This is a genomic window from Alteromonas sp. KUL17 (assembly GCF_006538305.1).
Taxonomy (GTDB): domain Bacteria; phylum Pseudomonadota; class Gammaproteobacteria; order Enterobacterales; family Alteromonadaceae; genus Alteromonas; species Alteromonas macleodii.
On sequence record NZ_BJKJ01000024.1, the window covers coordinates 1 to 57,671 of the forward strand.

Here is a 57,671-nt window from a genome sequence, read left to right on the forward strand (position 1 = left end):
ATTTTTCGGCGGTTTTTTTAAAGCGTTATCTATCAGTAATAGTTAACTTTTCATTTTGATTAGCGTATCAGCTTCTACGGTGAAACGATTAAAGAAATCGTCTTCTAGTTCGCCAGTGATGCGCACGCGCTCGCCTTTCATTAGCGTTAGGTAACCATCCGCATCCACAGGTGCGCCCTCTAACTCATCAAGCTCTACTGTGAGAGTGGTATCGCCCACGTCAATTTGTAACGCTTCTTTACCAATTGATTTAACGGTACCTACAAGCACCATTTCTTCATCGTCAAACTCAATGTTACTTGCTGTACTTAAATAAAGGTCTGCCGAAGCCTGATTAACCGACTCAGCTAAGTAAACAGTATCCATACCATCAACAATCACACTCTGAGCAACTAACCTTTCGCTCGAAAACATGCCATCATCAAGACGCGCCGTTACCATAACTTCTTCGCCTTTCATTTTTGCATAGGCATTACTGTCAAGGTCAGTGTCTCTTAACTCAACAAAGATATTCCCGTCACCGTAATCTAAGGTAAAGAATTTTGAATCTACAGCAGACACCTCACCGGTCAACGTAATCCACGTATCACCAGACTCAGATGTTCTGGACTCAGGTTGCACTGACGCTGAAGCTGCTTGCATTTGCGCAGTTTTCATCTCGTCAACGTTAGCTTGTGCCATTGCAGATGACCCCATCATAGCGAATGAAACCAAAGTTGCTGTAATCGTTCGTTTTGAGTTAAACATCGTAACCTCCTTAAAGGCATCATTGTTATCCATTCGATAATCTCTGATGCAAACCCAATGCCGCGCTTATAAATCAATAGCTTAAGTGAAACACACTTAAATTATCTATTTGCTAAAAAGAAAAATATTCCGACTATTGAAGAGATTACACTGTATCCTGCATGCGTATTTGTGGGGTGCTTGCCCTTCAGATAAAAGAGTTAAAATAACACGCCTTACTGTGTAAAGTAGTGTTATGGAATTAGGTTAAGCACAGTGGACGGCAAATGTCTCCCCCACATCAACATATTGATACGCCACCTCTAAGTAGTGATGTCGAAAATAATACTGCAGATAAATTAGAAACCGTTGAAACAAAGGATATAGTCACGCCCTATGCGTTTGGCGTGGCTAACTCGCTGTTAGGCAAGCGTCTGGCTACACCTTTTCAACGAGGGTTGGCTCAGTGTATTGACCTACTATTTGTCGCCATTTTGAGCTCACTGGATGCACTGTTTTTGGCGATTATTGCTACAGTGACGTTTTATAAAGCTAGCCGCAACGTAGCCAATCAAAGCCATAAAAAAACTACGCGTTCATTTCTTCGAATAGGTGGAGCGTTCATGCTCTTTTGGACAGTGTTGCTTACGTTAGATGCTGCCAATGAGGCTAATTACTTTCGTGACGATGCAACTGTCAGCAACGTGATCGACTCGCCTAATCGCCCAGGTGAGAAAAATGGTGCGAATGATGATATTGGAGTAAATGAGCAAGCTCAAAATAAAGGTGTGCATGAAAATGGCCTACAGGAAGCTGAAGATATTGAAAGTGACCTAGCAGATTTCGATGACGCAACTTCAGAGCCCTCAGCAAACACATACAGCATTGTCGCGTGGATCAAAGGGTTAATTACTGAGCTTGGCTTAGGCTTTGGTTGGGCCGCGCTTTATTACAGCGTGTTTACCGCTTGGTTTAATGGAAAAACTCCAGGTAAACGACTGCTAAATATACAAGTACTCAAACTCGATGGTTCTGGACTGTCGCTATGGGAGAGCTTTGGTCGTTATGGAGGTTATGGTGCGGGTTTAGCAACTGGCTTGTTGGGATTTGTGCAAATTTACTGGGATCCTAACCGACAAGCGATCCAAGATAAAATTTCAGAGACTCTGGTCATCAGCACCCACGATTAGCGCGCTCTGGTACTTGCGTTTAACATTGAATGGCTGTGTGCACGTTCTACTGAAAAAACGCTTCTTTATTAGCGCATCAACCAAGATTAATGCAAAAATCAAGAAGCGCGTCTCGACACTGCAAGTACGCGCTTCGTTTTTATCTATTCGCCATCGCCCCCATTAACAATAAGCGCAATATTGTATAGACGGTTTACGGCATGGTAATTGATTGAATTTTTGGGGTAACGACCTTTACTGCTTATTTTACCCGCTTCCTGTTCCATCAAAATAGATAGCGCGTCATCAACGGTCTCTACAGTGTAAATATGGAACAGCCCTTTTTTCACAGCATCGATAACAGTGGCGTCTAATACCAAATTAATCGCATTTGATTTAGGAATAATCACGCCTTGCGTGCCGGTGAGGCCACGGTGTTGACACAAGTCGAAAAAGCCTTCTATCTTTTCGTTCACACCGCCAACCGCTTGCACTTCACCATACTGGTTTATGGAACCCGTGATAGCCAAGGTTTGTAAGCAAGGGATTTCAGTCAACGCAGAGATAAGCGCAACCAGTTCACCAAGGGATGCACTATCGCCATCAATGTGTCCGTATGACTGCTCTAGCGCTATATTTGCCGATAGGGTTAACGGGAAATGCTGGGCATACTTGTTGCCCAAGTAGCCGTTTAACAACATGACGCCTTTTGAGTGAATAGGCTGTCCAAGCTCTACCTCACGCTCAATATCAACGACACCACTTGCGCCGGCAAATACAGTAGACGTAATGCGTGCAGGCGTACCAAATGCAGTGTCACCAATATCCAATACCGTTAACCCGTTTACTTTACCTACCGCTTTTCCTTCAGTGGCAATTAGCACGTGCCCTTCTTTAATATCGTTTAAAAGCGTTTGACTGACACGGCCGGTACGACGCTTCTTGGCACTTAATGCTGTTTTTAAATGATCAAGTTCTAGCGTGTCGGCATTAGATTTCTGACAGAAATAATAGGCTTCATTAACTAGCTCTATAACTTCAGCGAAGTGCGCAGATAGCTTTTCTTTGTGTTCAGCCATTCTTAACGAGTACTCAACTAGCCTGCACATCGCGTTAGCGGTAATGCCTTTAAGTCCTAACTGAATAAGGTGCGCACGTACTTTGCCCACGAAATCAAAAAGCGCCTGTCTGGTGACGGGAATTTCCAAATCAAAATCCACCAACACTCTAAACAGTTCATCAAACTCGTCATCGTAATCTTGCAGCGTGTAGTATAAATCACGCGAGCCTAACAGAACGATTTTCACATTTAAGTCGATGGGCTGTGGATTGAGCGTAATATTGTTCACCATACCCACATCTTGCTGGGGTAAGTCCATGCGCAAGCGCTGTGACTTGATGGCAAGCTTAAGAGTATCCCACACGAAAGGTTGTTCAATAAGTTGGTCGACATCCAACAACAAATAACCGCCATTTGCACGATGGAGCGCACCGGGCTGAATCATGCGATAGTTGGTAAACACGCTGCCGTGAATGTTGGTGTACTCTATTTTGCCAAACAAATTTTGATAAGTAGGGTTCGGCTCATAAATAACAGGGGCTGCGTCATCGAGTTTATTCGACACCAAAACGTTAGGAAGAAATTGCTCTTCTAAAAATATCTTCTTGTCGAAGTCATCACTCTTCTCTTCTTTCTGCTCTTCACTGTGAATGACTAAGATAGCATTGACCAATGCAGTTTTAAGCTGCTTGAGGTACTTCATTACCCCTAGCTCAGATGCGTATTTGTGCTCAAGCACTTTTAGCAGCGGCTTAATTCCCTGCTCTGCGGTCTTTTTGTCAAGCTCACGAAGACGCTCAGAGTTTTCGCGTTTCCACGTAGGCAGGCTTAACAGGCCTTCGCTTAACCTGTTTTCTAGTTCGTCAATAAGAGTATAAAACCCTTCCCGTTGTGCGTCAGTTAATGACGCAAACTCTGTGTCACTTATTGGCTTGCCGTTAACGATAGGTGAAAACGTAATAGAGCCACCCTCTTCGTACAGCGCAACATCATTCGCTTGTGCGTAACGCTCTACCGCATCGATAGCCGCATCGTACTTTTGCTCGAACTCTCTGGAAATTGACGCGCGACGGCGCTGATATCCCGGGTTATCAAAAGCAATGGGCAGTGAGTCTAAGACATCGTCAATAAGCGCAGCCATGTCCTTGTGGAATGCTTTTCCACCACCGGGAGGAAATTTTAGCGCAACAGGTTCGCGCTCTTCGTCAAAATTGTTGATATAACAACAATCATCAGGCGCCAGTAGCTGGGCAACTTGGCGTTCAATGTAATCCTTCACTAGAGTGAAGCGCCCCGTAGCGGGCTCACCCATCACATAAAGATTATAGCCTTTGGTGTTAATACCTAACCCAAACGTAAGTGCTTCACGCGCTCGCTCTTGCCCAATGAAGGTCGCATTTAGCGCTTCATCATCTTTTAAGGCACTGTTTATCGCTCGGCGATTTATGGTAGGTGAAAGCGCGTCTACATCTAACGCATATAATTTACTGTCTACAGACATGTCTGTTCTATCTTTGTTTCTTTACTTAAGTGAAACCCTAATTAACATTAGTGTCAAACGCTTATCCTGAATAAGGCAACTTTGCATCGCTAATTGCACAACAAACAACCACCTTCATGATTTTAGAGAGGAATTGGCAAGCACTACGAGCTTTTTGTGGCCTTCATTAGAACTGATACCTTGCGACACAGGGTGTAGCGTTTAATTAAAGCCGAAAAGGAGTTAAGTACGAAAGAACTTACTTCAATTTAACCGCTGCATTTATTTCTTCCACATAATTTGGAACAGGGCATTAAAATCACAGCGATAAGAAAAGCGCGCCAAGGTCAGAGCCGTAAGGACAATGTGGTCAAGACAAAGCTCTGAAGAATCCTGTAACAGTAAGGCTTTAAAGTAGGTAGCAACGCAAGCTGCTTTCAATTACCTTAGAAAACACAAAAACCGAAATTCGTTTGGCGACGAGACCAGGTTTCGCGCGCAATAACCAATGAACAAAAACAGGGTAATAACAATGACAAAAAAATTGAAAACTCGCTCACCCCTTCTGCTCACCTCCTCTTTCCTTGCTACCTTTCTGGGTACGGCATTTTCTTCAATGAGTATCGCTAACGTAAACTATGCAGATAACTCAGGGTTTTCTATCACCAATGAGAGTGAAAGCTATGCGCCAGTTGAAGTCGTGTACTCTCATTTTATTCAACATGTGGATATGTGGTGGCCGAAAGACCACACATGGTGGAAAGGTGCTTTGCGCATAGATGAGCAGGCTGGGGGCTGTTTCTGTGAAACGACTGACACGGCGAGTGCAGCGCATATGCAGGTAAGCTATGTTGAACCGAACAAAAAAGTGGTGATGACAGGTGGCTTGGGCCCGCTTCAAGAGATGGGTATGTCAGGTGCACTGACATGGGAATTCAGCACAATAGCATCGAGCACATCATCGGATGCAAATACACAAGACGGTCGCATACCGAAAACTAAAGTCACCCTTACCTACCACGCCTCAGGTAATATTCACTTTAATGGCCAAAAAGCATCTAACGAAGACGCCGCCAATTTAGTTCGTGTAGTCGACAAAGTGCAGGCGCAACAACTAAATGCGCTAACCGCGTTTAGTGACAATAATTAGATGCGACACCGGGGCCTGTTTATCGACAAGATAAGATGGCGCTAAGAGAAAGTAAGATGAGCAAATGGGGCGTGTTCTGGTGTTCAATCGACGAAAACCGTGTCATTAATGCTCACTTTTCAAGCAAGCAACAATAAATATTGCCAAGTTCGGTGTTAAGCTATTGAGGCATGGCTTAGCGCTGGGTTATTCTATTGGGCTATATGTATGTTAAGTGGGTGAATCCCACGCGCGGTTAGTTGGCGTTGCTACAAACTCGCCTTATGCCGCCCCATAAACGTTTTAACTTTTAATGCGGAAGCCTAAGTTTCATGGCCGATAATCAGTACAATCCGAAAGACATTGAACAACGCGTTCAGCAATACTGGGAAGAAAACCAATCGTTTAAAGCAAATGACGACGTAGAAAAAGAAAAGTTCTACTGCCTGTCTATGTTCCCATACCCTAGTGGCCGACTTCACATGGGCCACGTGCGCAACTACACCATTGGTGACGTGATCAGCCGTTTCCAGCGCATGCAGGGTAAAAATGTATTGCAGCCTATGGGTTGGGATGCTTTTGGTCTTCCGGCTGAAAACGCAGCAATTAACAACAACACTGCACCTGCGAAATGGACATACTCAAATATTGATTACATGAAAAACCAACTTCGCTCGTTGGGTTTCGGTTACGACTGGGATCGCGAAGTAACTACATGTAAATCAGATTACTATCGCTGGGAACAGTGGTTCTTCACACGTCTTTACGAAAAAGGTCTTGTTTACAAGAAAAACTCTACTGTGAACTGGGACCCTGTAGACCAAACTGTTTTGGCTAATGAGCAGGTAATCGACGGTCGCGGATGGCGCTCTGGTGCGCTGGTTGAGCAAAAAGAGATCCCTCAGTGGTTTATTAAAATTACTGACTACGCCGAAGAACTTTTACAAGACTTAGAACAGCTTGAAGAATGGCCAGACCAAGTACGCGCAATGCAGGCAAACTGGATTGGCCGCTCTGAAGGTGTTGAAATTACCTTCGATTTAGCGTCAGCGGTTAACGACATTGCCGATTTGACGGTATATACCACGCGCCCAGATACTTTCTACGGCGTTACTTACGTTGCAGTGGCTGCGCAGCACCCTCTTGCCGAATTCGCAGCAAAATCGAACCCAGATTTAGCGGCCTTTATCGACGAATGTAAAAACACCAAAGTTGCTGAAGCTGAATTAGCAACCATGGAGAAGAAAGGTTTCGCCACGGGTTTTGAGGTTGTTCACCCACTAACCGGTGAAAAGCTTCCAATTTGGGTCGCTAACTTCGTGTTGATGGACTACGGTTCAGGCGCGGTAATGGCTGTTCCTGGCCACGACCAGCGCGATTGGGAATTTGCGACTAAATACAACCTACCTATTCAACAAGTCATTGCGCCAAATGCAGGTGATGAAGATAAGTGCGACCTCACCGCTTCTGCATTTACTGAAAAAGGCAGCTTGATCAATTCAGGTAAGTTCGACGGTCTTGAGTTCGATGCCGCATTTAATGGTATTGCTGATGAACTTGAAAGCAAAGGCTGTGGAAAGCGCAAAGTAAATTACCGTCTTCGTGACTGGGGCGTAAGCCGTCAGCGCTACTGGGGCGCACCTATTCCAATGCTAAATTTGGAAAACGGTGAATCTGTTCCGGTTCCTGCTGACCAACTACCGGTTGTTTTGCCTGAAGACGTAGAAATGAATGGCGTAACCTCGCCAATTAAAGCTGACCCTGAGTGGGCAAAAACCACATACAATGGCGAAGCCGCGTTACGTGAAACGGATACCTTCGACACCTTTATGGAGTCATCGTGGTACTACGCGCGCTATGCCTGTGCTACTAACAACGACGCCATGCTTGATCCAACATCAGCTAACTACTGGTTACCAGTAGATCAGTACATTGGTGGTATCGAGCACGCTATCTTGCACTTACTTTACTCGCGTTTCTTCCACAAATTACTGCGCGATGAAGGCTTGGTAAACTCTGATGAGCCGTTCAAGCGTTTGCTGTGTCAAGGCATGGTATTAGCTGACTCGTACTATCGTGAAGACGCGTCGGGTAAAAAAACCTGGTTCTCGCCTACAGAAGTAAGCACGGAAAAAGACGAGAAAGGCCGTATTGTTAAAGCGTGGCTAACGGCTGATGGTGAGGAAGTTATTCACGGCGGTATGACAAAAATGTCTAAGTCGAAGAATAACGGTATCGACCCGCAGGAAGTTATTGATCAGTACGGTGCCGATACGGTGCGTTTATTTACCATGTTTGCTGCGCCACCGGAGCAAACCCTTGAGTGGGTAGACTCTGGTGTTGAAGGTGCAAACCGTTTCTTACGTCGTATCTGGAAATTAGTGACCGAACACGTTGAAAAAGGCACGCCAGAAGCGATTGATGTTAAGGCACTGTCGAAAGACCAACAGGCACTTCGCCGTGAAGTACACAAGACCATTGAAAAGGTGTCTGATGACTTAGGCCGTCGTCAAACCTTTAACACTGCGGTTGCAGCGGTGATGGAATTGTTAAACCACCTTCAAAAAGCACCACAAGAAAACGCGCAGGACATCGCAATTATGCGCGAAGCCTGTGAATCTATCTTGTTGCTTCTAAACCCTATTACGCCGCACATCGCTCACGAGCTATGGAAAGTGTTGGGTCACAGTGAAGATATCGATTTAGCGCCATGGCCACAGGCTGATAAAGCCGCATTGGTTGAAGACGAAAAGCTTATCATTGTTCAGGTTAACGGTAAGGTGCGCGCTAGGATGACAATTGCTGCTGATGCAAGCAAAGAGAGCATTGAAGCATCTGCGAAAGAACAGCCTAACGTTCAGCAATTCATCGAAGGTAAAACCATTCGTAAAGTGATTGTTGTGCCTGGCAAGCTTGTAAACATTGTAGCTAACTAGGTCAGATACTGATGAAAAAGCACTTACAATTCGCAGTCGCTGTGTTGGGAACCGTATTGGTTACTGGCTGTGGCTTTCATTTGCGAAGTAGCCCTAGCTTACCTGACGACATAAACACCGTTGCTATTGAAAGTGCCCGAGCACACGCGCCCTTGGCGCGTGCGCTTGACAAACGCTTAAACGTTTACGGTTTATCCAGTGTTAGCGTAGATAAAACATCGCGCTCTAACCAAAACGTAAACATCTATTTGCTTCCAGAGAAATTAGAACGTCAGCTGCTGTCGGTTTATCCTTCGGGTCAAGTTGCTGAATATGAACTGATATATGTTGTGCGTTACCGCGTGCAGTTTCCTGGTAAGGAAGCGGTAATGGTGCAATTTGAAGTAGTACGTGACTATCAAGACGACCCTGACCAAGTGTTGGCAAAGTCTCGCGAACTTGAATTGATGCTAAGTGAAATGCGCGATGAAGCCGCTGATATCATGATCAGACGCCTTTCCAGTCAGGCAGCCGCTGCACCAAATGCATCAACTTCCGTTAGTCAGTAAACATCAGAATTTTTCATGCAGATTTATCCAAACCAATTTAGCCAAGATATCACCAAGGCACTTCGCCCGTGCTATCTGGTGTTTGGAGATGAACCCCAGCAGAAGTTTGATGTCATTGAGCAAATACGCGCTAAAGCAAAAGCCAATGGCTTTGAAGAGCGTACAGTACTTGTTGCTGAAACGGGCTTTAACTGGAATCAGTTGATTGAAGCCACACAAAGCATGTCGCTTTTCTCAAGCCAACAGTTTATTGAATTAGAGCTACCTACGGGAAAACCGGGCACTGAAGGCAGTAAAATGCTGCAAGAAGTCGCGGCATCATTAAACCCCGATATTTTGTTGCTGGTTCACGGCCCCAAAATTGGCAAAGACGTGCAGCGCGGCAAATGGTTTAAAGTGCTTGATGATTTGGGCGCGTCGGTATTGTGTTACCCGTTGGAAGGCAAGCAGCTCAATGCATGGCTAAACCAGCAGTTAAATGCCCACCAACTCTCCGTATCAGCGTCGGGTGCTAAGATGATTGCTGATTTCTGCGAAGGCAACATGCTTGCTGCTAAGCAAGAAATTGATAAGCTCGCCCTACTCTATCCACACCAGTCTATTTCAGACGAACAAATTGAAAAGGCGATGGTCGATCAGTCGCGTTTCAACGTGTTTCAACTGGTTGACGTTATGCTTAGCGGCGACAGTACCCGCTGCATAAAAATGCTATACCGATTAGAGAGTGAGGGTCTGGAGCCTAACATCATTATTTGGGCGCTGGTTCGAGAGTGGGAGCAGTTATGGAAACTAAAACTAGCGCAGCAAAGCGGTGCCCCCATTCAGTGGCAAAATTCGGATTTGGCGTAATAGGCAAGGTTTTTATCAAAGTGCCTTGAATCGTCTGAGCATCGCGCAGTTAGAAGACATCCAAAAAGCGTTGACTCAGTCAGATCATGCATTCAAACAAAATGTCATTGCCCGCCCTTACGTCGAAATGTGTCACCTGTGCATGATGTTCATGGGTATGGACCTTCGCGAAATTCCTTTGTTACAGGCATAATGGGCCATTCTAGGTGACTCTATCTCGCGCTTCTCAATCGAATTCATCCGTGAAAGCTATTCTTGGCGGAACATTCAACCCGCCGCACAAAGGCCATATTGGTGCGGCACTTAAAGCAGCAGATGAAATTGGTATAGACCGGGTTCATCTCATGCCTTGTAAATTAGCTCCGCATAAGTCAGTAGGTGTATCAGAAAGCCATCGGGTAAAAATGATTGAACTTTGCGCCCAAAACAATGACAGACTTATTCCAGAGTTAATTGAACTGACGCTTCCGTCACCCTCTTATACAGTTAAAACACTGCGTGCACTTAAAGAGAAAAGCGATGACACAATCTGTTTTTTCATTGGCGCAGATTCGCTGTATAATCTGGATAAATGGTACGAGTGGGAACACCTGCTCGATTATTGTCACTTAGTGGTTATGCGCAGAGACGACGAAAAATTTTCGCCGCCTCCCGCAATACAAGCTTGGTTAGATTGTCATGTGGCTAACGATAAAAATGTTATTCACGCAAAGCCTGCAGGCCATGTAGTGTTAACCAACACACCGCTGTTTAGTGTTTCATCTACTGATATTCGTGACGTACTAGCAGGTGCTGCTACGCCTGAAAAAGCGGGTACGCCAAACAGTTCAAATGCTGACCTATCTAACTTATGGTTAGAAGAAAGCGTTTTAGATTACATAAACGAACATCAGTTATATAAAAGTTAAGTAAGTGAGGAAAACTCTTGGAGAGTCAACAGCTCAAACAGTTTGTTAAAGACAAAATTGACGATATGAAAGGCCGTGATGTTATTGAACTAGACGTTCGCGGCAAATCAAGTATTACAGATACCATGATCATTTGTTCAGGTAACTCAAAGCGCCACGTTTCATCTATTGCAGAAAATGTCATGGTAGAAGCGAAGAAAGCGGGCCACGCACCTGGAAGCGTGGAAGGTAAGGAAACCGGCGAATGGGTTCTGGTTGATTTTGGTGATGTTATTTTGCACGTTATGCAAGATGAAACCCGTGATTTCTACCAGCTAGAGAAACTGTGGTCGTAGTGGCGTAAACGCCTGCTATAAACATGCAGTAACACGGTCAATAAAGGCCATACTCAAATGCGTATGGCCTTTATTGTATAAGTGAAATACTAATTCCTGCGATAAGGGTAAAAGAAGTGCGTATACAAATCGTCGCGGTCGGAACAAAAATGCCAAGCTGGGTAAGTACAGGCGTGGATGAGTTTATTCGTCGTTTCCCTAGCGACATGCCAGTGTCCTTTACTGAAATACCCGCCGGAAAGCGAGGCAAAAACGCGGATATTAAGCGCATCTTGGAAAAAGAAGGCGAGCAAATGCTAGCCGCTATTCCCAAAGGAAATCGCATTGTTACGTTAGAAGTAACGGGTAAGCCCTGGGACACTCCCACGCTTGCTAAACAACTCGACAATTGGAAAATGGACGGGCGCGACGTAAGTCTGCTTATTGGTGGTCCAGAAGGGCTAGCACCAGAATGTATTGCTGCGTCGGAACAAAAGTGGTCCTTATCAGCCTTAACTCTACCCCATCCACTTGTTAGGATCATTCTTACCGAAAGCCTGTACCGCGCGTGGTCGGTGACGCAAAACCACCCATATCACCGTGAGTAATTGGTCGCTTTATTAATGCAAAGGAAGTCAATGCAACGAAAACGTCAAGCAATACGGGACCACTCCGCTGAAGCGAACTTGTTCGCGCGCCGTGCGACCATTGCTTTTATTATTGTTGTTGCCATGTTGGGCATTGTACTTAACAACCTTTATTCTTTACAGGTTACCCAGTTTGAAGATTATCAAACCCGCTCGAACGGTAACCGAATTAAAGTGCTACCCGTAGCGCCTAACCGCGGTCTCATTTATGACCGTAACGGCGTGCTTTTAGCCGAGAACCGTCCGGTTTTCAGTTTGGAAGTTATTCCAGAGCAAGTGGATGATATCGAACAAACCCTTGCAGATCTGACCGAATTAATGAGCATTACCAGCGATGAAATTGAACGCTTTCAATCTACGCTAAAAGGAACGCGAAGATTTAAACCCGTTGCGCTTCGCACTCAGCTAAGCGAAGAAGAAGTAGCGCTGTTCTCTGCCAGCAAACACAAGTTTCCGGGTGTTCAAATTGAAGCGCGTTTAGCTCGTCATTACCCTTATAAAGAAACGCTTACCCATGCACTGGGTTATGTTGCACGCATTAACAAGCGAGACTTACAAAAACTCGTTGAAGCAGGCCAAGAAGATAATTATGCCGCAACCCACGATATCGGTAAGCTAGGCATAGAGAAATACCACGAAGAGCTGCTTCATGGAAAAGTGGGTTATCAGCAGGTCGAAGTAAACAACCAAGGCCGAATTATTCGTGTACTCAGTGTTGAGCCACCAACACCGGGTAAAGACATCGTACTTAACCTGGATTTAGAGCTTCAGTTAGAAGCCCAGCGAATAATAGAAGGCATGCGCGGCGCTGTAGTGGTTACCGATGTTAAAACAGGTGGCGTACTGGCACTTTATTCTAACCCTAGTTACGACCCCAATTTATTCGTGCACGGTATCAGCAGCAAGAATTACTCTGCGCTACTGAATTCGCCAGACCGCCCGCTAATTAACAGGGCGACACAAGGACAATACCCTCCCGCTTCTACCATTAAACCGCACCTTGGTTTTGTTGGACTAGAAGAAGGCATTATCACCAAAGACTACACCATTAACGATACAGGTCGCTATCAATTGCCAAATGTGTCGCACGTGTGGCGCGATTGGCGTCGATGGGGACATGGCAAAGTTAACGTATCAAAAGCAATAGAAGTGTCGTGCGATACTTATTATTACGAGCTAGCGTATAAATTGGGTATCGATAAAATCAGTGAATCTATGTACGAATTCGGATTCGGAGATTTCACGGGTATCGATCTTTACGAAGAGTCAGATGCCAACATGCCTAGCCGAGGCTGGAAACGCGCTCGCTTTAATCAACCTTGGTATATTGGTGACACCATCCCCGTTGGTATAGGACAGAGCTATTGGACCACCACGCCGGTACAGTTAAATACATCGGTTAACACGCTGATCAATGCTGGGGAACGCTATATTCCGCAAATCATTCGCGGTTATATGAACACCGATAGTTCTGTCGACCTTATCCCGCTTAAGTCGCTGCGGCCTATAGAGATTAAGAACCGTAACAATTTGGATGTGGTGTTAAACGCCATGCGCGATGTTGTGAGTGGCGAAGAAGGCGGCGCGCGTCATGCATTTGCAGATACCCCTTACGACTCTGCTGGTAAGACAGGAACAGCGCAGTTGTTTACCGTTGGCCAAAATGAAAAATATGACGCTACTAAAATTGATGAGCGTCTTCGAGACAATGCCATGTATGTTGGCTTTGCACCGTTCAATGATCCAGAGATATCGGTAACCGTGGTCCTTGAAAACGTAGGCGGTGGTAGTAAGAACGCAGCACCCGTCGCCCGTCAAATCATGGATTTCTATTTCAGAGACCGAGTTTTTGAAACTGCCAAAGCTGACTCGGCAAACAGTGATAATGAATTAGGGACAAACTAGTGAAGAGAACCACCATAAACCCTAATAAAATAAGTTTTCTTCAGCGCATTCATATCGATGGCTGGCTGTTAGTCGGGCTACTCGTGCTAAGTTGTGTTGGGCTATTTACTCTGTACTCGGCGTCAGGTCAGGATATGGAGCAAATGGAGCGCCAGTTTATCAGGCTGGGATTTAGCTTTATCGTTATGTTTGGGTTAGCCCAAGCCCCTTTGGGCGTGTTTAGGTTTTTCTCAACCTATGCCTATGGTGCAGGCCTGCTTATGCTAATTGCCGTATTATTATTTGGTGATATGGGCAAAGGCGCACAGCGCTGGCTAGACCTAGGCTTTATCCGTTTTCAGCCCTCTGAACTGATGAAGCTTGCCGTGCCCATGATGGTGGCATGGTATATCAGTAAATTCACTATGCCCCCACGCACGTCACACATTATCGTTGGGTTTGGTTTGGTGGTCGTGCCCACCATTCTCATTGCAAAGCAGCCTGATTTAGGGACCTCATTACTCATCGCCAGTTCAGGTATCTTTGCCATATTCCTGGCAGGTATGAGCTGGCGGCTTATTTCTGTTGTAGGCGGGTTAGTTGGCGCGTTTGCACCTGTTATGTGGTTCTTTTTAATGAAGGACTATCAAAAACAGCGGGTTCTTACTTTTTTAAACCCGGAAAGCGACCCGCTAGGGTCTGGCTACCACATTATCCAATCTAAAATAGCCATTGGTTCTGGTGGCGTAGACGGCAAAGGCTGGCTACAGGGCACCCAGTCACAGCTTGAATTTTTACCCGAACGCCACACCGACTTTATCTTTTCAGTATTCAGCGAAGAGTTTGGCCTTACCGGCGTTATGTGCCTAATGGCAATCTATATTTTCATTATTATGCGCGGACTCATTATTTCTAGTCGCGCACAAGACGCCTATGCAAAACTACTTGGCGGCAGTATTACGCTTACCTTTTTTGTTTATGTGTTTGTAAACATGGGCATGGTGTCCGGATTACTTCCCGTGGTGGGTGTTCCCCTTCCTCTAGTGAGCTTTGGAGGAACATCTATGGTGACTTTAATGGCAGGTTTTGGCATTCTTATGGCCATTGCCACTCAGAAACGTTTAATGTCTAGATAACTTGTATGTTGCAGCGCCTTTTTTCGGTACTTGATTTTGTAAAAGCGGGTTTAGTTAATGCGGGTCTTGTTAACCAGTATCTGGCAAACGGACAGTTTTTTCGCTATGGCTCAACTGTTTTTATAGTTTTGGCATTAGTGGGATGTCAAAGTGCACCTACACAATCTGGTCGCTATACCCAAAAGCAAGACTCAGCGCCTAAGCACGTTGCCAAAAAACCAGAAACACTTGATGCTGTACCTAAATACGAAGCCTACCGCATGTTTAACAGCAGACCATACAAGGTACTGGGCAAGCACTACACACCAATGGATACTGGCAAAGGCTATGAAGAGGTCGGCTACGCCAGTTGGTATGGCCAGAAGTTTCACGGTCACTTAACCTCAAATGGCGAAACTTACAATATGTTTGCCATGAGCGCGGCTCACAAAACATTGCCACTGCCCTCTTACGTGCGTGTTACTAACTTGGAAAACAACAAACAAGCGATCGTCCGCGTTAACGACCGGGGCCCGTTTCACGATGATAGAATTATCGATTTGTCGTATGCAGCCGCAGTAAAACTAGGCTACCACAGCAAAGGCACAGCGCGAGTCAAACTTGAAGTTATCCACTTTGACGAACAAAACAATGTAACGGTGGGAAACAGTCCAACTGTTACTTACGATGAATACTTGGGTATTGCGGTAGTACCCGCACCGGCCTTGGCAGCAACTTCACCCAACCCGCCATTAGCCCCCTCTTCGAACAGCGCGGATACCAACTCAAGCAGAAGTGAGAAAAGTAGCAACGCGGTAAGTGATGCGGTTTATATTCAAGTTGCTGCACTTTCAAACGCCGAGAAGGCAAAATCTATCTCTAATGTGCTATCGGCGTTATATCAAATTCCCGCTCACCTGCCAGTAGCAGATAACATTTATAAACTACAGCTTGGCCCTATCCACGATGAAGCTGTCGTCGCGGAGGTTCTTGAACAATTAAAGCAAAATGGCTATCCCAACGCTTACGCGATTACACAGACCATGTAGTTAGTTGGGTTGTTGCACGCTCATAAAAACAACGACATTGTGGCAGCATTGTGTCATTCAGCAGGCAATATCACGGTTTCTTCGCCTAATACCTACAATCACGTAAACTTTTTTGATAAAACCTAGTCTTATAAGCAGCCTTTCGTTAAGATCTCTCGCCGCCTTTGTTTAAGAACGGGGTGAAACAACAGAATTCGGTTACGAACTGGACAAAAGCTAAAATTGGGTAGCCATGTTTTGCGGTCATCGTTTCGCGGTCATCGCAACAATAGGGTAAGCTTTAACTCACACGGATAAAACGGTCAAAGAAATTAGAACCATGCTCAGAATAATTCAACGCGCTAAACCGTCATTACTTTCATTTGCCTTTTTGGTGATAGGCACTTTACTACACACAGCAAATGCTGCCGTAGTCACTCCGCCTGCTCCTTCAGTTGCCGCAGAAGGTTTTCTTCTTACCGACTTTGAAACGGGTCATGTGATTGCATCTAAAAATGCGGACATGCAGCTTGCTCCTGCGAGCTTGACGAAAATAATGACCATTTATGTTATTGGTAAAGAACTACAGGCCGGTAACATCAGCTTAGACGACGAAGTGACTATCTCGGAAAACGCATGGGCGAAGAAATTCCCAGATTCTTCAAAAATGTTCATCGAAGTAGGTACACAAGTTTCTGTACGCGACTTGCTGCGCGGCATTGTTGTGCAGTCAGGTAACGACGCCTGTGTTGCTATGGCAGAACACGTAGCAGGTTCAGAATCTGCTTTTGCCAGCATGATGAATGCTCATTCAGCATCACTGGGCATGACAAGCTCACACTGGGTAAACGCTCACGGTTTACACGATCCTGATCACTACACCACACCACGTGACATGGCAATTCTGTCTCGCGCGCTTATCGCAGAAACGCCAGAAATGTACAAGATTTATAGCGAGAAGGAATTCACCTACAACGGCATTAAGCAATACAACCGCAATAGCCTGTTGTGGGACAAAAGCTTAAACGTTGATGGCATTAAAACTGGCCACACGTCTGATGCGGGCTACAGCCTAATCACTTCTGCAGAGCAAGGAGGTATGCGTCTAATCTCTGTAGTTATGGGGACTGATAGCGAACGTGCACGTAAAGTTGAAAACAAAAAGCTACTTAAGTATGGCTTCCGTTTTTACGAGACACTTACGCCATACCAAGCGGGCCATAGTTTCGTTGCTCACCGCATCTATATGGGTGATAGAGAGACAGTAGACCTTGGAATTAATCAATCTACCCCCATTACTATTCCACGCGGTCAGGCGGCTAATTTAGAAGCTAACTTCGAACTTGATGACAAGCTTGAAGCACCACTTGCAAAAGGTCAGGTTGTTGGAAAACTTTATCTACAACTAGACGGTGAAGATGTGGCTAGCTATCCCCTAGTTACCCTTCAAGAAGTAAAAGAAGGCAGCTTCTTTAATCGCATGAAAGACTACATTATGCTTCAGCTAGGATTTGACGACGAGTAAACACCTTTACTGAATACGTTAAAAAGCTAGTTGTGAAGCGGCCAGATTTGTTACAATCTGGCCGTTTTTTTATATGATATTTTAAGTACCAAGGATATCGCATGGATACCCGTTTCGACGAATTACTAGATTTTCCAACAAACCAAACGTTTAAAGTCATGGGCGTTGCTCATGAAGACCTACCTCAACAGGTAGTGAGCTGCCTTCAGCAACACGCGCCAGGTGATTACTCGCCTAACGTAAAACCAAGTAGTAAAGGTACTTACCACTCGGTTTCTATCAGTGTGCGTGTAACCAGCAAAGAGCACATGGAAACCATTTACACTGAACTTGCCAAATTAGAGCTGGTTAGGGTTGTACTTTAAGTGAATGAGCAGTCGATAGTGTCTGACGCAAACGGCGTTATAGTGCGTCAGTTAGGGCGTCAGCCGTATGAGCCTATCTTCGAGGCAATGAAACGCTTCACCGATGAGCGAGACCAAAACACCCAAGATGAAATTTGGCTTGTTGAACACGATGCCGTCTTTACGCAAGGACAAGCAGGCAAAGCTGAACACATACTTAGGCCTGGTGATATTCCTGTTGTTCAGGTTGACCGAGGCGGCCAAGTAACCTATCACGGTCCAGGCCAACAAGTTATTTATCTGATGCTAAACATTAAGCGCAGAAAGCTAGGTGTTCGCCATTTAGTCACTGCTATGGAAGAAGCGGTGGTCGGACTACTTGGAAAATACGGCGTAACCGCGTATCCAAAGCCCGATGCGCCTGGCGTATACGTCGATGAGAAGAAAGTTTGTTCATTAGGTTTAAGAATACGTAATGGCTGCTCGTTTCATGGCTTAGCTTTAAATGTTAATATGGACTTATCACCGTTTCAGCGTATTAATCCTTGCGGTTATGCCGGTATGGAAATGATCGATACCGCGCGCCTCAATGGTCCAACTACGCTTGAGACCGCTGGTAATGAATTAACGCATTTGTTGCTAGAAGCGCTTTCCATTGCACAGCCAACATACAAAGAAGGTTTTGATGAGTAATGCACGACCTCAAGCGGGGATAAAACTCCGTGATGATGAAAAAGTAAAACACATTCCCGTCACTATTATTCCTACTGAAAAGGAAGAAATGCTGCGCAAGCCGGAGTGGATTAAAATCAAGCTTCCTCGTACTACCGAGAAAATTGATCACATCAAACAGACACTTCGCAAAAACAATCTTCACTCTGTGTGTGAAGAAGCGAGTTGTCCTAATCTTGCCGAGTGTTTCAACCACGGTACAGCCACCTTTATGATTCTAGGTGATATTTGTACTCGTCGTTGTCCTTTCTGTGACGTAGCCCACGGTAAACCTCTGCCTCCTAGTGCAGAAGAGCCTGAGAAGCTGGCTAAAACCATTGCAGAAATGAATTTGCGCTATGTGGTTATTACTTCTGTTGACCGCGATGACCTTCGCGACGGTGGCGCTCAGCATTTCGTAGATTGTATTAACGCCATTCGCGAACACAGTCCAACAACGACAATCGAAGTATTAGTACCCGATTTTCGTGGACGTATGGATCGTGCACTTGAGATTTTCAAAGACGGCGTGCCTGATGTGTTCAACCACAACTTAGAGACGATCCCGCGTTTATACCGTGAATGTCGCCCTGGCGCGAATTACCAATGGTCGTTGGATTTGCTTAAGAAGTTTAAAGCGCAACACCCTGACGTGATGACCAAATCTGGTCTGATGATGGGTATGGGCGAAGAGAACGAAGAAATTCAAGGCGTACTTGATGATCTGCGCGCTCACAATGTGGACATGCTTACGCTGGGTCAATACCTTCAGCCAAGCCGTCACCACTACCCGGTTAAGCGCTACGTACACCCTAAGGAATTCGACGCCCTTGGTGACTACGCAAAAGAAATTGGCTTCACGCATGCAGCATGTGGCCCAATGGTCCGCTCGAGCTACCATGCAGACCAACAAGCAGCGGGTAAAGAAGTTAAGTAGTACCGAACTTCAGCATAGGGCTCAGCCTAACGTTGCTAAAAAGTTGATACAGAATAAAAGCGGTGATCTTCACCGCTTTTTTGTGCCTTCGTATTTCAGGGTGACAAACCCGTGGGTATTGTTAGAATGCCCGTCAAATTACGCTATCCCCTTTTGAAAAGTATTCCCAAATTAAGGGTAAGGTCATTTCATGCGCAAACATATATATATTGCCTATACAGGTGGAACTATTGGTATGAAGCCGTCTAAACAAGGCTACGTACCCGCTGCAGGCTTCTTGTCAGACACACTGAAAAAGATGCCGGAGTTTCACCGTTCTGAAATGCCCCTTTTTACCCTGCATGAATACGATAACCTTATCGATTCATCAGACATGGACCCGTCTGATTGGCAGCGTATTGCCGATGATATCGCCGACAACTACGACAAGTACGATGGCTTCATTATTTTGCACGGTACAGACACCATGGCATACACCGCCTCGGCGTTGAGTTTCATGCTTGAGGATTTGTCAAAACCTGTCATTGTTACCGGTTCTCAAATTCCACTGGCAGAGCTTCGCTCAGATGGTCAAGTCAACCTTCTAAACTCGTTATATGTTGCCGCGAACTTCCCCATTGCCGAAGTCGGACTGTTCTTCAACAATAGACTACTTCGTGGCAACCGCAGCCGCAAAGTAGATGCAGATGGATTCAGTGCCTTTGACTCCCCTAACTTTCCTCCACTGTTAGAAGCTGGCATTAACATTCGTCTGAAAGCCGGTGAATTAGCGAAGACACCAAATAACACCTTAACGGTATCGAACGTCAAAGCCCAACCGATCGGCATGGTAAGTTTGTATCCCGGTATTGCGCCAGAGGTGATTAAAAACACGCTACAGCAACCTGTGAACGCGTTGATTTTACTGAGTTATGGTGTGGGCAATGCACCTCAGAACCCTGAACTTATTGCACAGTTAAAATACGCAAAAGCCAGAGAAATTCCTGTTTTGAATTGTACCCAGTGTATGCGCGGTCGCGTAAACATGGGTGGCTATGCCACTGGCCATGGCCTACAAGAAGTAGGAGTTTTATCGGGTAGCGATATGACGCCCGAGGCTGCCCTCGCGAAACTGCACTACTTATTAAGTAAAGGGCTTCCTTTTGAGGAAATAAGCCATCTATTAACGCAAAACTTGCGCGGCGAATTAAGCGACTAACAGTCGTTACAAATAAAGTTTTTAAGAAAAAGGTTTCAACAAGTGACAACAACATATTCGGGTATGCTTAAAAAAATGCGTACCTCCGCCGATGAAAACAATACCGTGCACTACTCGCTTCCAATTGGTGATGAGCTGGTTGATATCAATTCTCTTATCGGCAAGGAAGTAACGGTAACCTACTCTGGTGAAATCAACTGTGTTCACTGCAACCGCAAAACCAAAAAAGCTTCAACCAAGGATACTGCTACCCGTGTTTGATATCGCTGGCACAATGCGATAGCTGCATTATTAAGCCAGAAAAGTGCCATTACCACGAAGGGACGTGCAGAGAACCTCAGTGGGGTGAAGAACATTGCTTTAGTGAGCATTTTGTTTATTTGGCTAACACAGGTACGGTAAAAGTGGGCATCACTCGTCAAGTCACCGAAGGCGTGTCTACGCGGTGGATGGATCAAGGAGCTACGCAAGCTACCGTAATGCTGCGAGTTCCTGACAGGCTTACCAGTGGTTTGGTTGAAACGTTATGCAAAGATCACATTGCAGATAAAACCAATTGGCGAACAATGTTAAAGGGCAAACCTGACGAGGTTGATTTAGAACAGGTCAAAACCGAATTAATGGGTAAAATTGAAAGTGAGCTAGAAGCGCTGAAGCAAGAAAAAGGGCTTCAAGCAGTATCAGAAGTGACTACGCCTATCCATGATATTCATTACCCTGTTGAAGATTATCCGGTAAAGATAAAATCTTTAAACTTAGATAAGACACCGTCATTTACTGGTGTGTTGCAAGGTATCAAAGGGCAATACTGGATGCTAGATGGCGATCGCGTTATTAATATCAGGAAGTTCGCTGGTTATAACGTAGACCTATCTTTCTAGGTTAAATGTTAGGGTCTTATTTTAGCTTACTTATAAAAATAAGACCCTTCTTACCCGCCGCTAGCTATCTAATGCGGCAGTTTATTCGAATAGGTATCAACTACTGCCAGAATTCAAAGTAGTCGTTACTATTTCTTTGCGGTTTAGGTGCAGGCTCAAACGCTGGTGTTCCTAAATATAAGAAACCTACCAGCTCGTCTTCTTCACTTAAGCCTAATCCGTTTCTTACCGTCTCACAGTGTGCGTAGCCACCGGTGCGCCACATGCCGTTAAACCCTTGTGCTACTGCTGCCATTTGCATCGCCATAACGCCACAACTTGCCGACGCTATCTGCTCAACACGCGGTACCTTTTCATGTTCCACATGCTTTGCGATGGCTACGATAACCATAGGTGCGCGGTGAGGAAGCTGCACGGCACGTTCAATTTCTTTCTGCGACTTTTCATTTTCAATAGCGGATTGCTCATAGAGTGCACCTAGCTTATCAAGCCCTTTTCCTGTGCACACGATAAAACGCCACGGAGTAAGACAAGCATGGTCTGGGGCACGTAGTGCAGCCTGCATAATATTCTCTAAGGCATCTCCACTAGGTGCTGGCGCTTCCAATCGAGGCTGAGAACTTCTGTTGAGTAACAATGTTAATGCGTCCATTTACGTCCCTACTTTATTTTTTCGCGTTGCTGTTATCACGCTTCGATTTTCATAATCGAGAAAAGCGTGCCAACAACAATAATTTACCTAACCTGATTGCTAGATCCTACGGTTCATAAACGAAAAAGACCAGAAAATTCCGGCCTTTTGTACAGGAAATGGAGCGTCCCTAATTACTTTTAGAACGCATGGCTTTATTCACATAGTAATCGACACTAAAGAAGCGTCCACCACCATAGATAAACAAAACTAAAAGCATAATAAAATAGGTCGCAGCGAATTCGATGCCGTTGTTAAGTACCACAAAGTTACCGCTGGATGTAAGCCAGTCATAATGGCCATGCTCTTGTAACAATGATTTAGCTGCCGCAAGCTTTTCTGGCGCAGCCATAATGTTTTCATTCAGTAATATTGTACCGTCGGCTAACCATGAAGACGCATCAGCAATAGCGAGCCATCCATTCTTAGCGTGAACACTCATCATAGCGACTATCATGGTTACCATTAATGGAATACTCACCAAGCGCGTCAATGCACCCAATAACAATAGAACACCGCCCACGAGTTCTGCGGCTGTAGCTAAGAACGCCATTACCAAAGGTATTGGTAAACCAAGCCCATAACCATCGTTACCAAACCAATCTACAATACTGTCGAAACTGGATGCTTTATTCCAACCAGCCTGTATCATCACTGGTGCTAAATACAAGCGTAATAAAAGTAAAGGAATGCCATCTGCCACTTGCAGTCGGGCTACGATTTGTTGGTAAATGTGTGTCATTGTTTTGCCTACTTTGTGTGATTAAGAAATAAGAACGGCACTTTATGAAAAAAATTTCATCGCGCGAAAATAAGCCCTCACCGTTTTTACGACTAATGAAAAAGGGCCATGGAAAAACCGGCTATAAAGCAAAGAATGGAAAATTTCTTATGACGATGAGCGAGGATAGTCACAAACGTATTGCCTCCCTCATTCGAAAATGGCTGGAACAAGACGAAAAAAAGAACGCAGAATAAAAGTCATCGTAAGTCGCCGAAAACAAAGGCACTCACAAAAAATTACAATTAAGTTCGCGATCTTACTCGATTTAGGTAACATAATAGAATGCAGTACGTGAGTAAGGTATGCCTGATCTATCTTGCTCTGGTTAGTTAATTCAAAAAAAGGTAGTGATTAAAATGGCAGCCAAAGGAAATTGGACTAAATCCTTGTTTATTGGCTTGTGGACGGTGCTTAACTTCACCCGCAAACTTTTCTTTAATTTGATATTCATTGTTATTTTTGTTGGATTGATAATCGCAATAACTGGTCAGGACGATGAACAGTTTACCGTAAACAAAGACAGTGCTTTGTTTCTTACGCTTAACGGAAAGCTAGTTATAGAAAAAGAAAGCATTGATCCTTTCGAACAGTTCTTACAAGAATCGCTAGGCAGTGAACCTGAAAACCCAGAAGTATTGGTACGCGATGTAGTGAAAGTGCTTGAAAATGCGCAAAAGGATCGCCGTATTAAAGCTTTGGTTCTTGACCTTCAAGGTCTTACCGGCGGTGGTTTAGACAAGTTACGCACCGTAGCTAATGCTATTGACGCATTTAAAGAATCTGAAAAGCCCGTTTATGCCATTGGCGATTACTTTTCCCAAGACCAATATTACTTGGCAGCACACGCTGATAGCATCTATCTGAACCCAATGGGCGGGTTAATGTTTGAAGGCTACGGCCGTTATGGCATGTACTTCAAAGACATGCTAGAAAAGTTAAAAGTAACCACGCATATCTTCCGGGTTGGTACTTATAAATCTGCTGTTGAGCCTATCATGCGAAATGATATGTCTGAAGAAGCAAAAGAAGCGGAGAAACAGTGGTTAGATGGTTACTGGGCGCAATACAAAGCGGATGTAGCAGCAGCTCGCGGTATCGATGAAGCAAACTTTGACGAGACCCTTGAAGGTTTATTAGCAAAGTTTGAAGCGGCAGGCGGCGATTTCGCACAGTATGCGCTTGATAATAATTGGGTAGACGCATTGAAGACCCGCGAAGAAGTAAGATTGGAGCTTACTGAATTAGTCGGTGAAGATGAAAACAATCACGGCGTTAACCTCACTTCGTTCAATACCTATCTTAAAGTTGTTAACCCGCCTATGCCGGTTATCGAGTCAGATATGGATAAAGTGGCGATTGTAGTTGCCAAGGGCACCATCTTAGACGGTAATCAAAAAGCCGGTACTATAGGTGGCGACAGCACTGCGCGTCTTCTGCGTAAGGCTCGTCTTGATGACAACGTAAAAGCAGTGGTTCTTCAGATTGATTCTCCTGGAGGCAGCGCATTCGCCTCTGAAATTATCCGTCAGGAAGTGTTGCAGCTACAACAAGCAGGTAAGCCCGTTATTGCTTCTATGAGCACTTATGCAGCTTCAGGCGGTTATTGGATTGCAGCAAGTACCGATAGAATAATTGCAAGCCCTAGCACAATTACAGGCTCGATTGGCGTGTTTGGTATGTTTATGACCTACGAGAATTCACTGGATTATTTAGGTATTCACAGTGACGGTGTGGGCTCTACAGAGCTTGCAGGCTTTTCTACTGTGCGTCCACTAGCACCAGAATTCGGTCAGATTCTTCAGCGCAACGTTGAAAACACTTACGGAAACTTCTTGTCGTTGGTTTCAAATGCTCGTGGTATGTCGGTAGAAGAAGTGGATAGTGTTGCCCAAGGACGCGTGTGGATTGGCGAAGATGCAATTGAACTTGGCTTGGTAGACCAGCTTGGTACGGTTGACGATGCTGTAGTTGCTGCGGCCGAGCTCGCCGAGCTAGAAAATTATGATACGTTCTACGTACAACGTACGCTGAGTGCCCAGGAAATTTTCTGGAAGGAATTCTTTGGCCAAGCTATGACGTTTGTGGGAAAATGGCAATTTGCCCATGCCGACTCTGCACTGGTAAATGAATTTAAGCGCGTACTTAAAGAGTTCAGTTTAGTAAACCAACTAAACGACCCTAAGGGTACCTACGTGCTATGTTTACCTTGTGACGTTAAATAATACGCGCAGCAAATAAGTAGAAACAGTAAAAAGACAGAGGCAGCAACATCGCTTCAAATGACTTAACCCAAGAACAGCGTCGCGTTATTACCGACGCTGTTTTTTATTGCTATGAGCAAGCAGAGCAATACTTCAAGCAAACGTTCAAGCGCCCTACCATCACTTTTAGACGGTCGGGGAAAAATGCGGGCACTGCGTTTTTACAGCAAAACCGCGTGAATTTTCACCCACTTCTGTTTAAAGATAATATCGATGCCTTTTTAAGTGACGTGGTACCGCACGAAGTCAGCCATTTGTTGGCATGGGTTCTGTTTGGCAGAGTTCAGCCCCACGGCAAAGAATGGCAGTCGATAATGCGCAGCGTATTTAACTGCACGCCTAATGCTACCCATCAATTTGACGTGAAACGGGTAGCCCGCACTTTTCATTATGTGTGTGACTGTGACACTTATGCGCTAAGTACACGCAGACACAATAATATTTTAAAAGGGGCACAATACAAATGTAGGAAGTGTCAGGCCTTGCTTCGCGCGCCAGACGTTGGCAGCCTAAAAGCCAATTGACCCAAGACGCTGTCTGGCGAGCGGCATTTACAGGATACGTGCTGTTAATTAAACCAGTGTTTAGTAAATGCGTTGTCTAAATCGTTAAACGCTGTCTTAAGAAGTTGCGCTAGCTCTTTATATTTTGGTTTTGATTTAGCATTGGCCATAGCCACACCTTGCGAGCGCATTTTTGAGTGGATTTCTTGATACCAGCTTTTCAGTTGTGGTGGAAGGTATTGGTCAGAGCGATGTCCTAGCCAAAGCAAACCTTGCATAGGCAGACTTAAGAAGAAAGCACCTATGGTAATGGTTTGAGGTAGATAATCGGCGCCTAAACTCTGATAGAGCAGCGCGCATGAAACCATTGCCACTGGCGGCATGGTTTTAATTGCAAACTTAGTCGCTGCTACAACTCTACACTCTGGGAAAAAGGCATAGAGTTCTTTTCTTACAGGCCATGTCTTCATGTACTGCTGACCGTTTTTCAACATTGTCATTATTGATTGAGACATGCCTCACCTCTTTGATAAACCTTACTATCAGCATTAATACTGATATCACTCACGTCATTATTCGATAGTTATAACTAAATTGTAATCCGCTTTTTGGCTAATACAAACTGGTTCTTCTAAATCAGTACGTAATTACAGCGATAAACTATCAACATCGATCTTATCAAATACGATTGCACTGTAGTTAATTAAGTTTCGTTGATGTGGTGGCTGCCTTTTGGTCTGCTGTAAAGATCGGCGTTGTGTAGCTAATACACCCCGCGTTAATAATTAAAAGGTATAAGTTCAATCTATCTTTAAGTGACATTTTTCTCGCTTAAAGGCATCATATAGCGCTTAAGCCTAAACATTGTGCTGCATGGCTTTGTTGTTACTTTTGTTAAAGCAAGTGAATAACGACCTGCAGATGTTGCGCTGGCAAATTACTATAATAAAAGTAACTAGGTGTTGAGCTTGATTTACAGATTTTCGCCCCTACCTAGCTTTCTAAGAGAAATTTTATAAGTAACCCTATTGGGTGAATTATTTGGAGAGGAAAATGGCAGAAAGCAGACACGTCCGTCTACTTATCTTGGGTTCAGGCCCTGCAGGTTATTCAGCAGCGGTTTATGCTGCACGTGCAAACCTTAAACCTGTACTGTTAACTGGTATTCAACAAGGCGGACAGCTTACTACCACGACAGAAGTAGAAAACTGGCCGGGCGATCCTGAAGGCCTTACTGGTCCTGATCTAATGGTTCGTATGCAAAAGCATGCTGAAAAGTTCGATACTGAAATTATTTTCGATCACATCAATAAGACCGACTTTTCGAAGCGCCCTTTCACGCTTTACGGAGATAGCGGTACTTATACGTGTGACGCACTAATCATTGCTACAGGTGCTTCAGCTAAATACCTTGGTCTTGAATCAGAGCAAGCGTTTATGGGTAAAGGTGTATCTGCTTGTGCAACCTGTGACGGTTTCTTCTATCGCAATCAAAAAGTAGCGGTAATTGGTGGTGGTAACACCGCTGTTGAAGAGGCGCTTTACCTTTCAAACATTGCATCAGAAGTACATGTTATTCACAGAAGAGATAGCTTTAGAAGTGAAAAAATTCTTGAGCAACGCCTTCGTGATAAAGCAGAAAACGGTAACGTGGTATTACACTTAAACCGTACACTAGATGAAGTGCTCGGTGACGAAATGGGTGTAACCAAAGTCCGTATTAAAGATACGAACAGTGATGCCACTGAAGAGCTTGATGTTATGGGGCTATTCGTTGCTATCGGTCACAAACCGAATACCGATATCTTTGATGGCCAGCTTGAAATGAAAGATGGCTATATCGTTGTAAACAGCGGTACAAACGGCAATGCGACGCAAACAAGCGTTGAAGGTGTGTTTGCTGCAGGTGACGTGAGCGATCACATTTATCGTCAGGCCATTACATCAGCAGGTACAGGATGTATGGCGGCGCTAGATGCTGAAAAATACTTAGACGGTACGATGCCCGAACAAGGTTAATACTGTTTCCCAAGCCCTGCTGTTCAGTGGGGCTTTTTTCTGGCCCGATTATGATAGCGTTACATTACATCGAAGAAGGCGCGCCCTTCCCTCCAGTCGACACTGCATTAGACGAACCTAACGGCCTGCTAGCATTTGGTGGCGACCTCAGTCCTGCACGTTTATTTTCTGCTTACTCACAGGGCATTTTCCCTTGGTTCAGTGATGACGAACCGCTGTTGTGGTGGTCACCCGACCCCAGAGCCATTATTGAACTCGACAATTTTGTCGCATCGAAAAGCCTTAAGAAGCTTGCTCGAAAACAAAAATACACGGTAACGTTAAATTATGCGTTCGACCGAGTAATTGAAGCCTGTTCATCAACCCCTCGTAAAAACCCAAACACAGGTGAACTCAATAGCGAAACATGGATTACCGATGACATGATTGGGGCTTACCGGCAGCTCAATGGTTTAGGTTTAGCACACTCTGTGGAAGTTTGGGACGGCGAAACACTGGTGGGTGGACTATATGGCGTTGGAATTGGCAAGGTATATTGCGGTGAATCGATGTTTCACCGGGAAAGTAATACGTCTAAACTTGCTATGATGGCGTTGGTTGAGCACATGAAGTCTCACGATATGGCCTTTATTGATTGCCAGCTTCCTACCGATCATTTGGCATCCCTTGGTGCGAATGTGGTATCCCGTGAAAACTTTATTGAAAAACTGGAAAACAACAACCACACTTTAACTGAAAACGGTAGGCTGTCAGAAGACTACCTTAATCGTTGGAAGCCAAGAGTGATTACTCCGTGAAGTTTGGTATAACCCAATCATTTTCATGTAGCTATTTGCCCGATGAGCAAGAGCAATTATTAGTATACGCCGAAAATAATGATTTTCAGGCGTGGCGATACTCGCAACTTATTCAAGTGGGATTTCGACGAAGCGGTGAACAAATTTACCGTCCACACTGCCCAGCCTGCAAGGCGTGTAAGTCGGTGCGAATTCCGGTGAATGCTTATACCCCCTCTCGCAGTCAAAAAAGGCTGTTAAAGGCCAACCAAGAGTTTCGCGTTCAGCTAGTTAGTGAAACTAAAAGCACATACTACCCGTTATATGAACGCTACATTACGGAGCGACATGCCGACGGTAGTATGTTTCCGCCTTCACGAACCCAGTTCGACAATTTCGTTTTGTGTGATTGGATGACAACCCATTACCTAGAGGCCTATGATGGCGACAAGCTCATTGCAGTGGCTGTCACTGACGTCGTCGATGCTAACGAACATATGGGTGCACTCTCTGCGCTCTACACGTTTTTCGACCCTGAGTATAGCTCTGCATCTTTAGGTACATGGATGATACTCATGCAAATTGAGGAAGCGAGGCGTTTAGGCCACCACTATGTTTATTTGGGCTATTACGTAGAGGGTTGTCAAAAAATGTCTTATAAACACAAATTTTTGCCATTTGAGCAGTTTAGTGACAATGAATGGCATCTATTTAGCAAAAATAGTAAAATACCCACTTAATTGCTTTACACCGAACCCAAGATTGGGTAAGGTCTGCGCGGCAAAAATTTTGAATTACTGAGGTAACTGCTTTACATGGCAAAAGAAGATTGTATTGAAATGGAAGGTACTGTGTTAGACACGCTACCTAACACTATGTTCCGCGTTGAACTAGAAAACGGTCACGTAGTGACTGCACACATCTCTGGTAAAATGCGTAAGAACTATATCCGTATTCTTACTGGCGATAAGGTCACCGTTGAGATGACTCCTTACGATTTGACCAAAGGTCGTATCGTTTATCGCGCAAGATAATGAGCCATTTAAGCGGTAACGCATAAAAAAAGCCCGATTAAGATCGGGCTTTTTCGTATCTGGGTTTTACCTATTTCATCCTCGAAGCACTATCGCTAAAAACAAAGTTACTAACGAAGATATAGCGCTTGATAGACGACATTAGTCTTTCTACCTAGCGCTAAATGCTTTATTACATTAGGTTGGCTCTGCTTCTTCAGACGTTGCACCTACACCTGTGTACTCAAAGGTAAGTTTGTCATCAACGCAGTCTACTTTAACGTTTCCGCCTTTAGATAACTCGCCAAACAATAGCTCGTTCGCTAACTCTTTCTTCAGGTCATCTTTAATGACGCGCGCCATAGGACGTGCACCCATTGCCTTATCATAGCCTTTCTCAGCCATGTAAGCGCGGGCTGCACTAGTGACCTCTAGCGACACGCCTTTGACGTCAAGCTGTGCCTGAAGCTCAATAATAAACTTATCTACCACCTGCAAGATGATTTCTGGATCAAGATGGTTAAACCAAATAATACCGTCCAGGCGGTTTCTGAATTCAGGTGTAAACACCTTATTGATTTCAGACATCGCATCGTGACTGTGATCTTGCTGCTTAAAGCCAATAGATTTACGTACGGTTTCTTGAACACCTGCGTTGGTGGTCATCACTAACACTACGTTTCTAAAATCAACCTTACGTCCATTGTTATCAGTCAGCGTACCGTGGTCCATAACCTGAAGAAGAATATTGTAGATATCGCTATGCGCTTTCTCAATTTCATCTAACAGCACTACTGAGTACGGGTTTTTGATTACCGCATCTGTTAACAGACCGCCTTGGTCAAAACCAACGTAACCAGGAGGCGCACCAATGAGGCGGCTAACTGCATGACGTTCCATGTACTCAGACATGTCAAAACGTACAAGCTCAACACCCATGATTTTAGCCAGCTGTTGGGTTACTTCTGTTTTACCAACACCGGTTGGACCGGCAAATAAGAAGCTACCAATTGGTTTTGCTTCAGCTCCAAGTCCAGAACGTGATAGCAATATAGCATCATTAAGCGTCTCTATAGCCTTATCCTGACCAAACACGACCATTTTAAGGTTGCGGCCAAGGTTCTTAAGCACCTCTTTGTCAGAAGCCGATACAGACTTCTCAGGGATACGCGCCATTTTTGCAATAATTTGCTCAATGTCGCCCACACCTATCGTTTTTTTGCGCTTAGAAGGCGGCAACAAGCGCTGACTTGCGCCTGCCTCATCCATTACATCAATGGCTTTATCCGGAAGATGACGCTCGTTGATGTATTTAGCCGACAATTCCGCCGCAGCTTGAATCGCCTTTTGAGTGAAACGCACATTGTGGTGCTCTTCGTAGCGACTCTTAAGGCCAAGCAATATCTTTGTGGTATCGCTGACGCTAGGCTCAGTAACGTCAACTTTCTGGAAACGACGTGCAAGGGCGCGGTCTTTCTCAAAAATACCTTGATATTCTTGATATGTAGTTGAGCCGATACAGCGTAGTTCACCGCTTGATAGCTTAGGCTTAAGTAAATTTGACGCATCCATTACACCGCCCGACGCAGCGCCTGCACCAATAATGGTATGGATTTCATCAATAAACAAAATGGCGTTCTTGTCTTTGCCAAGCTCTTTCAGAATTGCTTTCAAACGCTTCTCAAAGTCACCACGGTATTTGGTACCAGCAAGAAGGCCACCTAAATCCAGTGAATAAACGGTACTTTCAGCAATAACATCAGGCACGTCTTCGTTAACGATTCTGTATGCAAGACCTTCTGCGATCGCCGTTTTACCTACGCCCGCTTCACCCACAAGCAGCGGGTTGTTTTTGCGACGACGACATAGAATTTGAATAGTGCGCTCTACTTCCGAATCGCGGCCAATCAACGGGTCTATTTTGCCGTCTTTCGCATGACGATTTAGATCAGTTGCGTATTTGCTTAATGCTGAGCCACCTTCTTCGCCTGCTTCAGCCTCTTCCGCCGCTTCAGGGTTTACAGGCTCATCATCATCCGCTTTGCTTACGCCATGGCTAATGAAGTTCACCACATCCAAGCGCGTTACATCCGCCTTCTTGAGAATATAAACGGCCTGAGACTCTTGCTCGCTGAATATAGCAACAAGTACGTTGGCGCCAGTAACTTCGTCCTTACCAGACGACTGAACGTGGAATACCGCACGCTGCAGCACGCGCTGGAAACCGAGCGTGGGCTGAGTTTCGCGTTCGTTTAACTGGTCATCTAAAATGAGAGGCGTAGTATCTTTAACAAAAGCTAACAGTTCGCTTTTAATTGCCTCAATATCGGCACCACATGCTTTGAGCGCATCGCGAGCAGCTGAGTTATCAAGCAATGCCAACAACAAGTGCTCAACCGTCATAAACTCATGACGATGCTCTCTGGCAAATACAAACGCGTTATTTAACGTTTGTTCTAATTCTTTATTTAACATATTGCTCGCCCTCTACAAAAAACCTTATGCCTGCTCCATCGTGCACATCAACGGGTGCTGATGTTTGCGTGCGTACTGATTAACCTGCATCACTTTTGTCTCTGCTATCTCAGCAGTAAAAATGCCACACACGGCTTTTCCTTGATAATGAACGGTCAGCATAAGTTGGTTGGCTTTCTCAGCGTCCATATTGAAAAACTGCATGAGTACCTCAATGACAAAATCCATCGGTGTATAGTCGTCATTGTTCAACAACACTTTATACATGGGAGGCGGCTGCGGCTTCTGTCGCTGCGCGTCTTTCTGTTTTTCCTTTTCGATACTAATAGCGTTGTCTTTACTCATAACTTAATAATAGTGGTTTAATGGCACATATGTGTACAAACTTTTGGATAAATTTATTCACATTTGCCCTTGACATAATATGGTTAAAAAATCTACATTTTGTATAGTGGTTTTGAGTATTGCACGTTAGCTACGACATAACTTACTGCGTAGCAGCTACAATCAATACTCTTTCCACCGTGTCTCCGGATCTATAATGGGGGCATATACTCGTGAGTTCAAGGATTAAGAGGAAGTCGAAGTATGGCGGTTGGCAAAGTTAAATGGTTTAACAACGCAAAGGGTTTTGGATTTATCGTTCCTGAGGACGGCGGCGAAGATATTTTCGCGCATTACTCTACGATTCAAATGGAAGGCTACCGTTCGCTAAAAGCGGGTCAAGAAGTAACGTTCGAAGTTCAGCAAGGGCCTAAAGGTCTTCACGCTGAGAACATTGGCTTCAAAGAAGAACCAGAGCGTTAAGAAAAGAATTTTTAAAGCCTGACCTTTTACGTCGGGCTTTTGCTTTTCTTGCCATTCAAAATGTGTAGGTGCAGTAAAGCGCCTGTGCGGATAAGTGCGTTTTAATTTTCCCCACAAAAATAAGCATTACGTTATCTTAACGTTGTGTATTAAAGTTGCGTACTAGTCCAAAGCAGACAATCAACGAGCTTTTTTCCTGTTCCTTTTATCTCCCGCTTATACATTCCTTTCCAAAACATAAGGTATATCGCCCTACCCCTTGTTAGCTCTTATACCAGTCCGCGTAGACCATTGCCTACTCAGCTAGGTTTAAAATGTTCGTAATCGTCGCGTGTTAGCGCAGGTATAGTGGTTCTACATAAAAAAAGCCCTCTCGTTTGAAGAGAGGGCTTTTAAACGTTGTTTTGAAATAGCTTCTCAGGTTTGAGAGTACTATTCTATGCGCTAGACCTATAAGCCTAACGCATATACACAAAATACTATGCGCCTAAGATAGCTTTTAATGTCTTACTTGGAGACATGGTTGCGAAAAGCTTGTCTTCGTCAGGGTAGTAGTAACCACCAATTTCTTGCGCGCTACCTTGCGTTGCATCAATCTCAGCTAAGATGTCGTCAATTTTCGCAGACAACTCTTCATACACTGGCTTAAATTGCGCAGCTAGATCTGCGTCTTCCGTTTGGTTCGCTACTTCTTCAGCCCAGTATAGACCTAGGTAAACATGGCTACCACGGTTGTCCAACTGACCTGCTTTACGAAGCGGAGACTTACCGTTGTTTAGTAGTTTTTCCGTTGCTTTATCAAGTGCAGTAGCAATAACTTTTGCTTTGGTGTTGCTGTGCTTAATAGCAACATCTTCTAGCGATACAGCAAGTGCCAGGAATTCACCGAGTGAGTCCCAACGCAAGTGACCTTCTTCAACGAACTGTTGCACGTGCTTAGGTGCACTACCGCCCGCGCCCGTTTCATAAAGGCCACCACCAGCCATCAACGGAACAATTGATAGCATTTTAGCACTGGTACCAAGCTCTAGGATTGGGAACAAATCAGTAAGGTAATCACGAAGTACGTTACCCGTCACTGAAATGGTATCCAGACCGCGAATTGCACGTTCCATGCTGTAGCGAATAGCGCGTACAGGAGACATAATTTGAATGTCTAGACCGTTGGTATCATGGTCTTGTAGGTACTTTTCAACTTTCTTGATAAGTTGCGCATCGTGAGCACGTTCGTCATCTAGCCAGAATACCGCAGGCATACCAGATTGACGTGAACGCGTTACCGCTAGCTTAACCCAATCTTGAATAGGTGCGTCTTTCACCTGACACATACGCCAGATATCACCTTCTTCAACATCGTGAGAAATAAGAACATTGCCGTCTTGGTCAACAATTGAAACAGTACCGTCTGCTTCTAGCTCAAACGTTTTGTCATGCGAACCGTACTCTTCGGCTTTTTGTGCCATTAAGCCAACGTTAGGAACCGTACCCATCGTTGTAGGGTCGAATGCACCATGCGTTTTACAGAAGTTGATAACTTCTTGGTAAATGGTTGCATAAGTACTTTCTGGAATAACTGCTTTAGTGTCGTGCGCCTTTCCATCTGGTCCCCACATTTGACCAGAGTTACGGATCATTGCGGGCATAGAGGCATCAACAATTACGTCACTAGGTACGTGAAGGTTCGAGATACCTTTGTCAGAGTTAACCATCGCAATTGGCGGACGGTCGGCATAACATGCGTTGATATCTTTTTGAATTTCAGAGCGTTGGCTCTCAGGTAGGCTTGCAATTTTGTCGTAAACGCTACCAAGACCATTGTTAGGGTTAACACCTAGCTCTTCAAACAGGTCACCCCATTTGTTGAATAGATCTTTGTAAAATACTTTTACACAGTGACCGAATACGATTGGGTGAGACACCTTCATCATGGTCGCTTTTACGTGTAGTGAGAAAAGAATGCCTGTGTTTTTCGCATCTTCAATTTGCTCTTCGAAGAATTCACACAGCGCTTTTTTGCTCATAAACATGCCGTCGATAACTTCGCCAGCTAGCAAATCTACACGCGGTTTAAGGGTTTTCTTGCTGCCATCTTTACCCGTAAATTCGATGCTAACGTGACCGTCTTTCTCAACTGTCACTGATTTCTCACCAGAGTAGAAATCACCACCGCGCATGTGCGCTACGTGCGAACGAGAAGCTTGAGACCACTCACCCATTGAATGCGGGTGCTTACGGGCATAGTTCTTCACCGCTGTCGGTGCACGACGGTCCGAGTTACCTTCACGTAGAACAGGGTTTACCGCACTGCCTAGTACTTTACCGTAACGCTCACGAATTTCTTCGTCTTCAGCTGTTTTCGGTGAATCAGGGAACGCAGGTACGTTGAAGCCTTTAGCGTTTAATTCTTTGATAGTTGCACGAAGCTGTGGAATTGAGGCACTGATGTTTGGAAGCTTGATGATGTTAGCATTCGGGTCTTGGGTCATCTCACCCAGTTCTGCTAATGCGTCTGGCACTCTTTGCTCTTCAGAAAGATACTCTGGGAAATTTGCCAAAACACGTGCAGCAAGTGAAATATCGCTTAGCTCAACGTCGATATCTGCAGCCGCAGCAAACTTCTGGATGATTGGAAGAAGTGAGTAAGTCGCCAGCATTGGCGCTTCATCAGTCTTCGTGTAGATGATCTTAGACTTGGTCATTATATACCTCAATTTTCTCGACAGGGTACTGTCGTCTTTAGTCCATTAGGTCGCAACAACCCGCAACATGTTCATGTCACGCCCACAGTCATTGCGAAACGTATTTGATGTTTTCCACCTTTTGCTTTTATTAAGCACTAGGTCACTTGCTGTTTTCTTCCCTACATATTATTCAATTCCCTATGTTAGCAATATGCATCTCATGGCTTTGCACTCGACTACCTAGTCGTACGCAATTTCGAGATACGATGTATAAGCAAGCCCGCTTATCACTGCTAAAACTGTCTAATAATTATGCAGATGCGCTCTCTTATAAAAATGGGAGCGACCATTAGTATAGGGTCGAAAGTTTGAGTTACAAGTCATACCATTGTCTTAACTCATAAGATCACCGAATTTATCGACAAACTTCATTGAGCAAACCACTATTTGCGGTTGATTTTCCCATGCGAAGCATCGTCATTTGTCGTAAAATCCCCCCCGAAATTTTGAATTTAAACAAGCGGAAGTAATATGTCTTCAAACGCTAAAGTGGTGCTTTTTAATAAGCCCTTTCAAGTTCTTTCTCAATTTACTGATGCAGACGGTAGAGAAACACTAAAGGACTATATTGATGTTCCCGGTGTGTATGCCGCAGGACGACTCGACAGAGATTCGGAAGGTCTTCTCGTACTCACCAATGACGGAAAGCTTCAGCATAAACTTGCTAACCCAAAAGCTAAAACCAGCAAAACCTATTGGGTGCAAGTTGAAGGTATTATGGACGAAAAAGCAATGCAGGCGCTGCGTGACGGCGTGGAATTAAAAGATGGAATGACTCGCCCCGCTAAAGTAAAGGCCATGGAAGCACCTAGCGTGTGGCCGCGGAATCCGCCCGTACGCTTTAGACAGTCGATCCCCACTAGCTGGGTAGAAATTACCATTACAGAAGGCAGAAACAGACAAGTGCGACGTATGACGGCGCACGTCGGCTACCCCACCCTTCGGCTCATCAGATATCGCGTGGGTAATTGGACCATTGATGGTATTGATAATGGCAGCTACGTTCACTTTTAAAGGCAATTCAATTTCTAATACTTGAAATCACCTTCCTTGGCCACACTAAAAGAGGCACCGAAACGTTACGGATTTTTAGCGCTGTTAAAGGTTGCTGTTCATCTTTGCATATAGACAATTTTTTACAGCAAAGGCCAACGGCCGCTTGGCACATATTTAATTACTTAATCAGATAAGGATTAAATGTGAATTAGCTATCGGAATCTGATAAAATCCGCGACCTCGAAAACGGGCCGATTTGTAAGTGGCTGATTAGTGGTATGGCCCACTGAGTGAGTAAGCGCCTTAGCATATTTATCAACATGTTAATTGGTGACTGATTTAACAAATACGGTTTCTTTTTTATTAATCAAATGAGTGTGCAATCCATAGTGAGTGATATTGAATCTAACGCCAGCAAAAAAGTGATCGTCGGAATGTCCGGCGGTGTCGATTCGTCTGTTTCAGCCTACCTACTCCAACAACAGGGTTATCAGGTTGAAGGTCTTTTCATGAAAAACTGGGAAGAAGACGACAACGATGAATACTGTGCCGCAGCGGAAGATTTAAAAGATGCACAAGCGGTTGCTGACAAACTAGGCATTGAACTGCACACCATTAACTTTGCAGCAGAATACTGGGATAACGTGTTTGAGTATTTCTTAGAGGAATACAAAGCGGGCCGTACGCCAAACCCAGATATTATGTGCAACAAAGAAATTAAGTTTAAAGCGTTTCTTGAATTTGCAGCAGAAGACCTTGGCGCTGACTACATTGCTACTGGTCACTATGTTCGTCGCCGAGAAGTTGACGGTAAATGGCAAATGCTACGCGGTCTTGATAACAACAAAGACCAGAGCTACTTTCTTTACACATTAGGCGAAGAGCACGTTGCTAAAACGCTTTTTCCTGTGGGCGACATCGAAAAGCCATTAGTTCGCAAAATTGCCGAGGAGCAAGGTCTTATCACTCATGATAAGAAAGACTCTACCGGGATTTGCTTTATTGGTGAACGCAAATTCAAAGACTTCCTTGCTCGTTACCTTCCAGCTCAGCCTGGCGTTATTGAAACCGCAGAAGGTGAAGAAATTGGCCAACACGAAGGCTTGATGTATCACACGCTAGGTCAACGTAAAGGCTTACACATTGGTGGATTAGCCAAATACGGTGACGACCCTTGGTATGTGGTAGATAAAGATGTTGCTCGCAACGTGCTTATTGTGGGCCAAGGTGCCGACCACCCTCGCCTATACTCGAAAGGCTTGGTAGCAAAGCAGCTACACTGGGTGGATAGAAAAACGATTACAGAGCCTGTGCGCGCGGTAGTTAAAACCCGTTATCGTCAGGCCGATATCCCATGTACAATATCGCCAACTCAAGACGACACCATTGAAGTGATGTTTGATGAGCCGCAGAAGGCGGTAACGCCGGGGCAGTCAGCGGTGTTCTATAGTGACGAAGTTTGCCTTGGCGGCGGTATTATTGAGAGTTATATTCGCTGATGTTAGATACCGACATAGAAAATAACCTAGCTCTTGCTGGTGTATGTCAAGCTGCTGCGCTGGTTCAGCAGCTTGCCAGACGAGGTTCTGCCGATAACGAGGCTATAGAGGCCAGCTTATCGAGCATACTGGTTACTGACCCAGAAACACCTCAACAGGTTTTCGGCCAGCTCGCTAACTTAAAAACCGGTTACACCACACTCGCAGCACAGCTATCTGACAAACAAGCAACAAAAGACACGGAATTAACCCGCTATATTGCTAGTATTCTAGGCCTTGAAAGAAAGCTAGCGAGAAAGCCTAAAGCAATGCAGGAACTGGGCGAACGTATTTCCCATGTTCAGCGCCAGCTTGCTCACATCGATTTCCAAAACCCACAAATAGTCTCCTCTTTAGCGAGCATTTACAGCGATATCATCAGTCCGCTAGCACCGCGTATTCAGGTAGCTGGTAACCCAGATTATTTAAGCCAACCTGCTACTCAGCATAAAGTGCGTGCGCTTTTGCTTGCAGGTGTTAGGGCTGCAGTAATGTGGCGTCAGATGGGTGGAAAACGAAGAAACATTTTATTTAAACGCAAACACATTCTTAACAGTGCTGTTAAAGCACTACGATTAATAAACTAGTGAGGAGCTTAAGGTGGAACTGAGTCAGTTAACTGCAATTTCCCCTGTCGATGGTCGATATGCTGGCAAAAGCGTAGAATTACGCAGTATTTTCAGTGAGTACGGCTTATTAAAATACCGTGTAGAAGTAGAAGTACGTTGGTTACAAATGCTGTCTACTAACCCACAAATTGAAGAAGTTCCTGCTTTTACAGACACGTCAAATGCACTACTAGACAAAATAGTAGCTGAATTTAGTGTTGAAGATGCCATGCGCATCAAAGAAATCGAGCGCACAACAAACCACGATGTGAAAGCAGTTGAATACTTTCTTAAAGAGAAGGTTGCCGACAATAGTGAGCTTTCAGCAGTAAATGAGTTTATCCACTTTGCGTGTACGTCTGAAGACATCAACAACCTTTCACATGGCTTAATGCTTCGCGAAGCCCGCGAGACCGTTATTCTTCCTTACTGTGACAAATTAATTGAAGCGCTAGTAGAGCTTGCTAAGCGCTACCAGAACGTACCTATGATGGCACGTACTCACGGTCAGCCTGCTTCACCTACCACCATGGGTAAAGAAATGGCAAACGTGGCTATTCGCCTAAAGCGTCAGCGTAGCCAAATCGCAGGTGTTGAGTTACTTGGTAAGATTAACGGTGCAGTGGGCAACTACAATGCACACTTGTCAGCGTATAAAGATGTAGATTGGCACGAAGTTTCAGAGAAGTTTGTTACCTCACTAGGTCTAACCTGGAACCCGTTCACTACGCAAATAGAGCCGCATGACTATATTGCAGAAATGTTTGATGCCATTGCGCGCTTTAACACCATTCTTATCGATTTCGACCGTGACGTTTGGGGTTACATTGCACTGGGTCACTTCAAGCAAAAAACGGTAGCTGGCGAAATCGGCTCTTCTACCATGCCACACAAAGTTAACCCTATCGATTTCGAAAATTCAGAAGGTAACTTAGGTCTGGCGAACGCTATTTTTGACCATTTAGCAGCTAAGCTTCCTATCTCTCGCTGGCAACGTGACCTTACTGACTCAACCGTACTACGTAACCTTGGCGTCGGTGTAGGTTATGCGGTTATTGCGTATCAGGCTACTTTGAAAGGTATTAGCAAGTTAGAAGTTAATGAGCAAAGCTTACTTAACGAGCTAAACAACAATTGGGAACTGCTTGCAGAGCCTATTCAGACTGTTATGCGTCGTTACGGTATTGAAAAGCCATACGAGAAGCTAAAAGAGCTGACCCGTGGTAAGAAAGTAAACGCTGAGGTCATTGCTGAGTTTATTGATAACCTAGATATGCCAGAAGCGGCCAAAGCAGAGCTCAAGGCATTAACGCCTGCTACATACATTGGTGATGCAATCAGGCTTGTAGATCAGTTATAAGCCCTTACGCTTTCCACTACACTGAAAAACGCGGTCATTAGTACCGCGTTTTTTTATTCCTAAATTTCTCTACATTGAATTTTCACCTACGCGTGGGAGCAAGCAAATGGATTTACGCAACACGAACCACACTCCCTTCTCATTGCAGGAAAAACACTGTGTTGTACTTTCCCCCACGGTTTCGAAGGTGTTAAGTCCAACGCTGGAAACCAAAAGTAGTGCCGCGAGTTTAAAAAGCTGTATAAAAAATGCCGTCGTCATTTTTTGTGACCTATCAGGCTTCCAACAACTCTCAGTTAAATATGGCGACATTACATGCGCCAGACTTGTAGATAGCCTGTTTTCTGAATTCGATGTGCTTGCCGCTGATTTACACCTTTCGCCATTAAAAACAAACGGCGATCAATATATTGCGGTTAGTTTTAGCGGCGAACACAGTAGTACAACACACTCGCTTTTGAACGCTCTGGTGAACGCCATCGAATTCGCATTTCGCGCTCGCGAGCTTGTAAATAGCAACGACCTTTTAGCTTCATCTTCAAGCCAACTGCGAGTTGGCATTGCGACAGGCTCTTTACTTGCCGGCCAATCTGCTCGCCCGCTTGCAGGCTTTGATATTTGGGGAACTACGGTAAATAGGGCTGCAATGTTAGAGCAATACACAGCACCCAATACAATTGCTATTTGTGAGAAGTCTTACAGCCTGGTTAAACGACAGATTATTCATCGCTCTAGCGCGAGTGCGAATAACCCTTTTTCCTTTAATACGTACTTCACTTGTGGTTCAAATATAAACGCTAACACTAAGCTTTCAACGCGTGAACACGACAAGCGGAAACTCAGTGAGTCAAAAATGTGTGGCGAAAATTGCAAAGAAACCACATTCCTACCAAAACAGCTGCACACGAAAACAGTGCTAATGAGCGCATACGTTTGCTAACTCCTGTCTAGCGCATCTGATAATCACCCATGCCATGTAAACATTGAGCTAAAAAGCACGTGATTTCTAAGTTAGATGAATTACACCTGCAGTAACTCGCCGCGAGTACGAACATGTTAAGTTTCGCTGAGTGGGTAATTACCTATGCGAACCGTTATGAATTCGGCTCTCCCTACTGGATCAGGTGAAGCAAATGCAAGGTAGCAATAAACGTTTCAATAATCGATAATGCCGCCCATAAGCTTCGACCTCGCTTTTGACAAAGTGCTAACGCTTACCGCATATTTGTAACGCCACGCACAATACTTAAATCAACAGATTAAACCCATTTAATTGGCTTACTATAAGAGACACTATGCCCACTAACGACAATTCGTACATTATTGATGCACAATCTGGAAACGGCTTTAATGCAGAAACCTTTCTAAAAAACTACTGGCAGCAAAAGCCGGTAGTCATCAAACACTTCTTTGACAACTTTGTAGATCCTATCGATGAGAACGATCTTGCCGGTCTAGCACAAGAATCGGAAGTGGATGCACGTATTATTAGCAACGTGAAAGGCAGCTGGCATGTTGAACAAGGGCCAATTACCGATTTTGACAAAGCATGTCAGGGCAAATGGACATTACTAGTTCAAGGCGTAGATAAATATGTGCCCGACGTAACCCCTCTACTAGATCCCTTTTCTTTTATCCCTAATTGGCGATTGGACGACCTGATGGTGAGCTTCGCCACCAATGGTGCAGGCGTTGGTGCTCACATCGACCAATATGATGTATTTTTAGTTCAAGGTAAGGGCCGAAGACGCTGGCGTGTGGGCAAGCCGGCGGACTATAAAGAAGTTTTTCCACATCCAAAATTAAGACAAATTGAAGGCTTCGACCCTGTTATAGATGTTGTGGTTGAGCCTGGCGATGTGGTGTACGTACCACCGGGCTGGCCTCATGATGGAGCGACAATTGAAGATAGCCTGACCTACTCTGTGGGTTATCGTGCTCCGGACAATCTGCAACTGGCGGAAAGCCTGGCGATGATGTTGGATAAAGGCGCACATAATTATCGCTTTACCGATGCAAGCCGCTCTATGCAAAGCAATCGTGCTTGGGTAAATCCAAGCGATGTTGCCATTCTTAAGCAGCAGCTCATAGATGCGATAAACGGTGAAGACTTTACTTTGGCACTTCTAGAAGTCATGAGTGAACAAGGCATTCCTGAATATCCGCTAGAAGACGAAGTATCGCTAGAGCAAATTTCAAATGAGTTTGCCGCAGGCATTAGCTTTGTTCCTGCACCGGGTGTGCGTGCATTACTATGTGACGGTAAGCGTGGTCTTCCTCGCGCACTCTTTGTAAATGGCAGTCAGTTCGAATTTGGTAAAAGTGACCAAGAATGGTTTGAAGTGCTGGCATCAGGAGGCGTTTTGAACGCAACGTGTTGCCAAGACGCGCCTTCTTTTACATTTTTAGAAACCTTAACTACACTTATCAATAATGGTTACTGGGAATGGTTCGAAGGTTAACAAGTAAGTATGGCGTTTACGATACAAAACGTCGATTGGGAAAAGGATAAACATCGACTGAAAGCACTAAGGGAACATGTATTTGTTTTAGAGTGGCGCGTCCCCGAGGCAAGCGAGTTCGACGAACACGACAGCTCAGCGTGCCATGTGCTTATCGTCAATGATGAAAACGAACCCATTGCCACTGGGCGCTTAACCAAACGAGGCGAACTAGGCCGAATTGCTGTTAAGCGCTGCCACAGAACATTGCCTGTTTATCGCGCTTTGTTTGAAGCGCTGATTAACACGGCAAAGCAAAACAACGTCCCCATTATCAAAGTAGTCTGCAATTTAGAAAGCGTGTCCTATCACCAATCCATTGGTTTTATTCCCGACGGGCAAGTATTTATGGACGCAGGCGTTCCAAGACAACGTCTAAAATGCCCGGCAGAGCGATTTCCTCTTCCGGACGTGACTCAACTTCATTAGGTTGCTGACTTAAAGCTTTAAACCCAAAGATCTGGCGTATTTTGCATAGCAAATAAGTTCTCAGCACGATTGATAAGCAATGCGCCAAATTCTTTTTGCGTTTTATCTGCATCTTTTGCATTGATCAGGTTTTCAGCCTTTAACTGCCAATGCATAGCAAAGTGGCGAAGTGCCTCTTTTGCATCTTTCGCGTTGTCTACCGATGTATAGTCTGACGGCAAATCACCACTAATTACCCAATAGCGTTTGCTGTCCATCGCTTTAATTTTCCATACTGCAAGGTACGGCATTAAATAACGACTTTCTTCAGTAATAACAGAATCAAACAACACGCCATTTTCCGCTAAAAATTTGTTTGCCTTTTGAAACTGTTCTCGTACCCACGTTGCGCGTTCTTCATCACTGATTGGTTGGTTTTCTGGTTGTTCTGCCACTTTTAGCTCTCATTATTATCATTATCGTTTCTTATCTAGCACCGCTAGACAATATCCGCGTATCACTTACCTTCTAGGCCACCTTTCCCCCTAGTTTGTAGCGAACGTCTTTTCTATCTTTGTACTTTATTTCACCCCTGCTTTCCACTGCAATCATGTCAATGTATTCACCGAAGGTGTTAACCGCTTACTTATCCAACAATCTGTGGATTTTACCAACAGCGACTGATTCACACTTTAAGCACAAACATTTACATTTTTCATATTGGCAAATGTGCATCTTTGGGCGAAACTGTGAGATGAAAATTTCACCAAGTCGAGTGTTTATACATGCGAATAGTAAGACTTACCCTTGGAGCAATCTTGTTTATCGGCGGTATTGTTCTAACATTACTTCCAGGCTCTATCTTGTTAGTGATAGGCGGTTTAGTGCTCTTAAGTTACGACTGGCCAAAAGCGCGAAGCTGGCTCAAATACAGCCAAAAAACAATGACGAATGGTGCCCGTAGAATTGATCGTTTTCTTCTTATGCGAAAGCTGCGTTAATTGTTTTTGTTCTAACAGGTGTGCTTTTAGAAAGTTAAGCACGCCATAACGCACAGTGCGTTTCGCCTCCCTCTTCATCTCTCACCACTTTGTCGCAAAGTGTTAGCAATTAAACTTATGTAAATGCGTAATGATGCAATGCGTGTTAACGTAATCTAAAGTATAAATTGCGAAGCCTTTAACAATAATAATAGTGGCAATTATCTGAGCATGCTCAGCATCTTAGATAGTTCGTATCATCAGGCAATGTAACCGTATCGATATGATTTTGTGCAATGCGTTGACCCCGCATTGCGCTGCTTGGGTAGGCCAGGTTTAAACAATCTGGTTCAAGTCATATCTTTCGCTTACCTATGGAGACAAGACCATGATCACGTTTACCGTTAATGGTAACAAACACGAATTTTCTGGTGACCCATCAACACCAGTGTTGTGGTACCTTCGTGACGAATTAAATCTTACAGGACCTAAGTTTGGCTGTGGTATGGCGCAATGTGGCGCTTGTACTGTTCACATTGATGGCATGGCACAACGCTCTTGCGTATTGCCTGTGTCAGCCGTTCAAGGCAGAAAAATTACCACTATTGAAGGGCTAAGCGAAAATGGCGATCACCCTGTCCAAAAAGCGTGGGTAGAACACAAAGTACCACAATGTGGTTTCTGCCAATGTGGGCAAATCATGCAAGCTGCCAGTCTATTATCAACCAACCCAACGCCAAGTGACGAAGAAATTGTTCAGAATATGTCGGGCAACATCTGTCGTTGCGGAACGTACCCTCGCATTCACAAGGCCATTAAGTCTGCGTCGAAATCAATAAGCGGCAACGCTGGCGTGAGCTACTTTGACCCAGCCCAAGCGGGAGAAGAAGCATGAGTGAGAATACCTATTTTGATATGAATCGCCGCAGTTTCTTAAAATCGACAGCAGCGGCAGGCGCACTGGTTCTTGGTACCTATTTTATGGGTGGTGCACCTCGCGCCATGGCTGGCGTATTAGCAAAGCCGGCGGAAAACGCAAAGCGCGCAAACTTGTTTATTGCACTTCGCCCTGACGGCATGATTGAAGTAACGTGTCACCGCAGCGAAATGGGTCAACAGATCCGAACCGCCATTGCGCAAATTGTAGCTGACGAGATGGAAGCTGCGTGGGACAAAGTCATTGTTATTCAAGGCAAAGGCGACCCCAAATACGGTGACCAAAACACCGATGGATCGCGTAGTATCCGCTTCAATATGCAGCGTCTTCGAGAAATGGGCGCAAGCGTGCGTTATATGATGCAACATGCAGCAGCTAAACGTTGGGGTGTTGAGCCAAGTACCTGTGTTGCCGAGCAGCATGTGGTAACACACACTTCAGGTAAAACGCTTGCGTATAAAGACTTAATAGACGATGCATTAACCATTACGCCGCCAGAAGCAGATAAGCTTAAGCTTAAAGAAAGGAAAGAATGGCGTTACATCAATACCGGTATGGCGCATATCGACCTTCAAGATATCGTTACCGGTAAAGCAACCTTCGCCGCCGACGTGCGCGAGCCAAAAGCACTTGTTGCTATAATCGAACGCCCTCCTGTAGTGGGCGGTAAGGTGAAAAGCTTCAATGCAGATAAAGCAAAAGCGGTTAATGGCGTTGTTGATGTAATTGAAATTCCAGCACCCAAAGGTGCGCCCCAGTTCCAGCCAAAAGGTGGGCTAGCCATTATAGCTAACAACACATGGGCAGCATGGCAAGGCCGCAAAGCGTTAGACGTCACTTGGGACGATGGCGCAAATGGCGACTATAACTCAGCGAACTTTAAAGAGCAGTTGCTTAACACAGTAAATGCACCTCAAGCGCTTGTTAGAGAAAAAGGCGATGCGTTGAGCGTTTTAGAAAAAGCCAGCGACAAACTGGTTGCTGACTATTACGTGCCGCATTTAGCACAAGCCCCAATGGAGCCACCATGTGCTACTGCCATGTACTATAAAGATCGCGTTGACGTATGGGCAGCAACACAAAATCCGCAGGCTGATATGGAAACCGTGGGCGCTATGGTTGGCATGGACAAAGAAAAAATCAATGTTCACGTTACCATGCTAGGTGGTGCTTTCGGGCGTAAGTCTAAGCCTGACTTTTCAGCGGAAGCGGCATACCTATCAATGAAAACGGGTAAGCCAATTCGCGTTCAATGGACACGCGAAGATGATATTCAGCACGGCTTCTATCACGCAGTTTCTGCTCAACATGTTGAAGCTGCACTAGATGAAAACGGTAAAATTGACGCTTATCTTCACAGAACCGCGTTTTCACCTATTGCCTCTACGTTCCAAGAGGGCGCGAACGCCCCCTTTAGCTTTGAGTTAGATTTGGGCTTTACGGATAACCCTATTCTTACGCCCAACATGAAGTTAGAGCGCGGTGAAGCGCCAGCCAAAGCCCGTATTGGATGGATGCGTTCAGTATCGAACATCTTCCACGCGTTTGCTGTACAGTCGTTTATTAATGAAGCAGCCCACAAAGCAGGCAAAGACGCTAAAGATTACCTATTGGAAGTAATTGGTCCTGATAGAATTATTGATGTGACGGATCAAAAAGCCGAATATCAAAACTATTGGGGTGATAAGTCGGTTTATCCTTTGGATACAGGCCGTCTTCGTAATGTAATTGAGAAAGTATCTGACATGGCAGGCTGGGGCCGCAACATGCCTAAAGGCCGCGGACTGGGTATTGCTGCGCACCGTAGCTTTTTAACTTACGTTGCTACTGTGGTTGAAGTTGAGGTGTCTGACGCTGGCGATCTTAGCGTGATTAAATCATGGGTAGCTATTGATGCAGGTACTGTAGTTAACACCGATACGGTTAAAAACCAAACCCAAGGCGGCTCGGTTTACGGTATAACAACAGCAATCAGTGACGGTATAACGTTTGATAAAGGGCGTGTACAGCAGAGTAACTTCCACAACTACCGTGTACCGCGCATGAGCGATTCACCACTAGAGGTAGAAGTTGAAGTAATTGAAAGCGATGCGCCGCCAGCAGGTGTAGGTGAACCTGCAACCCCCGTGTATGCGCCAGCGCTCTGCAATGCCATTTTTGCTGCATGCGGTAAGCGTATTCGCCAGCTACCTATTGGTAACCAGCTTAAAGCGTAAGCATTCTATAGATTCGGCTTAATCGCTGGTTTGATGAATAAATACTAACGCTATTTAAGACAGGCAATCATATCAAATAGGGTTAACACACAGTGTTAACCCTTTTTTATGGATGTATGCTGTATTCGGGTGTGTCTCAATAGTAGCGAAAAAGCGAATTGCTTTATGAATAATAGAAAAGACTATATAAGTTATAGATACTTAGGCAAAAACACGCTATCGAGATAACAACGCAAGCAACAAAAAGGTGAATAAATACACCATAACTTGCATAGGCGAAAACTGCACATATCAGACCAATAGTGAATTCAACCAGCGCAGCTTCACAGAACGTTCTGATGTTACTGATCACAGGTTGTGCAAAAAACTTAAATTTATAAGCCATCGTAGTTTCCCTCCCTGCCTCATGCATACTGCTAGCCAAACGTTATTTACAATAGCACACTAATCCAACCGGACATAATTTAACCAAGTAATATGAGAAGGTCTTGAGCTTTTTTGCACATCAAAAAGGCGAAAAAACCTAGCCATTAGCTTATTCGCCATTTCCAACTAACTAAGCCATTGCTTAAGAGCAGCAAACAACCATTAGAGACATAAAAGGAGGCCAACATGACCTCCTTTTATTCAAACTGTAAATCAACCTGTAACATTACAATTAAAAGGAAAACACTTTCAGTTTTGGACGGTTAAATCCCGCCTTATTCTAATAGGTCATTCTTACTCGTAGTTGCGTTCCATCCACATTAACTGCATTTTAAGCTCGTTAATTTCTTTTTGCGCTTCCGCCAACTGCTCTACCACAGAGCGTGATTGCATAACGTTTTCTTCGGAAGTATTTACTGAAACTGCGCTGTCATTATGTGCCATGAGAATTCAACCAAGTTAATTATTAATCAAAGATTCAAAGTGAAAGTCACTTTGTAATATTACATTTTTAATTACACAAAGTCATGTTATCAACACGCAAAAATGCATAGTTTTGCTAAATAACCACAGTTTTTTTAAGGAATGAAACTTGAGCAAAGATTTGCTTCTAGATGAGTGGCCATCACTTTAAGTTGCCTAACAAAAAAAGAGACCTTATGGTCTCTTTTTCAATAATATCAAAGCGATAACGTCGTGAAATAACACGGCGTTAGATGAAAAACTAGATAGTTCTGACCCTATCTCGCCTTCACATCCGAGCTACGTAATTAGCCGTGCTTTTCAGCCAGGTAAAGCCAGGTTTCAACCACGGTATCAGGGTTAAGTGATACCGAATCAATCCCTTCTTGTACCAGCCACGCGGCGAAGTCTTCGTGATCTGATGGACCTTGACCACAAATGCCTACGTATTTTCCACGCTTCTTCGCTGCCTGAATTGCCATTGACAACAGTGCTTTCACCGCTTCATCACGTTCATCAAACAAGTGCGCGATAAGACCACTGTCGCGATCTAGACCTAGGGTTAACTGCGTTAAGTCGTTAGACCCAATAGAGAAACCGTCGAAAATGTCTAGGAATTTATCAGCAAGCAAAGCGTTCGATGGCAGTTCACACATCATGATAACGCGAAGGCCATTTTCACCTTTCTTAAGTCCCTGCTCTTCAAGAAGCTCGATAACTTGACGACCTTCTTCTAATGTACGAACAAACGGGATCATGATCTCAACATTGGTCAAGCCCATTTTGTTGCGAACGCGCTTAATGGCTTCACATTCAAGGGCAAAACAATCGCGGAAATCTTCAGAGATGTAGCGGCTTGCACCACGGAAACCCAACATTGGGTTTTCTTCGTCTGGCTCGTATTGATAACCGCCCACTAAGTTGAAGTATTCGTTCGATTTGAAATCTGACATACGAACAATAACTTTCTCTGGCGAGAATGCAGCGCCAATGGTTGAAATACCTTCCACCAATTTCTCGATGTAGTATTCCGTAGGCGACTCGTAGCCTGCAATCATATCGCTAATTTCTTCTTTCAACTCTTCAGGCTGGCTGTCGAAATTAAGTAGTGCTTTAGGGTGCACACCAATCATGCGGTTGATAATAAACTCAAGACGCGCAAGACCAACACCTACGTTTGGCAAGCGAGCAAAATCAAATGCGCGGTCGGGGTTACCCACGTTCATCATGACTTTCAGCGGTAGGTCAGGCATTGCGTCAATGCGTGAGGTCACTACGTCGAACTCCAGTTCGTCACCGTAGATAAAACCAGTGTCACCTTCAGCACAAGATACAGTAATTTTGTCGCCGTTCTTGATACTGTCAGTCGCGTTACCACAACCCACAACCGCTGGAATACCTAACTCACGCGCGATGATTGCCGCGTGACACGTACGGCCACCACGGTTGGTAACAATAGCAGAAGCCTTCTTCATGATAGGTTCCCAGTCAGGGTCTGTCATGTCAGTTACCAGAACATCACCCGCCTGGATTTTGTCCATCTCTTCAATTGAATCAAGCACTTTCGCTACACCAGCACCGATTTTGTGACCAATTGCACGGCCTTCACAAACAATGTTGCTTTGACCTTTCAACTGGAATCGCTCGATGCTCTGTGAGTCTTCACGGCTGCGTACTGTTTCAGGGCGAGCCTGAACAATGTAAAGTTTGCCGTCTGCGCCATCTTTTGCCCACTCGATGTCCATAGGACGCTTGTAGTGGTTTTCAATGATCTGCGCCTGTTTAGCAAGCTCCATTACTTCGTCATCAGTCAACGAGAAGGTTTTGCTGTCAGCTGCATCAATATCGACAATAGACACTTGCTTACCGTGTGATTCATCATCTGAGTACACCATTTTAGTAAGCTTACTACCAAGGTTACGACGAACGATAGCAGGCAGGCCTTTATCAAGTGTTGGTTTGTGAACATAGAACTCATCAGGGTTAACAGCACCCTGCACCACCATTTCACCTAAACCAAATGAGCTGGTAATAAATACAACGTCTTCAAAGCCAGACTCTGTATCGATAGTAAACATAACGCCTGATGATGCGATATCACTACGCACCATGCGTTGAATGCCTGCAGATAGCGCCACGCCTTTGTGGTCGTATCCTTGGTGAACGCGATATGAAATAGCGCGGTCGTTAAATAGCGATGCGAACACGTGCTTAATTGCCACAAGCACGGCTTCATAGCCTTTAACGTTAAGGAAAGTCTCTTGTTGACCTGCGAAAGACGCATCAGGCATATCTTCAGCCGTGGCTGATGAACGCACTGCAAATGACGCTTCTTCACCTGCATCACCCTGTAATGTGACAAACGCAGTTTTGATTTCTTCTTCTAGCTTTCCTTGGAAAGGTGTGTCGATGATCCACTGGCGGATATTCTTACCCGCTTCGGTCAGTGCGTTTACGTCATCTACGTCTAACGAGTCTAAGACTTCGTGAATGCGCGCTTCTAGGCCACTTTGCTCTAGAAACTCATTAAATGCCTCGGCGGTGGTAGCAAAACCTCCCGGCACCTGCACACCGGCGTTCGCCAGGTTTGAAATCATCTCGCCTAATGATGCATTTTTGCCGCCTACGCGACCCACATCATGCATGCCCAGTTCTTGATACCAAAGTACGTATTCTTGCACAGCCCAAGCCTCCAGCTTTTTTATGTGTAGGGTATGAGGTTAATTTCAGGTTTGTGCTTTTTGTCACCTGAAACTCATCAAATTGTAGTCGATATGTGGTGAAAACCACTGTTAACGCTGTCCATTACGTTTGACAGCAAACCTATTGATATTTGCCATCATTCGCAAGAACCGTGTAGCTTTTCGACGAAATCATCTTAGAATGGGGAAATTCAGAATGTAAACCCTTTATTACTTTTGTAATAAAATTACACCAATGTTAAGGATATGTTGTGCGCACAGCTTTTTATATTTCAGATGGTACAGCCATCACTGCAGAGGTCTTCGGCCACGCCCTGCTTTCCCTGTTTCCCGTTTCTTTCAATCACAACACCATTCCTTTCGTTGAAACTGAGGAACAAGCTCACAAAGTTTTACAGCAAATTTCTGAAAGTTTTCAAGACACCGGAGAAAGACCGCTCGTTTTTTATACAATTGTGAATGTAGATATTCGCAAAATAATCTCGAAATCTGTGGGCATTAACTATAATTTTCTCGATCAATTCGTAGCGCCACTGGAAAAAGTATTGGGTGTTCCTTCAAAACCAGAAAAACATCGCACACACAGTATCCACGAAACCACCTACGATATTAGAATTGAGGCCGTAAACTACGCATTGGCTAATGACGATGGCTCTAATCTAAAAGATTATGATGAAGCAGACATCATTCTTACTGGTGTTTCACGCTCGGGTAAAACGCCAACAAGTCTTTACTTAGCCCTTCAATACGGAATAAAAGCAGCGAACTACCCTTTTACAGAAGAAGACATGGGAGACATGCTGAAACTGCCTCCTGCCCTAAGACGATTTAAAAACAAACTTTTCGGACTAACAATTGAAGCCGATAGACTACATCAGATACGTTCAGAGCGACGCGCAAACAGTAAATACGCATCGCTACCACAATGTAGGATGGAGCTTCGTGAAGTTGAGAACCTGTATAGAAAGGAAAAAATTCCGTTTTTGAACAGCACTAAATATTCTATTGAAGAAATTTCGGCAAAGATCTTAGCCGAGACTGGACTGAAGCGTCGTAAGTATTAACAAGGTAGATATTCCGTGAGGTGCATTGCATACTTTTCGTATCTTTTAGACCGAACACTCTACTGATAGCGATTCACTATCACGGGTAATGCATTACATTTCATCGTTATAGCGTTATCATCAAACCCAACTGTTACAATATAACATCACTTTTACATTAGGAGATAGCGTTATGTTTACAAAAGAGATGGTTCATACAGCCCTTCAGACTTGGTGCGACAATGTTGTTGCGGTGGGAAAAGTACACGCTGAAGGTGGCGATGTGAAAGCTTTCGCATCAAAGGTTTTATCTGAAAACTACGATTATGATAATGGCAAGGTGCTATTTAAGCCTACCTTAACGTTTGGTGCTCAAACATTTCGCCCAACAAAAGAAGGGGCGCTTTCATACTTCGTAGGTGGCAATAGCGACTACCCCAACGACAATGGGTTCAAGCTTAAGCCATGGGTAAAGGTTTGGTATAGCAAGGAAGATTTTATCTTAAACGGTGAGCTAGCTATTGTTCAGTGTAACGTACACTTTATCGGCGAAGACGACAGCCATATTTTTGTAAACAAGAGCTTTGTTTTCAAACAGTGTGAAGACGGAAAAGTTCGCATTATCCTTCATCAATCTTCGCTGCCTTATCAACCATAAACGGGTTAACGCTAACCATAGTCCTATACTGTCAGTCAGAAACGTTACGCTACGCTGGTCACGATTTATAAAACCGTGATCAGCATTTAAAAAATGATCGGTCACTGCGTGTTATTCTACGTGATGTTCAGCACGTCCTTGAGTTCTGCTAGATTCGACTCAAATGGCTTCCACTGACCCATTCCTGTTTTATAAATTGGCTGGCGAACTTGTTCTGAGCTTGGTGTTTTAATGACACGTTGTGTTTTGTGAAAACGCAAACACGCCTCTTCGAATTCTAAACCACAGAACGTTAAGATACGTTTTACTTGGCCTTCCAAATCGTCTAACACGTCTTCGTGTTGCACGGTTAGAATTTCGCCTGGCAACACAGAGTGCCAATAGGCCATCAACTTTTCATAAGCATTGTAGTATCGCCCAATATCAGACAGTGAATAGCTGAACTCCTGTCCGTCACCAAAAAGCTGTTTAAACCCACTAAAACAACAGTCCATAGGGTTTCTGCGTGCATCAATGATCTTCGCGTTGGGAAGTATTTTTTTAATTAATCCAATATGTATAAAATTGTTAGGCATTTTATCAATGAAGAACGGTGCACCTTGGCGATAAGCATGAGTTTGATCAATGTATTGCTTACCCAATGTCTCAAGTGTCTCATCTTCAAGTGCTGTTACGTTCAAAGGATACGGCGTCTTTTGATGGCTTAATGATGATGCTATACCCAAAATGTTATGCAGCTCCATAGTTCCGTCTACTTTAGAATGAGACGCCAGAATTTGCTCTAATAAGGTTGAACCCGCACGAGGCAAGCCTACAATGAAGATGGGGTCTGATGCTTGGCAGCCCTGCTTTTTATTAAAACTTTCTAAGGAAAACGATTTCTGCTGCGCGTTAAGTGCTTTTTCGGTTTTGGCAATGTCATATTGAAGAGTGCGTTTCTTAAGTGTGTTGCCACGCGCGTAAAATTGAAAAGCTTCATGAGCGTTGCCGCGATCTTCGAAAGCTTTTCCTAACGCGAAACAAATGTGAATCTCATCATCAAGCTTAGTGGCATCAGCATTTACCACACTTTCCATTTGTGCTATGTACTCATCATTAAATTTATGCGTTTTTGTATTGGCTAAACTCCAATATGCATCGCCAAAATCCTCGGCGAATTGAATAGCTTTCTTGTAAGCATCCACAGCATCTTTTGTATCACCTTTAGCCTTTAACGCGTGGCCCAACGCAACCCACACAGCGGGCCGGTCATCGTTGTGCGCAAGTAGTTTACGATAAATATCAATCGCCTTGGTTAGATCGCCAACACCAACGAGCGCATAAGCCAATCCTATTTTCACAGTGGAATTATCTGGTAAAGCTTTTAGACGTTTTTCAGCGACGGTGACTGCTTCTGGAAATTTTCCTAATTTTGCCAACAAGTTCTGATAGGCAGCGGCGGCTCTGTCGTTATCAGGGAAAAGCGTTACGCAACTTTCTAATAAAAACTCGGCGTCACTGTAAACTTTTAGCTGGATCCCAATTTCCGCCAAAAGCATCATAGCCTCTGGATGGTGATCATTCTTTAATAAAAACTGTCTGCAAACCTGTTCGGCCTTTTGCAACTGCCCCTCGTACATCAAGTCTGTTGCACCTAATAAAGGCTTTGGTAAGTGCTTTAAGAATGCAATTTGTTGCTGGCAAAGCCGAAGGGCCTGTGATTGGTCATCTTCTTTGTAAACTTTTTCAAGCTGTAACCAGGCGGCAATTAACGCTGGGTTGAAACACGTTGCTTGATAAAAACAGTGTGCTGCTTTTCTTCTATCAGAGCCAATATAACAGTATCCTAGCTCTTGAAACGCCCGTCCATAATCAGGAAATATGGATAAAAGCTCATTCAGTGTCACTATTGCATTGTCGAAGTCATTCATTAAACGAAAGGAAACCGCTTTCAAATAAAATACTTCTTTCAACGTATTTAGGCTTAAGCCTTTCTGATCGGTCGCACTACACAATATTTCATTACAACCTGAAATCACAGCTTGATGCTGCGATTGCATAAGCCACTGCTTTAGCTGTTGTACTTTTTTTGTTCTTCTAATGTCATTAAACACGCCTATTTCGTAACAGCGTAAACACAAAAACGGCGAGCCCGAAGAGCTAGCCGTTTTTAATGGAGCGCAACTAACCCTCATATGCTTCCATCAAATGAAAGACAGTCACGCTTTCAACTTTTTACTAAGCTTATAAGCGATTAGTCTTACATTAATAATAATCGTAAGAGAAACGAAGCCCAATAGTGCGCGGTCTATTTGTCACTACTTTCGGTGTAAATTGCTGTGTGTCTATATTCAAAATCGCTCTTTCATCGAATACGTTGTCGATATATAGCTCAGCTTTCCACACGTCATTTGTCACACCGACAGCAAGATTAGTCAGTACGTACGATTCCTGCACGTATCGACCACCGCGGAAGGTTTCACCATTTGCATCGGCATAGGTTACACCTTCAAATACATCAGCTTCTTGTTGGATTTTAAGACCAGAATCAGTGCCATAGATAAGTGACGTGGCGTCTTCCATAACATAAGCGTCCATTACCATGCCTGCTAAACGGTCGCCGGTATAGCTCACTGAGCCATTGATATAACCGCGCTTGTCACCCTCTAATTCGAAGAAGTATCGCGCGTTAATGTTTCCTGAAAACTCAGCTGAATAAGGTAGTTCCGAGCCAACACCAGCAGCAATACCCTCTAGTTCCGAATTAACTCGCGTTAGCTCAGTATCAAGCAAACTAAACGCAGCATTAATAACAAGGTCGTCGCTAGCGAGCCACGTCATATCCGCGTCAAGCCCTTTAATTTCTGCGTCGCCCACGTTATCGGTAAATACTAAAAACGAAATATTTGTTGGGTCAAAGCGAGAAGTTTGCAGCTCTTTAATTTCAGAATAGTAAGCCGTGGCGTTAACTCGAACTAAGCCATCAAAGAAGTCTCCCTTTAAGCCAAGTTCGTAGTTATCAAGTGTATCTGTGGTTGAGTAAACAGGTATACGGAAGTTTTCGAACTTTCCACTTTGATTGTCAGCCAGTCCGCCACCTACACGGTTAGTCACCGGTGGTCTAAAGCCTTCCGAATAGTTTGCAAATAGCAACACGTCTTCATTTACTTTCCAGTCTAATGAAAACTTATAAATAGTGTCGTCAACGGTAAGTACGCCGTTATCGTCAAGTAGGTCTACTTCCAACTGCCCACTTGCAATGGCGGCCTCGACAAGTTGAGGGTCTAGTCCTACAGCGGCGAGTTCATCAGGATCTTGTGTACCGAATGCGCGGATGCGTCGCGTGACGTCTACCGTTGTGGTTGATCCCACGTACTTATCGTCAATTTGATACCAACGGGCACCAATACTTGCCGTCAAGGCATCGGTAATGTCGTATTCAAATTGACCAAATACCGCGATTTGCTCAATGGTGTGAGTGATGTCGTTTACGAAGCTTACCTCTGCTGGGAATGGGCCGCCATCACTGTTTATCCCCTCATTGCCTTTAAGTGTTCTTTGCAAATTGTTGAATATTTCTAGTTCCGTATTTGCAATGTTAAACTGACCAACGGTAGCGACTTCTTGATCATCATAAAACAAGCCTGCTGTGACTCGCCAAGGCGTATCCATCGTTGTATTGAAGCGAAGCTCGTGCGTGGTACGCGTGCTTGTTGTGTCTTCACGATAATACTTGGTGGGGTCTAAACAGCGCTGGTCTTCCGCAACCGGGTTTGAATAGTCACACACATAGTAAGAAGAAAACAACCCTCCGTTTGTGTAACCGGTATAGTCTGCCAGTGTATCGATCTCTCTATCTAAATAGCCACCGGTATAAACAACATCTAACTTTTCCAGACGGCCTTCCAACGTCCACGTTGTTAAGCCAAATTCATCTTTATTCTCTTCGGGCTGGAAACGTATTGCAGAGCTTTCTCCCTCTAGCGTTGGGTCGTAGGCAAACACTCCCTCGGTGTCTAAGGTTTGTTGTGTATGCTGAACCAGCACATCCCAATTGTCGTTAAAGTGATAAGACAAACCAAATCGTGCGCCGCTATACGTTGCATCATTGAAATCTTCTTCTACCAATGCGTCATTTTGCGGTGACACCACTCTCGCTTCAGAATTCGAGTTTATCCCAGGGCTGATTAAGCGATTCCTATCCATTTCTTCTGGCTCTGCCAACTTACCGAAGTTTGCAGAGATACGGTCGATAACCACGGCACTGCCAATATAACCGCCTTCGCCTGGCACATTTCGGACGTTATCAATCCATCCGCCCTGCTTGTCGTTGTATGCCGCTACACGAACCGCTAAGTCGTCGGTAAGAGGCATGTTAAAGTACGCTTCAACGGCATTACTCATTTCACCATCTTTGGTGAAACTGATGTTGGTATCGAAACCCGCGGCAAAGCTAGTGTGATCAGGTTTATTGGTGATAAGGCGAATAGTACCAGCTTGAGAACTCGCGCCGAAAAGCGTGCCTTGTGGCCCCGGTAACACTTCAACACGCTGAACATCTGTTGCGTAAACGTCTAAATTACGCCCTGCCATTGAGACAGGCATTTCATCAAGATAAAACGCGACTGAAGGCTGTAGAGCCTGCACAGATGAAAGCATGATGTTTGATTGTGTGGTGGCAGCGCCGCGAATGTAAATCTCGTTTTGCCCTGGTCCTGTACCCTGGAAAACCACATTTGGGAGGAATTCAACGTAGTCTTGGAAGTTATCTATACCGAGATTTTCCAACGCTTTACCGTTTAACGCAGTGACTGCAACCGGAACGTCTTGAATAGATTCACTTCGTTTGGTGGCGGTAACTTCAATGGTTTCAAGTTTAGCAGGCGCTTTAGTTTCTTGCGCAGCCAGAGAGGTGGATGCCAGTGCAGCGATGATTGCACAGCTAAGCTGAGTTTTTCGCATTTGTGTGTGTTTCCTTCAATTGTTTTTTATTCTTCGGACAGTGTTTACTTAAAACACATATCAAAAAGATCATATATTACGATACACAATCTATTAATTATTTCTACTCTAACGATTAATAATTAACCAAAAACACCTAAAACCTAGCAGAAAGTCTAATTTATATCGTAAAAACAACTGCAAAAAAAAGACTGCACTTTGACTCACCGACCAAATACATACAAATCAAATAATTTCATCTGATGTTTATAAAAAATGCTCCATGCGGTATATTTCTGCGTATAAACCGAAATTTATAAAAGGTGAAAGGAATTTACTGCGTGATTGAGAACGAAAATAAATCTCCACTCAACAAGCCGGTGTTTATTACATCGTCAGCTTTAATCCTATGTTTACTTATCTTCGCTGCTGGTACTCCTGAAACAGCAGACGCGCT

General features: G+C 44.5%; 49 protein-coding genes and 2 pseudogenes (1 of these 51 running past the window's edge). 38 read left to right on the forward strand and 13 right to left on the reverse strand.

Annotated elements, in window-relative coordinates:
• Window positions 1-42: 42 nt before the first annotated feature.
• Window positions 43-747 (reverse strand): hypothetical protein, encoded by a 705-nt coding sequence (locus tag KUL49_RS16870; RefSeq protein WP_131138036.1) that lies wholly within the window; start codon window positions 745-747, stop codon window positions 43-45.
• A 266-nt stretch (window positions 748-1,013) separates the two neighbouring features.
• Between KUL49_RS16870 and KUL49_RS16875 the strand changes: the two genes are divergently transcribed.
• On the forward strand, window positions 1,014-1,916 hold the full coding sequence (locus KUL49_RS16875; protein ID WP_131138037.1) for an RDD family protein: 903 nt from the start codon (window positions 1,014-1,016) through the stop codon (window positions 1,914-1,916).
• A gap of 143 nt (window positions 1,917-2,059) precedes the next feature.
• Here the strand turns inward: KUL49_RS16875 and KUL49_RS16880 are convergent, their stop codons facing one another.
• Window positions 2,060-4,456 (reverse strand): Lon protease family protein, encoded by a 2,397-nt coding sequence (locus KUL49_RS16880; RefSeq protein ID WP_131138038.1) that lies wholly within the window; start codon window positions 4,454-4,456, stop codon window positions 2,060-2,062.
• A gap of 511 nt (window positions 4,457-4,967) precedes the next feature.
• Between KUL49_RS16880 and KUL49_RS16885 the strand changes: the two genes are divergently transcribed.
• The 16 genes and pseudogenes from KUL49_RS16885 (at window position 4,968) to KUL49_RS16960 (ending at window position 21,389) form a co-directional block, all read left to right on the forward strand.
• Complete coding sequence (locus tag KUL49_RS16885; protein ID WP_014976415.1) at window positions 4,968-5,585, forward strand: hypothetical protein; 618 nt, start codon at window positions 4,968-4,970, stop codon at window positions 5,583-5,585.
• A 311-nt stretch (window positions 5,586-5,896) separates the two neighbouring features.
• Complete coding sequence (leuS, locus tag KUL49_RS16890; RefSeq protein WP_131138039.1) at window positions 5,897-8,500, forward strand: leucine--tRNA ligase; 2,604 nt, start codon at window positions 5,897-5,899, stop codon at window positions 8,498-8,500.
• A gap of 11 nt (window positions 8,501-8,511) precedes the next feature.
• Complete coding sequence (gene lptE, locus KUL49_RS16895; protein WP_014976413.1) at window positions 8,512-9,048, forward strand: LPS assembly lipoprotein LptE; 537 nt, start codon at window positions 8,512-8,514, stop codon at window positions 9,046-9,048.
• A gap of 15 nt (window positions 9,049-9,063) precedes the next feature.
• Window positions 9,064-10,090: pseudogene (gene holA / locus KUL49_RS16900) on the forward strand (DNA polymerase III subunit delta).
• A gap of 49 nt (window positions 10,091-10,139) precedes the next feature.
• Window positions 10,140-10,805 (forward strand): nicotinate (nicotinamide) nucleotide adenylyltransferase, encoded by a 666-nt coding sequence (gene nadD / locus KUL49_RS16905; RefSeq protein ID WP_131138067.1) that lies wholly within the window; start codon window positions 10,140-10,142, stop codon window positions 10,803-10,805.
• A gap of 17 nt (window positions 10,806-10,822) precedes the next feature.
• Entirely contained in the window at window positions 10,823-11,140 is a 318-nt protein-coding gene (rsfS, locus tag KUL49_RS16910; protein ID WP_014949353.1) for a ribosome silencing factor, read from the forward strand.
• A 116-nt stretch (window positions 11,141-11,256) separates the two neighbouring features.
• Window positions 11,257-11,727, forward strand: a complete 471-nt coding sequence (gene rlmH / locus KUL49_RS16915) for a 23S rRNA (pseudouridine(1915)-N(3))-methyltransferase RlmH (protein ID WP_014949352.1) — start codon at window positions 11,257-11,259, stop codon at window positions 11,725-11,727.
• Between the two features lie 30 nt (window positions 11,728-11,757).
• Window positions 11,758-13,671, forward strand: a complete 1,914-nt coding sequence (mrdA, locus tag KUL49_RS16920; RefSeq protein WP_131138040.1) for a penicillin-binding protein 2 — start codon at window positions 11,758-11,760, stop codon at window positions 13,669-13,671.
• Complete coding sequence (gene rodA, locus KUL49_RS16925; RefSeq protein WP_131138041.1) at window positions 13,671-14,786, forward strand: rod shape-determining protein RodA; 1,116 nt, start codon at window positions 13,671-13,673, stop codon at window positions 14,784-14,786. The genes mrdA and rodA overlap by 1 nt, the downstream gene beginning before the upstream one ends.
• Window positions 14,787-14,791: 5 nt before the next feature.
• Window positions 14,792-15,814 carry a septal ring lytic transglycosylase RlpA family protein gene (locus KUL49_RS16930; protein ID WP_131138042.1) on the forward strand — a complete coding sequence of 341 codons (1,023 nt, stop codon included), beginning with the start codon at window positions 14,792-14,794 and terminating at the stop codon, window positions 15,812-15,814.
• A gap of 319 nt (window positions 15,815-16,133) precedes the next feature.
• Window positions 16,134-17,318 carry a D-alanyl-D-alanine carboxypeptidase family protein gene (locus tag KUL49_RS16935; protein ID WP_084081846.1) on the forward strand — a complete coding sequence of 395 codons (1,185 nt, stop codon included), beginning with the start codon at window positions 16,134-16,136 and terminating at the stop codon, window positions 17,316-17,318.
• Window positions 17,319-17,419: 101 nt separating this feature from the next.
• On the forward strand, window positions 17,420-17,683 hold the full coding sequence (ybeD, locus tag KUL49_RS16940) for a DUF493 family protein YbeD (protein ID WP_014949347.1): 264 nt from the start codon (window positions 17,420-17,422) through the stop codon (window positions 17,681-17,683).
• Window positions 17,684-18,355: a lipoyl(octanoyl) transferase LipB gene (gene lipB, locus KUL49_RS16945; protein ID WP_181412775.1), complete on the forward strand. Its 672-nt coding sequence runs from the start codon at window positions 17,684-17,686 to the stop codon at window positions 18,353-18,355.
• Window positions 18,348-19,310 carry a lipoyl synthase gene (gene lipA / locus KUL49_RS16950; RefSeq protein WP_049588697.1) on the forward strand — a complete coding sequence of 321 codons (963 nt, stop codon included), beginning with the start codon at window positions 18,348-18,350 and terminating at the stop codon, window positions 19,308-19,310. The genes lipB and lipA overlap by 8 nt, the downstream gene beginning before the upstream one ends.
• Window positions 19,311-19,500: 190 nt before the next feature.
• The gene (gene ansA / locus KUL49_RS16955; RefSeq protein WP_131138044.1) at window positions 19,501-20,508 is read left to right on the forward strand and encodes an asparaginase; all 1,008 of its coding nucleotides are present in this window, start codon (window positions 19,501-19,503) and stop codon (window positions 20,506-20,508) included.
• A 42-nt stretch (window positions 20,509-20,550) separates the two neighbouring features.
• Window positions 20,551-21,389 (forward strand): annotated as a pseudogene (locus tag KUL49_RS16960) (DUF2797 domain-containing protein).
• Window positions 21,390-21,489: 100 nt separating this feature from the next.
• Here KUL49_RS16960 and KUL49_RS16965 read toward each other — a convergent pair.
• Window positions 21,490-22,041, reverse strand: a complete 552-nt coding sequence (locus KUL49_RS16965; RefSeq protein ID WP_014949342.1) for an NAD(P)H nitroreductase — start codon at window positions 22,039-22,041, stop codon at window positions 21,490-21,492.
• A 169-nt stretch (window positions 22,042-22,210) separates the two neighbouring features.
• Window positions 22,211-22,822, reverse strand: coding sequence for a DoxX family protein (locus KUL49_RS16970; RefSeq protein ID WP_131138045.1), 612 nt, complete (start codon window positions 22,820-22,822; stop codon window positions 22,211-22,213).
• Between the two features lie 44 nt (window positions 22,823-22,866).
• Here KUL49_RS16970 and KUL49_RS16975 point away from each other — a divergent pair, with 44 nt between their 5' ends.
• The 3 genes from KUL49_RS16975 (at window position 22,867) to KUL49_RS16985 (ending at window position 25,649) form a co-directional block, all read left to right on the forward strand.
• Entirely contained in the window at window positions 22,867-23,058 is a 192-nt protein-coding gene (locus KUL49_RS16975; RefSeq protein WP_014949340.1) for a hypothetical protein, read from the forward strand.
• Window positions 23,059-23,220: 162 nt separating this feature from the next.
• On the forward strand, window positions 23,221-25,086 hold the full coding sequence (gene sppA, locus KUL49_RS16980) for a signal peptide peptidase SppA (protein WP_131138046.1): 1,866 nt from the start codon (window positions 23,221-23,223) through the stop codon (window positions 25,084-25,086).
• Window positions 25,087-25,172: 86 nt separating this feature from the next.
• Window positions 25,173-25,649 (forward strand): SprT family zinc-dependent metalloprotease, encoded by a 477-nt coding sequence (locus KUL49_RS16985; RefSeq protein WP_131138047.1) that lies wholly within the window; start codon window positions 25,173-25,175, stop codon window positions 25,647-25,649.
• 44 nt (window positions 25,650-25,693) lie between these two features.
• Here KUL49_RS16985 and yfbV read toward each other — a convergent pair whose 3' ends face one another.
• Window positions 25,694-26,143, reverse strand: coding sequence for a terminus macrodomain insulation protein YfbV (gene yfbV, locus KUL49_RS16990; protein ID WP_131138048.1), 450 nt, complete (start codon window positions 26,141-26,143; stop codon window positions 25,694-25,696).
• Between the two features lie 538 nt (window positions 26,144-26,681).
• Here yfbV and trxB point away from each other — a divergent pair.
• The 4 genes from trxB (at window position 26,682) to infA (ending at window position 29,457) form a co-directional block, all read left to right on the forward strand.
• Complete coding sequence (trxB, locus tag KUL49_RS16995) at window positions 26,682-27,647, forward strand: thioredoxin-disulfide reductase (RefSeq protein WP_014949336.1); 966 nt, start codon at window positions 26,682-26,684, stop codon at window positions 27,645-27,647.
• A gap of 50 nt (window positions 27,648-27,697) precedes the next feature.
• Complete coding sequence (aat, locus tag KUL49_RS17000; RefSeq protein WP_131138049.1) at window positions 27,698-28,444, forward strand: leucyl/phenylalanyl-tRNA--protein transferase; 747 nt, start codon at window positions 27,698-27,700, stop codon at window positions 28,442-28,444.
• Window positions 28,441-29,163 (forward strand): arginyltransferase, encoded by a 723-nt coding sequence (locus KUL49_RS17005; protein WP_131138050.1) that lies wholly within the window; start codon window positions 28,441-28,443, stop codon window positions 29,161-29,163. The genes aat and KUL49_RS17005 overlap by 4 nt, the downstream gene beginning before the upstream one ends.
• A 75-nt stretch (window positions 29,164-29,238) precedes the next feature.
• Window positions 29,239-29,457 (forward strand): translation initiation factor IF-1, encoded by a 219-nt coding sequence (gene infA, locus KUL49_RS17010; protein WP_014949333.1) that lies wholly within the window; start codon window positions 29,239-29,241, stop codon window positions 29,455-29,457.
• Between the two features lie 177 nt (window positions 29,458-29,634).
• Here infA and clpA read toward each other — a convergent pair whose 3' ends face one another.
• Entirely contained in the window at window positions 29,635-31,911 is a 2,277-nt protein-coding gene (gene clpA / locus KUL49_RS17015) for an ATP-dependent Clp protease ATP-binding subunit ClpA (RefSeq protein WP_131138051.1), read from the reverse strand.
• A gap of 24 nt (window positions 31,912-31,935) precedes the next feature.
• On the reverse strand, window positions 31,936-32,256 hold the full coding sequence (gene clpS / locus KUL49_RS17020) for an ATP-dependent Clp protease adapter ClpS (protein WP_014949331.1): 321 nt from the start codon (window positions 32,254-32,256) through the stop codon (window positions 31,936-31,938).
• A 243-nt stretch (window positions 32,257-32,499) separates the two neighbouring features.
• Here clpS and cspD point away from each other — a divergent pair, with 243 nt between their 5' ends.
• Window positions 32,500-32,718, forward strand: coding sequence for a cold shock domain-containing protein CspD (gene cspD, locus KUL49_RS17025; protein WP_014949330.1), 219 nt, complete (start codon window positions 32,500-32,502; stop codon window positions 32,716-32,718).
• 479 nt (window positions 32,719-33,197) lie between these two features.
• Here the strand turns inward: cspD and KUL49_RS17030 are convergent, their stop codons facing one another.
• On the reverse strand, window positions 33,198-35,417 hold the full coding sequence (locus KUL49_RS17030) for an NADP-dependent isocitrate dehydrogenase (protein WP_075176505.1): 2,220 nt from the start codon (window positions 35,415-35,417) through the stop codon (window positions 33,198-33,200).
• 513 nt (window positions 35,418-35,930) lie between these two features.
• On the opposite strand from KUL49_RS17030, the gene KUL49_RS17035 reads away from it, so the two are divergent.
• The 7 genes from KUL49_RS17035 (at window position 35,931) to KUL49_RS17065 (ending at window position 42,891) form a co-directional block, all read left to right on the forward strand.
• Window positions 35,931-36,473: an rRNA large subunit pseudouridine synthase E gene (locus tag KUL49_RS17035; RefSeq protein ID WP_014976399.1), complete on the forward strand. Its 543-nt coding sequence runs from the start codon at window positions 35,931-35,933 to the stop codon at window positions 36,471-36,473.
• A 353-nt stretch (window positions 36,474-36,826) separates the two neighbouring features.
• Window positions 36,827-37,954, forward strand: coding sequence for a tRNA 2-thiouridine(34) synthase MnmA (mnmA, locus tag KUL49_RS17040; RefSeq protein WP_131138052.1), 1,128 nt, complete (start codon window positions 36,827-36,829; stop codon window positions 37,952-37,954).
• Window positions 37,954-38,580, forward strand: coding sequence for a high frequency lysogenization protein HflD (gene hflD, locus KUL49_RS17045; protein WP_014949326.1), 627 nt, complete (start codon window positions 37,954-37,956; stop codon window positions 38,578-38,580). The genes mnmA and hflD overlap by 1 nt, the downstream gene beginning before the upstream one ends.
• A gap of 13 nt (window positions 38,581-38,593) precedes the next feature.
• On the forward strand, window positions 38,594-39,961 hold the full coding sequence (gene purB / locus KUL49_RS17050; RefSeq protein ID WP_039229483.1) for an adenylosuccinate lyase: 1,368 nt from the start codon (window positions 38,594-38,596) through the stop codon (window positions 39,959-39,961).
• Between the two features lie 106 nt (window positions 39,962-40,067).
• Window positions 40,068-40,901 carry an adenylate/guanylate cyclase domain-containing protein gene (locus KUL49_RS17055; RefSeq protein WP_131138053.1) on the forward strand — a complete coding sequence of 278 codons (834 nt, stop codon included), beginning with the start codon at window positions 40,068-40,070 and terminating at the stop codon, window positions 40,899-40,901.
• Window positions 40,902-41,256: 355 nt separating this feature from the next.
• The gene (locus KUL49_RS17060; RefSeq protein WP_131138054.1) at window positions 41,257-42,423 is read left to right on the forward strand and encodes a JmjC domain-containing protein; all 1,167 of its coding nucleotides are present in this window, start codon (window positions 41,257-41,259) and stop codon (window positions 42,421-42,423) included.
• Window positions 42,424-42,432: 9 nt separating this feature from the next.
• On the forward strand, window positions 42,433-42,891 hold the full coding sequence (locus KUL49_RS17065) for a GNAT family N-acetyltransferase (protein ID WP_014949322.1): 459 nt from the start codon (window positions 42,433-42,435) through the stop codon (window positions 42,889-42,891).
• A gap of 17 nt (window positions 42,892-42,908) precedes the next feature.
• Here KUL49_RS17065 and KUL49_RS17070 read toward each other — a convergent pair whose 3' ends face one another.
• Window positions 42,909-43,325 carry a DUF4826 family protein gene (locus KUL49_RS17070; RefSeq protein WP_131138055.1) on the reverse strand — a complete coding sequence of 139 codons (417 nt, stop codon included), beginning with the start codon at window positions 43,323-43,325 and terminating at the stop codon, window positions 42,909-42,911.
• Between the two features lie 330 nt (window positions 43,326-43,655).
• Between KUL49_RS17070 and KUL49_RS17075 the strand changes: the two genes are divergently transcribed.
• From KUL49_RS17075 to KUL49_RS17085, 3 genes are all read left to right on the forward strand, one after another.
• Complete coding sequence (locus tag KUL49_RS17075) at window positions 43,656-43,871, forward strand: PGPGW domain-containing protein (protein WP_014949320.1); 216 nt, start codon at window positions 43,656-43,658, stop codon at window positions 43,869-43,871.
• Window positions 43,872-44,238: 367 nt separating this feature from the next.
• Window positions 44,239-44,745: a (2Fe-2S)-binding protein gene (locus tag KUL49_RS17080; RefSeq protein ID WP_131138056.1), complete on the forward strand. Its 507-nt coding sequence runs from the start codon at window positions 44,239-44,241 to the stop codon at window positions 44,743-44,745.
• Window positions 44,742-47,003 (forward strand): molybdopterin cofactor-binding domain-containing protein, encoded by a 2,262-nt coding sequence (locus KUL49_RS17085; protein ID WP_131138057.1) that lies wholly within the window; start codon window positions 44,742-44,744, stop codon window positions 47,001-47,003. Before KUL49_RS17080 ends, KUL49_RS17085 begins: the two co-directional genes overlap by 4 nt.
• Window positions 47,004-47,723: 720 nt before the next feature.
• Here KUL49_RS17085 and KUL49_RS20870 read toward each other — a convergent pair.
• Window positions 47,724-47,873: a hypothetical protein gene (locus KUL49_RS20870; RefSeq protein WP_155279892.1), complete on the reverse strand. Its 150-nt coding sequence runs from the start codon at window positions 47,871-47,873 to the stop codon at window positions 47,724-47,726.
• A 326-nt stretch (window positions 47,874-48,199) separates the two neighbouring features.
• Complete coding sequence (gene ppsA, locus KUL49_RS17095) at window positions 48,200-50,572, reverse strand: phosphoenolpyruvate synthase (protein ID WP_131138058.1); 2,373 nt, start codon at window positions 50,570-50,572, stop codon at window positions 48,200-48,202.
• 272 nt (window positions 50,573-50,844) lie between these two features.
• Between ppsA and KUL49_RS17100 the strand changes: the two genes are divergently transcribed.
• On the forward strand, window positions 50,845-51,657 hold the full coding sequence (locus KUL49_RS17100; RefSeq protein WP_014949315.1) for a pyruvate, water dikinase regulatory protein: 813 nt from the start codon (window positions 50,845-50,847) through the stop codon (window positions 51,655-51,657).
• 172 nt (window positions 51,658-51,829) lie between these two features.
• Window positions 51,830-52,294 carry a hypothetical protein gene (locus KUL49_RS17105; protein WP_131138059.1) on the forward strand — a complete coding sequence of 155 codons (465 nt, stop codon included), beginning with the start codon at window positions 51,830-51,832 and terminating at the stop codon, window positions 52,292-52,294.
• A 116-nt stretch (window positions 52,295-52,410) separates the two neighbouring features.
• Here the strand turns inward: KUL49_RS17105 and KUL49_RS17110 are convergent, their stop codons facing one another.
• Both KUL49_RS17110 and KUL49_RS17115 read right to left on the reverse strand, forming a co-directional pair.
• On the reverse strand, window positions 52,411-54,333 hold the full coding sequence (locus KUL49_RS17110; protein ID WP_131138060.1) for a tetratricopeptide repeat-containing sulfotransferase family protein: 1,923 nt from the start codon (window positions 54,331-54,333) through the stop codon (window positions 52,411-52,413).
• 205 nt (window positions 54,334-54,538) lie between these two features.
• Window positions 54,539-57,235, reverse strand: coding sequence for a TonB-dependent receptor (locus KUL49_RS17115; protein ID WP_131138061.1), 2,697 nt, complete (start codon window positions 57,233-57,235; stop codon window positions 54,539-54,541).
• A gap of 320 nt (window positions 57,236-57,555) precedes the next feature.
• On the opposite strand from KUL49_RS17115, the gene KUL49_RS17120 reads away from it, so the two are divergent.
• Window positions 57,556-57,671 carry the start of a choline BCCT transporter BetT gene (locus KUL49_RS17120; protein WP_014949310.1) on the forward strand. 1,855 nt of this gene lie beyond the right edge of the window, so 116 of the gene's 1,971 nt are visible here — the first part of the coding sequence; it begins with the start codon at window positions 57,556-57,558; its stop codon lies beyond the right edge, outside the window.

Excerpts from the sequence above, each read along its gene's own strand:
- KUL49_RS17055 (WP_131138053.1), top strand. The coding sequence starts at position 40,068 with ATGGATTTACGCAACACGAACCACACTCCCTTCTCATTGCAGGAAAAA.
- lipA (WP_049588697.1), top strand. The coding sequence starts at position 18,348 with ATGAGTAATGCACGACCTCAAGCGGGGATAAAACTCCGTGATGATGAA.
- leuS (WP_131138039.1), top strand. The coding sequence starts at position 5,897 with ATGGCCGATAATCAGTACAATCCGAAAGACATTGAACAACGCGTTCAG.
- KUL49_RS20870 (WP_155279892.1), bottom strand. The coding sequence starts at position 47,873 with ATGGCACATAATGACAGCGCAGTTTCAGTAAATACTTCCGAAGAAAAC.
- mnmA (WP_131138052.1), top strand. The coding sequence starts at position 36,827 with ATGAGTGTGCAATCCATAGTGAGTGATATTGAATCTAACGCCAGCAAA.
- hflD (WP_014949326.1), top strand. The coding sequence starts at position 37,954 with ATGTTAGATACCGACATAGAAAATAACCTAGCTCTTGCTGGTGTATGT.
- trxB (WP_014949336.1), top strand. The coding sequence starts at position 26,682 with ATGGCAGAAAGCAGACACGTCCGTCTACTTATCTTGGGTTCAGGCCCT.
- yfbV (WP_131138048.1), bottom strand. The coding sequence starts at position 26,143 with ATGTCTCAATCAATAATGACAATGTTGAAAAACGGTCAGCAGTACATG.
- KUL49_RS16935 (WP_084081846.1), top strand. The coding sequence starts at position 16,134 with ATGCTCAGAATAATTCAACGCGCTAAACCGTCATTACTTTCATTTGCC.
- sppA (WP_131138046.1), top strand. The coding sequence starts at position 23,221 with ATGGCAGCCAAAGGAAATTGGACTAAATCCTTGTTTATTGGCTTGTGG.
- KUL49_RS16875 (WP_131138037.1), top strand. The coding sequence starts at position 1,014 with ATGTCTCCCCCACATCAACATATTGATACGCCACCTCTAAGTAGTGAT.
- mrdA (WP_131138040.1), top strand. The coding sequence starts at position 11,758 with ATGCAACGAAAACGTCAAGCAATACGGGACCACTCCGCTGAAGCGAAC.
- infA (WP_014949333.1), top strand. The coding sequence starts at position 29,239 with ATGGCAAAAGAAGATTGTATTGAAATGGAAGGTACTGTGTTAGACACG.
- KUL49_RS17110 (WP_131138060.1), bottom strand. The coding sequence starts at position 54,333 with ATGCAATCGCAGCATCAAGCTGTGATTTCAGGTTGTAATGAAATATTG.
- KUL49_RS16885 (WP_014976415.1), top strand. The coding sequence starts at position 4,968 with ATGACAAAAAAATTGAAAACTCGCTCACCCCTTCTGCTCACCTCCTCT.
- ansA (WP_131138044.1), top strand. The coding sequence starts at position 19,501 with ATGCGCAAACATATATATATTGCCTATACAGGTGGAACTATTGGTATG.
- aat (WP_131138049.1), top strand. The coding sequence starts at position 27,698 with ATGATAGCGTTACATTACATCGAAGAAGGCGCGCCCTTCCCTCCAGTC.
- clpA (WP_131138051.1), bottom strand. The coding sequence starts at position 31,911 with ATGTTAAATAAAGAATTAGAACAAACGTTAAATAACGCGTTTGTATTT.
- KUL49_RS17065 (WP_014949322.1), top strand. The coding sequence starts at position 42,433 with ATGGCGTTTACGATACAAAACGTCGATTGGGAAAAGGATAAACATCGA.
- KUL49_RS16965 (WP_014949342.1), bottom strand. The coding sequence starts at position 22,041 with ATGGACGCATTAACATTGTTACTCAACAGAAGTTCTCAGCCTCGATTG.
- KUL49_RS16930 (WP_131138042.1), top strand. The coding sequence starts at position 14,792 with ATGTTGCAGCGCCTTTTTTCGGTACTTGATTTTGTAAAAGCGGGTTTA.
- clpS (WP_014949331.1), bottom strand. The coding sequence starts at position 32,256 with ATGAGTAAAGACAACGCTATTAGTATCGAAAAGGAAAAACAGAAAGAC.
- KUL49_RS17085 (WP_131138057.1), top strand. The coding sequence starts at position 44,742 with ATGAGTGAGAATACCTATTTTGATATGAATCGCCGCAGTTTCTTAAAA.
- KUL49_RS16975 (WP_014949340.1), top strand. The coding sequence starts at position 22,867 with ATGAAAAAAATTTCATCGCGCGAAAATAAGCCCTCACCGTTTTTACGA.
- lptE (WP_014976413.1), top strand. The coding sequence starts at position 8,512 with ATGAAAAAGCACTTACAATTCGCAGTCGCTGTGTTGGGAACCGTATTG.
- ybeD (WP_014949347.1), top strand. The coding sequence starts at position 17,420 with ATGGATACCCGTTTCGACGAATTACTAGATTTTCCAACAAACCAAACG.
- cspD (WP_014949330.1), top strand. The coding sequence starts at position 32,500 with ATGGCGGTTGGCAAAGTTAAATGGTTTAACAACGCAAAGGGTTTTGGA.
- KUL49_RS16870 (WP_131138036.1), bottom strand. The coding sequence starts at position 747 with ATGTTTAACTCAAAACGAACGATTACAGCAACTTTGGTTTCATTCGCT.
- KUL49_RS17060 (WP_131138054.1), top strand. The coding sequence starts at position 41,257 with ATGCCCACTAACGACAATTCGTACATTATTGATGCACAATCTGGAAAC.
- KUL49_RS16880 (WP_131138038.1), bottom strand. The coding sequence starts at position 4,456 with ATGTCTGTAGACAGTAAATTATATGCGTTAGATGTAGACGCGCTTTCA.
- KUL49_RS17035 (WP_014976399.1), top strand. The coding sequence starts at position 35,931 with ATGTCTTCAAACGCTAAAGTGGTGCTTTTTAATAAGCCCTTTCAAGTT.
- KUL49_RS17030 (WP_075176505.1), bottom strand. The coding sequence starts at position 35,417 with ATGACCAAGTCTAAGATCATCTACACGAAGACTGATGAAGCGCCAATG.
- KUL49_RS16970 (WP_131138045.1), bottom strand. The coding sequence starts at position 22,822 with ATGACACACATTTACCAACAAATCGTAGCCCGACTGCAAGTGGCAGAT.
- KUL49_RS17105 (WP_131138059.1), top strand. The coding sequence starts at position 51,830 with ATGTTTACAAAAGAGATGGTTCATACAGCCCTTCAGACTTGGTGCGAC.
- KUL49_RS17080 (WP_131138056.1), top strand. The coding sequence starts at position 44,239 with ATGATCACGTTTACCGTTAATGGTAACAAACACGAATTTTCTGGTGAC.
- KUL49_RS17115 (WP_131138061.1), bottom strand. The coding sequence starts at position 57,235 with ATGCGAAAAACTCAGCTTAGCTGTGCAATCATCGCTGCACTGGCATCC.
- KUL49_RS17075 (WP_014949320.1), top strand. The coding sequence starts at position 43,656 with ATGCGAATAGTAAGACTTACCCTTGGAGCAATCTTGTTTATCGGCGGT.